This window comes from Lactococcus lactis, from assembly GCF_029023865.1.
GTDB lineage: Bacteria > Bacillota > Bacilli > Lactobacillales > Streptococcaceae > Lactococcus > Lactococcus lactis.
Genome location: NZ_CP118969.1, coordinates 980229 through 1036287, shown reverse-complemented (window position 1 = coordinate 1036287; position 56059 = coordinate 980229). Strand labels below are relative to the sequence as shown.

Annotated in this window: 69 protein-coding genes and 1 other RNA gene (2 of these 70 only partly in view); 12 read left to right on the top strand and 58 right to left on the bottom strand. The window is 35.0% G+C overall.

What is annotated here, in order from left to right:
* The 27 genes from PYW37_RS05305 to PYW37_RS05175 form a co-directional block, all read right to left on the bottom strand.
* On the bottom strand, positions 1-47 hold the 5' end (the start) of the coding sequence (locus PYW37_RS05305) for a hypothetical protein (protein WP_032943695.1). Its footprint begins 118 nt before the window's first position; the window shows 47 of its 165 coding nt (coding positions 1-47); it begins with the start codon at positions 45-47; its stop codon lies off the left edge, out of view.
* An 8-nt stretch (positions 48-55) separates the two neighbouring features.
* A complete protein-coding gene (locus PYW37_RS05300; protein WP_025017208.1) occupies positions 56-1870 on the bottom strand; it encodes a terminase large subunit in 1815 nt (604 codons plus the stop codon).
* Positions 1870-2265 (bottom strand): phage terminase small subunit P27 family, encoded by a 396-nt coding sequence (locus tag PYW37_RS05295; RefSeq protein ID WP_025017209.1) that lies wholly within the window; start codon positions 2263-2265, stop codon positions 1870-1872. The genes PYW37_RS05300 and PYW37_RS05295 overlap by 1 nt, the downstream gene beginning before the upstream one ends.
* Positions 2266-2422: 157 nt before the next feature.
* On the bottom strand, positions 2423-2926 hold the full coding sequence (locus PYW37_RS05290; protein WP_025017210.1) for an HNH endonuclease: 504 nt from the start codon (positions 2924-2926) through the stop codon (positions 2423-2425).
* Positions 2927-2938: 12 nt separating this feature from the next.
* Complete coding sequence (locus PYW37_RS05285; protein WP_025017211.1) at positions 2939-3145, bottom strand: helix-turn-helix domain-containing protein; 207 nt, start codon at positions 3143-3145, stop codon at positions 2939-2941.
* A gap of 231 nt (positions 3146-3376) precedes the next feature.
* Complete coding sequence (locus PYW37_RS05280; RefSeq protein WP_010905372.1) at positions 3377-3799, bottom strand: RinA family protein; 423 nt, start codon at positions 3797-3799, stop codon at positions 3377-3379.
* A 246-nt stretch (positions 3800-4045) separates the two neighbouring features.
* Entirely contained in the window at positions 4046-4510 is a 465-nt protein-coding gene (locus tag PYW37_RS05275; protein WP_023189037.1) for a hypothetical protein, read from the bottom strand.
* A gap of 236 nt (positions 4511-4746) precedes the next feature.
* The gene (locus tag PYW37_RS05270; RefSeq protein WP_044009685.1) at positions 4747-4962 is read right to left on the bottom strand and encodes a DUF1660 domain-containing protein; all 216 of its coding nucleotides are present in this window, start codon (positions 4960-4962) and stop codon (positions 4747-4749) included.
* Complete coding sequence (locus PYW37_RS05265) at positions 4959-5201, bottom strand: hypothetical protein (protein WP_044009686.1); 243 nt, start codon at positions 5199-5201, stop codon at positions 4959-4961. The genes PYW37_RS05270 and PYW37_RS05265 overlap by 4 nt, the downstream gene beginning before the upstream one ends.
* A 171-nt stretch (positions 5202-5372) precedes the next feature.
* Positions 5373-6065, bottom strand: coding sequence for a hypothetical protein (locus PYW37_RS05260; protein WP_133278217.1), 693 nt, complete (start codon positions 6063-6065; stop codon positions 5373-5375).
* Positions 6052-6441: a hypothetical protein gene (locus PYW37_RS05255; RefSeq protein WP_197939425.1), complete on the bottom strand. Its 390-nt coding sequence runs from the start codon at positions 6439-6441 to the stop codon at positions 6052-6054. Before PYW37_RS05255 ends, PYW37_RS05260 begins: the two co-directional genes overlap by 14 nt.
* Positions 6434-6724: a hypothetical protein gene (locus PYW37_RS05250; RefSeq protein WP_133278212.1), complete on the bottom strand. Its 291-nt coding sequence runs from the start codon at positions 6722-6724 to the stop codon at positions 6434-6436. Before PYW37_RS05250 ends, PYW37_RS05255 begins: the two co-directional genes overlap by 8 nt.
* Complete coding sequence (locus PYW37_RS05245) at positions 6717-6899, bottom strand: hypothetical protein (protein ID WP_025017264.1); 183 nt, start codon at positions 6897-6899, stop codon at positions 6717-6719. The genes PYW37_RS05250 and PYW37_RS05245 overlap by 8 nt, the downstream gene beginning before the upstream one ends.
* Positions 6892-7131 carry a hypothetical protein gene (locus PYW37_RS05240; protein ID WP_133278211.1) on the bottom strand — a complete coding sequence of 80 codons (240 nt, stop codon included), beginning with the start codon at positions 7129-7131 and terminating at the stop codon, positions 6892-6894. Before PYW37_RS05240 ends, PYW37_RS05245 begins: the two co-directional genes overlap by 8 nt.
* Positions 7128-7706 (bottom strand): DUF1642 domain-containing protein, encoded by a 579-nt coding sequence (locus PYW37_RS05235; protein ID WP_044009687.1) that lies wholly within the window; start codon positions 7704-7706, stop codon positions 7128-7130. The genes PYW37_RS05240 and PYW37_RS05235 overlap by 4 nt, the downstream gene beginning before the upstream one ends.
* On the bottom strand, positions 7699-7851 hold the full coding sequence (locus PYW37_RS05230) for a hypothetical protein (RefSeq protein WP_169743965.1): 153 nt from the start codon (positions 7849-7851) through the stop codon (positions 7699-7701). The genes PYW37_RS05235 and PYW37_RS05230 overlap by 8 nt, the downstream gene beginning before the upstream one ends.
* Positions 7844-8131 (bottom strand): hypothetical protein, encoded by a 288-nt coding sequence (locus tag PYW37_RS05225; RefSeq protein ID WP_044009688.1) that lies wholly within the window; start codon positions 8129-8131, stop codon positions 7844-7846. Before PYW37_RS05225 ends, PYW37_RS05230 begins: the two co-directional genes overlap by 8 nt.
* On the bottom strand, positions 8128-8328 hold the full coding sequence (locus PYW37_RS05220; protein ID WP_014570743.1) for a DUF1125 domain-containing protein: 201 nt from the start codon (positions 8326-8328) through the stop codon (positions 8128-8130). Before PYW37_RS05220 ends, PYW37_RS05225 begins: the two co-directional genes overlap by 4 nt.
* Complete coding sequence (locus PYW37_RS05215; protein ID WP_052484078.1) at positions 8325-8714, bottom strand: YopX family protein; 390 nt, start codon at positions 8712-8714, stop codon at positions 8325-8327. Before PYW37_RS05215 ends, PYW37_RS05220 begins: the two co-directional genes overlap by 4 nt.
* A gap of 8 nt (positions 8715-8722) precedes the next feature.
* A complete protein-coding gene (locus PYW37_RS05210; protein WP_014570535.1) occupies positions 8723-8929 on the bottom strand; it encodes a hypothetical protein in 207 nt (68 codons plus the stop codon).
* A 107-nt stretch (positions 8930-9036) separates the two neighbouring features.
* The gene (locus PYW37_RS05205; RefSeq protein ID WP_025017293.1) at positions 9037-9447 is read right to left on the bottom strand and encodes a RusA family crossover junction endodeoxyribonuclease; all 411 of its coding nucleotides are present in this window, start codon (positions 9445-9447) and stop codon (positions 9037-9039) included.
* Entirely contained in the window at positions 9437-9601 is a 165-nt protein-coding gene (locus tag PYW37_RS05200) for a hypothetical protein (RefSeq protein WP_021165555.1), read from the bottom strand. Before PYW37_RS05200 ends, PYW37_RS05205 begins: the two co-directional genes overlap by 11 nt.
* An 8-nt stretch (positions 9602-9609) precedes the next feature.
* On the bottom strand, positions 9610-10500 hold the full coding sequence (locus PYW37_RS05195) for an ATP-binding protein (protein ID WP_021165556.1): 891 nt from the start codon (positions 10498-10500) through the stop codon (positions 9610-9612).
* A gap of 9 nt (positions 10501-10509) precedes the next feature.
* Positions 10510-11316, bottom strand: a complete 807-nt coding sequence (locus PYW37_RS05190; protein WP_014570749.1) for a phage replisome organizer N-terminal domain-containing protein — start codon at positions 11314-11316, stop codon at positions 10510-10512.
* A gap of 227 nt (positions 11317-11543) precedes the next feature.
* Positions 11544-12434 carry an AAA family ATPase gene (locus PYW37_RS05185; RefSeq protein WP_232238895.1) on the bottom strand — a complete coding sequence of 297 codons (891 nt, stop codon included), beginning with the start codon at positions 12432-12434 and terminating at the stop codon, positions 11544-11546.
* On the bottom strand, positions 12434-13240 hold the full coding sequence (locus PYW37_RS05180) for a PD-(D/E)XK nuclease-like domain-containing protein (protein ID WP_025017121.1): 807 nt from the start codon (positions 13238-13240) through the stop codon (positions 12434-12436). The genes PYW37_RS05185 and PYW37_RS05180 overlap by 1 nt, the downstream gene beginning before the upstream one ends.
* Positions 13241-13355: 115 nt before the next feature.
* Positions 13356-13571, bottom strand: coding sequence for a DUF1408 domain-containing protein (locus PYW37_RS05175; RefSeq protein WP_010905687.1), 216 nt, complete (start codon positions 13569-13571; stop codon positions 13356-13358).
* A 102-nt stretch (positions 13572-13673) separates the two neighbouring features.
* On the opposite strand from PYW37_RS05175, the gene PYW37_RS05170 reads away from it, so the two are divergent.
* Entirely contained in the window at positions 13674-13949 is a 276-nt protein-coding gene (locus PYW37_RS05170) for a hypothetical protein (RefSeq protein ID WP_010905686.1), read from the top strand.
* Here the strand turns inward: PYW37_RS05170 and PYW37_RS05165 are convergent.
* The 4 genes from PYW37_RS05165 to PYW37_RS05150 form a co-directional block, all read right to left on the bottom strand.
* Positions 13946-14140, bottom strand: a complete 195-nt coding sequence (locus PYW37_RS05165) for a hypothetical protein (RefSeq protein ID WP_010905685.1) — start codon at positions 14138-14140, stop codon at positions 13946-13948. The genes PYW37_RS05170 and PYW37_RS05165 overlap by 4 nt on opposite strands.
* A gap of 142 nt (positions 14141-14282) precedes the next feature.
* The gene (locus PYW37_RS05160) at positions 14283-14573 is read right to left on the bottom strand and encodes a hypothetical protein (protein WP_010905965.1); all 291 of its coding nucleotides are present in this window, start codon (positions 14571-14573) and stop codon (positions 14283-14285) included.
* A 12-nt stretch (positions 14574-14585) separates the two neighbouring features.
* On the bottom strand, positions 14586-15299 hold the full coding sequence (locus PYW37_RS05155; protein WP_011834774.1) for a phage antirepressor Ant: 714 nt from the start codon (positions 15297-15299) through the stop codon (positions 14586-14588).
* A gap of 27 nt (positions 15300-15326) precedes the next feature.
* Complete coding sequence (locus tag PYW37_RS05150; RefSeq protein WP_232238896.1) at positions 15327-15644, bottom strand: helix-turn-helix transcriptional regulator; 318 nt, start codon at positions 15642-15644, stop codon at positions 15327-15329.
* Between the two features lie 67 nt (positions 15645-15711).
* Between PYW37_RS05150 and PYW37_RS05145 the strand changes: the two genes are divergently transcribed.
* On the top strand, positions 15712-16254 hold the full coding sequence (locus tag PYW37_RS05145) for a hypothetical protein (RefSeq protein WP_014570762.1): 543 nt from the start codon (positions 15712-15714) through the stop codon (positions 16252-16254).
* Positions 16255-16385: 131 nt separating this feature from the next.
* Here PYW37_RS05145 and PYW37_RS05140 read toward each other — a convergent pair whose 3' ends face one another.
* On the bottom strand, positions 16386-16586 hold the full coding sequence (locus PYW37_RS05140) for a putative transcriptional regulator (protein ID WP_032943596.1): 201 nt from the start codon (positions 16584-16586) through the stop codon (positions 16386-16388).
* Between the two features lie 234 nt (positions 16587-16820).
* Between PYW37_RS05140 and PYW37_RS05135 the strand changes: the two genes are divergently transcribed.
* The 5 genes from PYW37_RS05135 (at position 16821) to PYW37_RS05115 (ending at position 20375) form a co-directional block, all read left to right on the top strand.
* Complete coding sequence (locus PYW37_RS05135; protein ID WP_232238897.1) at positions 16821-17345, top strand: helix-turn-helix domain-containing protein; 525 nt, start codon at positions 16821-16823, stop codon at positions 17343-17345.
* 9 nt (positions 17346-17354) lie between these two features.
* Positions 17355-17942: a hypothetical protein gene (locus tag PYW37_RS05130; protein WP_025017125.1), complete on the top strand. Its 588-nt coding sequence runs from the start codon at positions 17355-17357 to the stop codon at positions 17940-17942.
* Between the two features lie 46 nt (positions 17943-17988).
* A complete protein-coding gene (locus tag PYW37_RS05125; protein ID WP_003131491.1) occupies positions 17989-18285 on the top strand; it encodes a hypothetical protein in 297 nt (98 codons plus the stop codon).
* Between the two features lie 56 nt (positions 18286-18341).
* The gene (locus PYW37_RS05120; protein WP_025017127.1) at positions 18342-19172 is read left to right on the top strand and encodes a hypothetical protein; all 831 of its coding nucleotides are present in this window, start codon (positions 18342-18344) and stop codon (positions 19170-19172) included.
* A gap of 123 nt (positions 19173-19295) precedes the next feature.
* Complete coding sequence (locus PYW37_RS05115; protein ID WP_025017128.1) at positions 19296-20375, top strand: tyrosine-type recombinase/integrase; 1080 nt, start codon at positions 19296-19298, stop codon at positions 20373-20375.
* Between the two features lie 147 nt (positions 20376-20522).
* Here PYW37_RS05115 and ssrA read toward each other — a convergent pair.
* Positions 20523-20881: a transfer-messenger RNA gene (ssrA, locus tag PYW37_RS05110) on the bottom strand.
* 197 nt (positions 20882-21078) lie between these two features.
* On the bottom strand, positions 21079-21414 hold the full coding sequence (locus tag PYW37_RS05105) for a putative DNA-binding protein (protein ID WP_023188813.1): 336 nt from the start codon (positions 21412-21414) through the stop codon (positions 21079-21081).
* A gap of 184 nt (positions 21415-21598) precedes the next feature.
* Here PYW37_RS05105 and PYW37_RS05100 point away from each other — a divergent pair, with 184 nt between their 5' ends.
* The 3 genes from PYW37_RS05100 (at position 21599) to PYW37_RS05090 (ending at position 24392) form a co-directional block, all read left to right on the top strand.
* Positions 21599-22309 carry a response regulator transcription factor gene (locus PYW37_RS05100; protein WP_021465848.1) on the top strand — a complete coding sequence of 237 codons (711 nt, stop codon included), beginning with the start codon at positions 21599-21601 and terminating at the stop codon, positions 22307-22309.
* Positions 22299-23852, top strand: a complete 1554-nt coding sequence (locus PYW37_RS05095; protein ID WP_017864667.1) for a sensor histidine kinase — start codon at positions 22299-22301, stop codon at positions 23850-23852. The genes PYW37_RS05100 and PYW37_RS05095 overlap by 11 nt, the downstream gene beginning before the upstream one ends.
* A 99-nt stretch (positions 23853-23951) precedes the next feature.
* Entirely contained in the window at positions 23952-24392 is a 441-nt protein-coding gene (locus PYW37_RS05090; protein ID WP_025017129.1) for a DUF4395 domain-containing protein, read from the top strand.
* A gap of 7 nt (positions 24393-24399) precedes the next feature.
* Here the strand turns inward: PYW37_RS05090 and PYW37_RS05085 are convergent, their stop codons facing one another.
* The 7 genes from PYW37_RS05085 to PYW37_RS05055 all read right to left on the bottom strand — a co-directional run bounded on the left by PYW37_RS05085 (position 24400) and on the right by PYW37_RS05055 (position 29779).
* Positions 24400-25107 carry a GntR family transcriptional regulator gene (locus PYW37_RS05085; RefSeq protein ID WP_003130471.1) on the bottom strand — a complete coding sequence of 236 codons (708 nt, stop codon included), beginning with the start codon at positions 25105-25107 and terminating at the stop codon, positions 24400-24402.
* 191 nt (positions 25108-25298) lie between these two features.
* Positions 25299-26351, bottom strand: coding sequence for a BMP family lipoprotein (locus PYW37_RS05080; RefSeq protein WP_012898057.1), 1053 nt, complete (start codon positions 26349-26351; stop codon positions 25299-25301).
* A gap of 258 nt (positions 26352-26609) precedes the next feature.
* Positions 26610-27002, bottom strand: a complete 393-nt coding sequence (locus PYW37_RS05075) for a cytidine deaminase (protein ID WP_003130469.1) — start codon at positions 27000-27002, stop codon at positions 26610-26612.
* Positions 26989-27651, bottom strand: a complete 663-nt coding sequence (deoC, locus tag PYW37_RS05070) for a deoxyribose-phosphate aldolase (RefSeq protein WP_003130468.1) — start codon at positions 27649-27651, stop codon at positions 26989-26991. The genes PYW37_RS05075 and deoC overlap by 14 nt, the downstream gene beginning before the upstream one ends.
* Before the next feature lie 12 nt (positions 27652-27663).
* A complete protein-coding gene (locus tag PYW37_RS05065; protein WP_015426613.1) occupies positions 27664-27852 on the bottom strand; it encodes a hypothetical protein in 189 nt (62 codons plus the stop codon).
* A 1-nt stretch (position 27853) separates the two neighbouring features.
* Positions 27854-29146 carry a pyrimidine-nucleoside phosphorylase gene (locus PYW37_RS05060; protein ID WP_023188809.1) on the bottom strand — a complete coding sequence of 431 codons (1293 nt, stop codon included), beginning with the start codon at positions 29144-29146 and terminating at the stop codon, positions 27854-27856.
* A 30-nt stretch (positions 29147-29176) separates the two neighbouring features.
* A complete protein-coding gene (locus PYW37_RS05055) occupies positions 29177-29779 on the bottom strand; it encodes a class I SAM-dependent methyltransferase (protein WP_025017130.1) in 603 nt (200 codons plus the stop codon).
* A gap of 187 nt (positions 29780-29966) precedes the next feature.
* Between PYW37_RS05055 and coaA the strand changes: the two genes are divergently transcribed.
* Positions 29967-30887, top strand: coding sequence for a type I pantothenate kinase (gene coaA, locus PYW37_RS05050; protein WP_017864671.1), 921 nt, complete (start codon positions 29967-29969; stop codon positions 30885-30887).
* 69 nt (positions 30888-30956) lie between these two features.
* Here coaA and psiE read toward each other — a convergent pair whose 3' ends face one another.
* From psiE to PYW37_RS05025, 5 genes are all read right to left on the bottom strand, one after another.
* Positions 30957-31388, bottom strand: coding sequence for a phosphate-starvation-inducible protein PsiE (gene psiE / locus PYW37_RS05045; RefSeq protein WP_010905975.1), 432 nt, complete (start codon positions 31386-31388; stop codon positions 30957-30959).
* 53 nt (positions 31389-31441) lie between these two features.
* Positions 31442-32386, bottom strand: coding sequence for a cation diffusion facilitator family transporter (locus PYW37_RS05040; RefSeq protein WP_012898061.1), 945 nt, complete (start codon positions 32384-32386; stop codon positions 31442-31444).
* Positions 32387-32680: 294 nt separating this feature from the next.
* Entirely contained in the window at positions 32681-32983 is a 303-nt protein-coding gene (locus PYW37_RS05035; protein ID WP_023188807.1) for a helix-turn-helix domain-containing protein, read from the bottom strand.
* An 80-nt stretch (positions 32984-33063) separates the two neighbouring features.
* The gene (locus PYW37_RS05030; RefSeq protein WP_003130454.1) at positions 33064-33606 is read right to left on the bottom strand and encodes an IbrB-like domain-containing protein; all 543 of its coding nucleotides are present in this window, start codon (positions 33604-33606) and stop codon (positions 33064-33066) included.
* On the bottom strand, positions 33588-34907 hold the full coding sequence (locus PYW37_RS05025) for a DUF3440 domain-containing protein (protein ID WP_023188806.1): 1320 nt from the start codon (positions 34905-34907) through the stop codon (positions 33588-33590). Before PYW37_RS05025 ends, PYW37_RS05030 begins: the two co-directional genes overlap by 19 nt.
* A gap of 274 nt (positions 34908-35181) precedes the next feature.
* Here PYW37_RS05025 and PYW37_RS05020 point away from each other — a divergent pair, with 274 nt between their 5' ends.
* Entirely contained in the window at positions 35182-35748 is a 567-nt protein-coding gene (locus PYW37_RS05020) for a transcription regulator (protein ID WP_023188805.1), read from the top strand.
* Between the two features lie 47 nt (positions 35749-35795).
* Here the strand turns inward: PYW37_RS05020 and PYW37_RS05015 are convergent, their stop codons facing one another.
* The 12 genes from PYW37_RS05015 to PYW37_RS04960 all read right to left on the bottom strand — a co-directional run.
* On the bottom strand, positions 35796-35966 hold the full coding sequence (locus PYW37_RS05015) for a DUF3042 family protein (RefSeq protein ID WP_021722758.1): 171 nt from the start codon (positions 35964-35966) through the stop codon (positions 35796-35798).
* Positions 35967-36157: 191 nt separating this feature from the next.
* A complete protein-coding gene (locus PYW37_RS05010; protein ID WP_012898065.1) occupies positions 36158-37879 on the bottom strand; it encodes an ABC transporter permease/substrate binding protein in 1722 nt (573 codons plus the stop codon).
* Positions 37876-39102, bottom strand: a complete 1227-nt coding sequence (locus PYW37_RS05005; RefSeq protein ID WP_017864676.1) for a quaternary amine ABC transporter ATP-binding protein — start codon at positions 39100-39102, stop codon at positions 37876-37878. Before PYW37_RS05005 ends, PYW37_RS05010 begins: the two co-directional genes overlap by 4 nt.
* 210 nt (positions 39103-39312) lie before the next feature.
* On the bottom strand, positions 39313-39933 hold the full coding sequence (locus PYW37_RS05000; RefSeq protein WP_012898067.1) for a GntR family transcriptional regulator: 621 nt from the start codon (positions 39931-39933) through the stop codon (positions 39313-39315).
* A 215-nt stretch (positions 39934-40148) separates the two neighbouring features.
* Positions 40149-41774: a glycosyltransferase family 4 protein gene (locus PYW37_RS04995; RefSeq protein ID WP_023188803.1), complete on the bottom strand. Its 1626-nt coding sequence runs from the start codon at positions 41772-41774 to the stop codon at positions 40149-40151.
* Between the two features lie 23 nt (positions 41775-41797).
* Complete coding sequence (locus tag PYW37_RS04990) at positions 41798-43318, bottom strand: accessory Sec system glycosyltransferase Asp1 (protein ID WP_025017131.1); 1521 nt, start codon at positions 43316-43318, stop codon at positions 41798-41800.
* A gap of 39 nt (positions 43319-43357) precedes the next feature.
* Positions 43358-45445: a synaptonemal complex protein 1 gene (locus PYW37_RS04985; RefSeq protein ID WP_232238898.1), complete on the bottom strand. Its 2088-nt coding sequence runs from the start codon at positions 45443-45445 to the stop codon at positions 43358-43360.
* Between the two features lie 36 nt (positions 45446-45481).
* Complete coding sequence (locus tag PYW37_RS04980; protein WP_232238899.1) at positions 45482-46630, bottom strand: hypothetical protein; 1149 nt, start codon at positions 46628-46630, stop codon at positions 45482-45484.
* A 146-nt stretch (positions 46631-46776) separates the two neighbouring features.
* Positions 46777-47724, bottom strand: coding sequence for a glycosyltransferase family A protein (locus PYW37_RS04975; protein WP_023188800.1), 948 nt, complete (start codon positions 47722-47724; stop codon positions 46777-46779).
* Positions 47725-48025: 301 nt separating this feature from the next.
* The gene (locus PYW37_RS04970) at positions 48026-53134 is read right to left on the bottom strand and encodes a bacterial Ig-like domain-containing protein (protein WP_197939427.1); all 5109 of its coding nucleotides are present in this window, start codon (positions 53132-53134) and stop codon (positions 48026-48028) included.
* 608 nt (positions 53135-53742) lie between these two features.
* Complete coding sequence (locus PYW37_RS04965; RefSeq protein ID WP_025016714.1) at positions 53743-55179, bottom strand: glycoside hydrolase family 1 protein; 1437 nt, start codon at positions 55177-55179, stop codon at positions 53743-53745.
* 47 nt (positions 55180-55226) lie between these two features.
* A protein-coding gene (locus PYW37_RS04960) for a beta-glucoside-specific PTS transporter subunit IIABC (protein WP_044009692.1) crosses the window boundary here: on the bottom strand, positions 55227-56059 show its 3' end. The gene runs 1078 nt beyond the window's last position; the window shows 833 of its 1911 coding nt (coding positions 1079-1911); the start codon falls outside the window, past its right edge; its stop codon occupies positions 55227-55229.

Sequence of the window (56059 nt, the reverse complement as noted above, 5' to 3'; positions counted from 1 at the left end):
CCAACGAAAACAAGTAGCGCTGGTAAGTATGTAATTAAATTTTTCATTTTCCTCCTTAAAAACTAAATCCATTAATAAAGTAGTCGCTGATTTCTTCGTCATTCATATTTCCGAAAGGCGAATTTGTTTTCTTTTCTTCTACATTTGTAAAATCATTAAAATAAAACTGTCCTTCATAAAGTGCATTGACAATAGCATCAGCAGCATCTATTTTTTGAGAATTGACATTTTTATCAAGCTTAATCCCATTATTATCAGAAACAGTAACTGCATTGACTAGGCCTTGAATTAACGCTTGGTCATCAAGCATTGTAATATTATGCTTAATAAACGAAGACTGTAAGAATTTAGTAGGCTCATTAAGTGACTTAATCCCTTGTCTTACTGGAATCAGAAGATATTCTTCTTTGACTTCATCCAGTCGTCTAATGAAATTTCCCGTTCCCCACTGGTCATACAAAATAGCTTTTACTTTTAACTCGTTTTTTTCTATGAAATTAAGCATCCAATTAAAAACTTCATCTTCATCAATCAGTCCAAAACGGTCTCTAGTTATAGTTGCGAATCCTTTTTCTTGAACCGCACGATAATCAATGTTATCTCTTTGTTCCTTGGCTTCAATAGAACCAGCTTTCGCAATAGGTATCCAGCTGTGTTGGTACAAATGAAATTTACTTCCACTATGAGGAAATACAAAAGCTAATGAGGTATCATCGTTTGTTTGCGAGTAGTCAAAACCAATAAAGACATCACGGCCGAAGTAATCAAACTCATCTACAATGGCATCTTGAACCAAATCTAATGGCAAATAAGCGTTCTTTTTTGCGTTCTGCCATAAGTTCATATTCTTAACGTAAAAGTCACGTATGCGCCCTTGAGAGTTTAATGAATCACGTTCGGTAATCATCCCCTCTGTAAGGTTCTTGCGCATAGACTCTATTTCCATTAATGGATTTGACTTAGGCCATGTTTCAATTAGATAAGCTTCATCTTCGCTATCTTGTTCCCATATAAGAACTAAATCTTTTTCAGAACTACTCCAATCACCAGATTCAAGCATTTTAGAATACCGCTTATAATCTTCAAACATCGGAACAGTCGGGTCAACTCCAGCTGTTGAAATAAAAAACATCTGAGCTAATGGATTATTAACCATACCAGATGTCATTGAGCTAATAAAATCACGTTGTTTTTGACCAAATAAATGATATTCATCAACGATACCAGTAGTATAATGGTCAGAATCCGCTGGACTTCCTTGAGCAGAAAGTTTTTTCATTACCGCAGACTGCTTTTTTATCTCCATAACTTGAGAATTATCGTTGATATCTAAAGCTTTAGCAAGCTTTTTAAACACACCATCTTTCAATTGAATCCAATTGAACCTCATATAATTAAATAAGTTATGAGTGTGAGCAATATCTATTGAACTTACTGCAAGCTGTCTATTGATTTTAGGAGAACCAAATAAGAAATTATAGAGCGCATAAGTTGCAAGTACTTGAGTCTTACCATTTGTCCGAGCCATTGAAATAAAGATTGTTTTAAATCTCATTCCTTTTGTCTCTGGATTACGCCACCCTTGAACAGAAGCTAGAATAAACTTTTGATAAGGTGATGCTTCAAATGGTTCGCCACTCGTTACATCTTTCAGGAGTGTTGAAAATTCTACAATTTTCTTAGCTTGTTCTGAATCATAGATATAAATGAATGCATCATCTTTATCAATTCTCCTTAAATCATTAATGTGGCGTTTACAGGCTTGCTTTATTTTTTCCCCTGATATTATAGTGCCGTTAAGTACAGCAATTGCATAAGATAAAGCTGGATCATCTGGATAACGTTCTGTTAAATCTTTATAGTTATCCATTAACCACCACCAAACTTAGAAGTCCAATCAATTTCTTCTTCATCTTCACCATCTGCTAAATTCAATAAATCGCTTCGGCTTTTAGGAGTCATCCCCAAAGAATCACAAGCTGCTTTGATGTTTTTGCTCGCTCTATCAATATCTGCAACTGCTGTGTTAGATTTAATTAGTCCGTTTTCTGTGAAGTATTGTGTCCCGTTTTCTTTGATAGAATCATAGGAGTCTCTGAAAATCTGATAATTTACACATAACGATTCTATTAACGTTCTATCTAAATCATTCACAGAAAGTTGCTTGTTTAGAATTGGCACAACTCTTTGCCACATATATCGTGCTTTCCCGCCAAGGTAAGTTGGAGGGCTTTCTGATATTTTTTTAATTTCTTTAATACTCATATTTCCTCCTTTTTACTACATAACTTTTCGGGGTCAATTATCTTTGTGAACGTTGCGGTTGAGCGATTTCGTTTCAGAAAAAAAGTTTTCAAAAATCACTTTTTTTGAAAGGGAGCCACCATTGGTATACGGTATTCCTAAAAGCGATGACGGGGGGCTATTTTTTATTTTTTAAAACTTTTTTCCACCAATCTCGCCCAACATTTTTTAATTGCTGGTCGGATAACTTATTTTCTATTGCAGTTTTTTTATTGTGCTGCGATTTAGTTAGAAGCCATAAATTGTCAGTATTATATTGTTCCATTCCTGAAAGCAATCGTCTTGGTATGATGTGGTCGGCTATCAGGTCGCCCTTGTCCCATACCTTACCTTCAATCGCATCAACATAACCATCTCTTGCCTTGACGTACTCAGATACTTTAGACCAACGTTTGTCTTGATAGAATCCATTGTGTAATTCCTTTCGCCTTGTCTGGTCATACTCTCTGTTCTGTTCAGCTTGGTTACGTTGTCCTCTTAAAGTTAGAGATGCCTTAGCTTTACTCTCTGCCCGTTGAATGATGTAATTGCCTAGGCGTTCATCGTAATGCTTCTGGCAGTAATTGTGTTTAAGGGGTATCAATTCACGACACCCTACATTTGCACAGCGGTGTAACCTCATATAGTCATCCCTTCAACCAATACCAAGAAGCTGGCTAATAGTTACTCCTAAAGCTTCAGATATAGATTTTAGTTCATTAATCTTAGGAGTCCGTTTGCCATTTTCCCATGCCGATATAGTCGACTTAGCTTTACCTAACCTCTTACCAAGTTCTTCCATAGACATAGACTTTGCTTTCCTAAACTGTTTAATATTTTCGGCAAAGGTTATATCTTCCATCTTATTCCTCCAACAATAAAAGGCTGCCCACTGGACAACCTGTAATAAAATATAATAGCAAGTCAGGGAGTCGAACCCTAACAAGCTTATGAAGCAAATTCAACCTTACTTTTCCGAAATTTGTGCTTTTGCCTTTTACTTCATAATACAAGTATATCAGCAAAAATAAGGAGCAACACTCCAATTTCGTGCCTTTTTCGTGTCGTTTTTATCCCAATTTGACCCATGCCTTCAAATGAAATAGCCAATATGAGGGTTTATATCTTTTCTGAATCGATAGTAAATAAACTTCGCTTTCTTTTCTGAAATCTCAATACCTTCATTATCAAGTTCCATCATTACTCTGTACCATGTAAAGCCACCGTAACCACAGTGTTTTAGCTTGATTATTTCTTTTTCCTCCTTGATTAAAGGTTCGTACCACAAGCTGAATTGGTACATCAGGTCTTTGAGTTTGATGTATTCCTCATCATTTTCAAGTGCTTCTTTATTTAAGACGTGACTTTCAGGTTCCGAACCACCAGAATAGGCTGTGCGAATGCCTAAGTTATCTACTTTTTGTTTATAAAGATATCTGCTTTCAATTGATTTTATTCTGGCTTCAAGTCTGCCATTAACGTAATCTCCAATAATTCTATCTAACTTATCTGCCATTCATCAAATTCTCCTTTTGTGGTATAATTAAGTTAGAAAACTTCTTGCCGAAGCCCATTGCAGTGGGCTTTTTTGTTTAATTAATTAATTTAAAATATAACGAGATTAGAAACGCAATCCCAAATAATATATTAAAGGTTGCAGTCCCGATACTTATTGGACTTCTTGGCTTTCCAATTGCGTAAGGTGTAATGAACAGGCCGATAATCATTAGTAACACGTAGGCTATAATAATTATATTTGCAATCATTTCTTTTCTCCTTTAATCCCTGCGTCAGTAACAATAAATGTATCGTTATCTCCCATATAGACTGAAATCTTATTTCCGGTTTTATTATCGGTTAAATCAACTTTACGACCAGACATTTTATAAGAAAATGAACCTGTATATTCATAAAATACATCTCCCTTATAATCTTTAATAATGATAGTACGCTGTTGATTCATATCATATTCAATTTTGAGATTCTTCTTGGCCATGTTATATGACGATGAATTAGTATAATTATGATAATATGATGAACCGGATAGTCCAACTAAAGTTAACGCTACTAAAGCTACTAAAACAAAAACTCCATAAGCGACATTATTTTTTCTATTTTCGCGTAATACTGAACCTAGAATAAACAATCCTAAACCTAGTAATACTCCGATTACCCAAATAATTGTCCAGATAATCCATGACGTTGGTGTTGGTGTGATATAAAACATTTTATTTTTCCTCCAGTTGAGTTTAGCGAGTTCCTAGCTCAGTATGATATAATTTGTTAGACCATAAAAATATAAACGTTAGAATTCACAATTTCGCTCGAACCTGGTCAGTTCGGGTATTTTTATTTTGGTATAAATTGTTGTTCTGTGTGCTATAATATTTAAGACCGAAAATAAAAATCGCAATATTGTTCAGTATTTCGCTCAAGCTTGGTCAGCTTGGGCTTTTTTTGCGTTCAATCCATATGTTTATCAAGCCATTTTTCAGGGAACACGTTCTCAGACTCGTCAAGGTCTGAGCGGTTGATAAAATAGGGGTTTTTCGTCGCAAATGTTGCATTTACAACCTTACCGCATCTTTCACACCTTTCTTTATACCTTTGGTACTCTCCATTGCTTAAAGTTCCTAGATATACCCACTTATGCCCGAACAGCTTACACATTAGTTTCATTGGTTGTCCTCCTCAAATACTGATTGCAAATATTCATCTGAATACGGACACCAACCTTCGTCATCAGTCATTTGTCTTTTAAGTTGTTTCCAGTTTGAAAACTGACCAATAATAGAATCGTGGTCTCCACACATTTCACAATAAACTTCAACTTCTCTTAATTCTTCTTCCGGAGTATCTTCTGACATCAGATGAAATCCTCCGCCCAAATGGTCTTCAATTACCCAGTATTTTTTCATTCAATCCCTCCCCACCAGTCATTGACCAGAGATATTAGTTTGTCGGTCATTTTTCGCACTCGTCTTCCCAGTAACAGTCATCACAGAGATAGTATCCGTAATTCATGTTCCACATATCATTCTTTAAATCCATAACACCACATCTGGTGCAAATTCTAAATTCTTTGTCGGTCATTCTGAAACCTCGTCAAATAAACTCATCTGTTCTTTCTTTTCTTCTATGAGTGGAATCCAGTCAGGAAATTTACTTTCAATATGTTCAATTGCCTGTTCCGTCCATTCATGAATCCCTAAAAATTCCATTGCATCTTTGCTGTGAGGGATAACATTTATCTCTGAGAAACCAATCGGATTATTAGCACTGTTTTGAATGAAATAAACTTGTTTCGCGGCCATTTCCAATGCATCACCATGAATGATTACACCATTCATTCCTCGAATTGCAAAAGCGTGGATTAAGAACGATACAGCTTCATCTGATAATTCTAATGCCTGGTACCAATAGTTACTCGGCAAATAGTTAAAAAAGTCTGCATTCATTCGGTCATCTTGCCATTTTTGAATAATTAGAGTTCCTGTTCCTGCTCCAGTTAAATCAGCCCCTCCAGAACCACCTACAAGCAATGCTGTGAGTTTACCAATTGCATCTGGTGTATAATGCTGCCCTTTTGACGAAACAGCCGAGTGAGTCATAAAATAATCTCTGAAAAAATCAACACTCATGTCATGGTGGATATTTAAGATTTTAGAGTAAAATTCTTCACGTCCTTTTTTATCAAAAACAAGTTCTTGAATTCGATTTGTGAAATTCATATGTTCATCAACATTGAGCATGTCATAGAATTGTTGCTCAGTAATTGTCATCTATCCCCTCCACCACTTTCACTAAATCAACTCCGAGGGCTTTGCCTGCAAGGTGGGCGATAGCGACATTAACTTGATTTTCATCTGGTAGTAATGCCGATAACTGTTCACCGATTTCGCAGTCTATTTCCTCTGCTCGCCACAGTAAATGCCAAACACTAGAATTATGTCGTTCTCTGATGAATGTAATAAAAATATCATCTAGTTTATCTGCAATGCTTTTCGGAATCGTGAGTTGTGGTTTATTATTAAAATATCTAACAACATCTTCCTCAGCATAAAGTTGTTGATACTCTGTAGTTCCAAGCTCCGATTTGTACGCTAATCCGTATGCAATAGGACTTACGACTTTTTTAAATTCCTCTAATTCACTCATCGCCACTCCCTTCAAGTTCAGTTGTGTTATGCCATATTGTGGGTTGAACATATTTTGTCAATCCATCCACACCTATTGGACCAGCTGGACACCCTGTAGTCCCAGTACTCTCTAGTGCCTTTCGAGCAACATCATTTATCATAGGAGATAATGATGATAAGTTAACAATTTCTACCAATGAACTATGATATAAAGCGTAGTCCTCTCGCATCTTTTTGATATCATCACGCAATCTATTATTTTCGTCTCGCAAGATACGTACTTCATGCTTTAATCTACTCATTTTCATCACCCTCTAGTTCTTTCAAAAGCTTCATAGCTTCTTTATTTGAAATAGGTTTTTCAACTTCCTCATACTTAACATAAGAAACTTTTCCACAGTCGGCACAAGTATACTTTTGTAAATGAATTTTACCATCCATATATTTGTGAGTGTGCATACAAAATATTTTACTCATCAGTCCCTCCAATCTCTCTGAGTGCTTGTCTAGCTACGTCAGGATTTCTATCTCTCCTAAACTGCATACCACGCCTTGAACGGTCTATTTCTGTCAGTGCCTTTTTTGCAGTGTTGAGCTGTTCTTGGAGTTCGTCTCTTTCAGCACGTAATGAATATATATATTTAACTTCTTGGAGTTCAAGTTCTCGTTTACTTAAAAGTTTAGGTTTTCCTACTAATTCTAGGCTCATTCTCCGTCCTCCACAGGCACAGCAAACTGCCAGTAACGCTCATCAATTGACTTGATTTCTTGTTCTGTTAATTTTAATGCATAATCTTTTCCTTTTGTAAATTCTGAGATTATTCCACTTTCCGCTTTTGATACGAAGGTTGAATCGCTGGTTGAATCGCTTAATCCAAAAACTTTTGGTAAATCAATATAGAACAGCTGCGGTTTTTCGACTTGATAGCCATCAAGCCATGCACGAGCGAACTCATCAGGATTATTAAGCCGCCAGACAATTGCTTCATTCCAATACTCTGCTGGGCATTCATTAAATTTACTATTGAATGCAAACCTCAAACTATTATGTGCTTTTTTTATTTTAGTGATAAACTCAGCCACACACTCAGGCACGACTGGCAGGGCTTGCTGTTGGAGTTTCAGCTTATCTTCAAGAAGGAATGCATATTCTTTCCATTCTTTTAATGTTTGAGCACCTTCTGTAAATTTTTTAGCTACTCCAGTGAAATCTACATCTCTTTTAGAAAATGGGTCAATATATGCTTTTTTTGGTCTTTTTACTTCTTCTTCAAACTTAGTCATTTTTCGTGTCCTCACTTTTTTCATCTTCACAAGTGAAGCAAATATAATGCCCTTCATCTAAAACCTTATCAACGACTGAACTATCAGTTGTAAATATGAAATTCTCTTTGCATTTTGCGCATGTTACATTTATTTTTTTAATCATTTTTCGTGTCCTCCTCGAAAACTTTATTGATAATTTCGTTTAATCCAGCTTGCTCAACTCTGTCATCTGATACGTAACTATTTTTGACAATCTCTTTATAAGCTTCTCTAACGCATTCTTTTGCGTACTCTTGCATCTGCTCTGCTGTATGAAGCATTCTTATATCACCTCCAACTTCGGCGGCTCTTTCTTTCGCAAGATATAGCGTAAAAAATAACTCACCGTCGCAATCAGGATAAATAACCTCATAAGCATATGCTTCAATCTCTCTTAGTTTCATTTTGAATCCTCCAAGATAGCAATTAGTTCGCTACCGTTTTTTATTTTGATAATTTTTATTTTTCTGTAAAGGAAACCGCAACTGAAAGCTTCAATATCATTACCACATTCAAATTGGACTATGATTCGATTTTTTTCAGTTTTTAAAATAACTGTCATTCCTTCTTCAATCACTTTTAGTAAACTTTCAACTGTCATTTCTTATCTCCTTCCAATAATTCAGGGTTCTCATAGATATTTCCGATGACTTCGCTATAGCTTAGGATATTTTTTAATCGTATATCAAATCCTTTTGCCTTAAATTCTCCATCTTTGAAAATTATTTTAAAGTCTCTATTTATGGAAAGTGACCCAGAACCAGTCATTGGATTTCTAAAAGAATTCCTATAATTTATTACATCACCTTCATAAATTTCAACGCCATTTTTATCTTTTATTCCTGTTGACTGCATAAATTCAACGTCTTCATCAGCGCCAGTACAGAAATGGTCAAAACGATAATTAATGCTATCGTCGAAATATTCAACCTCTCCATAACTCATACGCTCATCTTGTTTATCCCAAGCTCTTAATTTTGGTATCATCTCATCCCTCACTTCACAACTCTGTCAAAGAGTTCACATGCATGGTATCTTCCATTTATTTTTACAATTCTAAAATCATCACGCTTAACTGATTTTTTAGTGAACTGGTCTTTTTCAACCGTTATGTATTTGTCAGTAACTTCGATAACTTTTAAGAATTTTGTGTCGCGGAAGCATATTTTATCTCCACGCCTTATTTCATTTTTGCTGAACATATTACTACCTCATATTTTAGCTTCTAAGCGCTTTTAGATTATTCGTGATAAATTATCAGTGAAACAGTTTAAGCGCTCAATGTAACCGTAATTTTCATGATTAAATGCTATTCTGTCAGTTCTTTCACTACTAACTCAACTTTCCACATCTTTGTATCTCCAGAAAGTCCACCATGCTCAAAACTTGTTCTGCGAATAACATTGTAATTATCATCATTCCAAATTCCAGCATCTGTCAGTCCATCAATTAATGCTTTTGATGTTGGTTCATAATTTGGTGGATCATATTTAAAGCGTTTGGGTGGATAAATTACGACGAACACATCGCAACGGTGCTTCTCATGAAATTGCTCAAATACTTCATCTGACTGGTCTAGCCATTCATGAGCTGTTCGACATGCAATCCGTCTCAAGCGCTGTTTAGTATTATTGGCTGCAATTCTTGAACCATAAGTTGTGCCTTTGTTATCATTCTCATTTATCATTTCTTTTCTGAGAAAGTTAAATTCAAACTTCACTTGCTTCTCCAAATCTAACAATTGCAGGCATCTGAGCCATGCGATTAAGAATAAAAATAATCTCATGCTCAGATTTCTCTGCAAGCTTCTGCTTTTTAATTCTTCCGAGTGGGTAATGTTCGTTTTCCCACTGCTCAATGATTATTGTTTTCATTGCTTCTCCTAGAATGGCAACTGACTAACACGCTTATCTTTAATATTTTCAAAATTGAATGCTTTTTTTCCAATACCTCTGAACAAACGGCTATATGTCCTGTTATGATATTTTTTTCTTATTTCATCACTTTTTAGATTAGTGGTAATAATAGTCTTAGTCCTTGCATCCAAAACTTCTGTCAGTAAAGACATCGACCATTCTGTTATTTTCTCGCTTCCAATATCATCAATAACTAATAAGTCAGTATTTCTAAAAACTTCCATGAAGTATTCAGTTGAATAAAAGCTGTCTTTATTATCAAAACTATCTTTGATTAAGTGAAGAACCTCTGACCAACTTGCAAAAATAACGGTTAAATCAGTATGCTGTAAACAATCTTTTAAGATGCTCATGGCTAGGTGACTTTTCCCTGTTCCTGCTGGCCCGCTTACTACAGTATTTCCCTCACCGCCAGTATAATAATATTCAGATACTTCTTTTGCGAACGCCAAAGCTCTCTTTTCTTCGTCAGTTACTGCATTAAAATTTTCAAAACTTGCTTTTTTTATTGTCATATCTCTCACAATGCTATTGCGATTAAGCCTTTTGACAAACTCAGCTTTTTTCCTACGTTTAATCACTTCTTCAGTCTCACGATAGACAACATCGGCATAACCACAGTTCATAATCAAAAAAGGTTCATGTCCACTCAATGCTGTTTTTTCGTTATTATCAAATTTATTTTTCTCTTTAAGATATTCGTAGAATTTAGAATAACTTTTTGAAACTTCATCGCTAGTCATCTTATTATCCGAAATGAATTTTTCTATTTCTGGACAAGCGATAACTTTATCAGTCATTGCATTAAATTTATTCATATCAACAAATTTTCCAATAACATCTCCGATACTTTCCATTTCTTCCTCCTAAAATGGCAATCCAAGATCATCGTAAGGCTGTGCTTGTTCTTGGCGCATTGGTGTCTGGTTAAGGTAATTATCAAACTTCGTTCCGAATAAAGTTGACGGTTGTAAATATTTTTCTGCTGGTTGACCGTTTATTGTTTTACCTGTCCAGTCAGCAACTTTATTATCAACGACCTTCTTAAAGTCATCTAGTTTATAATCCTCATTCCACCTCGCTTTGATAAAACGTTTGTGAGCTTCAGTAGTTCTAAAACTTCGCCCTGTTTTTTCATTCAAGTAAGAAATAATTTCAGAATATGGAATAACATCGTCAGATTTATCTGACATAGTATTATTATTCTTTTTCTTATTCTTACTCTTATTCTTATCTTCTTCTGTTGCGTCACGTGACGTCACGCTAACGTCACTATTCTCTAAAAGCTTCTTCCGTTCTCGATACTTCTTATTACGTTCAGCATTTAATTTTCTGATTTTCTCCATTCCATCAATGTTTTGGTGCTTTTCCCAATTACTGATACCAATCATGTTGTTATCATATATCTCAATCAACCCAAAGTCTCTGAATGTTTTAAGAGCCAATCTTACAGTAGAAACAGGTCTATTACACAAAGCAGAAATCATTTCATCAGTATATGGAATATGATTACTTAAATAGACAAGCCCAGAATCATTTGTTTTTCCCGCCAAACTAAGCAAGTAAACCCATATTCTAAAGATCGCATCATTTTCTGGCATCTCATCAATCAACTTCATTTTTTCATCATCGAAAATATTAACGCTCAATTTAATCCAACTAATTTCAACCATTCGCTCTCCTTTCTTCTATATTTATTTCAGGTTTTATTATTCAAATTAAAAGCTGGCGATGAGTGGTTATGTGTAAACACTAAATACTCATTGACTTTACGGCTCGTTCCGCCACCCTCCAGCTTTGACTAAATACGAAACTACCGCCCAAGGTAGTCTTGCTTAAAGTTGAATTATTTCTAATTCTACTGCTCAGGATTAGTGAGGACTGCAGTTTGCTCATAGGTTTAGTTTTGACCTACTGGAAATAATTCATCCACAATTAGTTCTTCTTCATCAACGACTGACTGAGCGGATTCTTTAATTCGAATCCAATCGGCAATAGACATAATCGCTTCTGACGGTTCCATATTTTTCCAATACTCAATATCTTTATCACTTGCATTATGAGATGCTGCAGCCGCAAAAGCTTTATCATATTGCTCTTTTAACTTGTTAGCTTTTTCTTCTTGCTCTGAATCATGAGGGAGCTCTAAAGGTTTATTAATTATCTTTTGCAGCGAACTCTTCATCTCTTCATAACGAAGATTAGAAATGTCAAATTGGCGATTGTTGTTCTTATCAAAGTAAGATCTAATTTCAACATCTTGGTCTTTTAAAACAAGGTTTTTCAATGCTTTGCGTAATGCAGGTTTATATCCTGTTATTTCCCCCGTTTTTTGGTCAACTTCTTCAATATCCCTGCTAAGTAAAACAATTGTTTTATCTCTGAATTTACTCATCATTAAACTTTGCATATCTTTGTACAAAGCGTTTATTTTACCCCAAGCACGCATCGCTTGCCGAGAACCAATATCACTTCTGAGTAATGTTTGTGCTCGTTCGTCAAAATCTTCAATCAAATCAATCACTAAAACATCCCAATTTTTACTATCTTGTTCGGCTAAGTTTAGTGCCTGAATGAAATTAGAAATAATTTGTTCAGCATTATTAGGAAATTCAAAATCTATAGCACGATATCCTTGTCGACTTGCATTTCCATCTGTACTTATGAATAACGCACGGTCTGGACTCGTTGCAAACTTAGCAGCCAAAGTTGTTTTACCGGAACCACCGCCGCCCGAAATTAAAATTCTATTTAACTTAGGGCTTCTTGCTCCACCGGGTTTAATTTGCATTACCATACTTCTACCTCTAATTCTTCGTATTTTTTGTTTTGGATACAGCAGTCGCAATTATGACAAAAGTATCCATCCATTCCCTCATGCTCAATATTATGAGCAATGTTATCCAACTCAGATAACACAGTTTGAACAAGGATTTTATCCGAAATATCAGCAAGTTTTCCAAAATCCATCGTAATTGTCTTAATATTTACTGGCAGTTTCTTGGTAAAACCTACAATTTTCCCAACTACTGTATAATCTAGTTTTGTATAATCAGAGAATTCTTGAGCAACTAACCACGCATATAAAGCTAATTGCTCCCTATAATGGCTGTACCATTCCAAATAAGCTCTGATATTTTTATCAAATATATCTTCAAAGCTTGCGGCGGTTTTCCAGTCGATGATTTCAATCGTTTTGTTTTCATGGTCAAACCTTAAGACATCAATTCTTCCACTAATCACAAAATCATCATAATCAGCTCTGATATAAAGTTCTTTGTGAGTATGCAAAGTATCAAAAGACTGATAAGTTTCAGTTTTTTTCACTTCATTGACTGCCATCACAATATCTTTAAAAACTTTTTTAATGCCTTGGTTTTTCTTACCAATATTGCCCATCATATCCACAGAATGCTCTTGGATAAAATCATCGGTGCTTTTATCTCCCTCAAGCATTGCATGAGCATAAGAGCCAACTAGCATAGCTTCTGTAGGAGATTCAGCGTACCTTTTTGCTTTTCTTTCCCTTAATCTAAAAGGGCATTCCTGAAAAGTTCTAATATCAGAAAAACTAAATCTTGGCTTTTCTTCCGTCATTTAATGTTCTCCATTTCAAATTTTTAGGCATTCGTGGTATAATTTAAGTAGAAGTTTTGGCGAATTTCCTACTTGCTCTGCGTGCCATGCAGGGCTTTTTTGTTGTTTGCTCATACTAATATCCCCAGTCAGACAAGCACGAATTGAGCATAGCAGCTTTTTCTCGTTCTGTTCGTGATCTGCGGATAATGTACATTGTTCCGTCTTTTCTTCGATAAGTAGATTCGATAACTTCTCCAACTACTTCTCTTTTTTCTAAGTCATAATGTTTATATCCAATGACTGTTGGAACTGTTAGGACTTCTCGTCCATTCATAATTTGTGTATGCATTATTTTCCTTTCTATGTATGTGTTTTAATCCTCCGAGTGCTATAATTACTGTGAGCAGATATTTGCGGTATTTGCTTAGTTTTATAGAAAGGAGGAAAGTTGATGTCTGTTAAAGTACATTTTTCTAATGGTGAGTCAATCGTTATTTCTGAAGAAACCAGAATAAGCGCTTGGAATTCATTAGATAAAGATCCTGATGGATATTATGCCGAAGGAGTTTTTTCAGGTTCTAACATAGACTCTCCAGATTTAGGAACATCATATCAACATATTGGGCTGATGGGACTTTTTGGTAGTACTGACTGGTTTGCTATCGGACTAGATTTTAAAAATACTTATAAAACTTCAGCAATTGTTTCGTTAGAAGAAACACCCTAGTAATCTAAAATATTATCTATTGATAATTTGATAAGCTCGTTTGTGGCCCTATCAGCTGTATAAAACAGTTGCTCTTTTAGCCATTTGCGAGCTTTTCTTATATCACCATCATTTTGCTTCAAAGCAAGATCTGATGTTTTGTTAATTATTTCTTTATAGTTGTTAGCTAACTTTTCTATTTCTTTATTCAAAATCTATCTTTTCTACCGGAGCACCGCATTTAATTTCTTAGCAATGAGCTTGATTGCTCGTATGTTCTGTGTGATTAAGTCGTGAACCAGGTCAAACAGGATTTCGCCAGTTTCTGGGTTGACTATGTATGTGTAGGTCATCTTATTTACCTCGTCTTTGCAATTGCAAATTTCGTGGTTCTTTGAACCATTCAATAACTAAATCCCTTGACCACTTTGTCCCTGATTTCCCGTAATTCATTTCAGCAAATTTCAAATGTTCTTTAAATGAAATAGCGAATGTACTTTCATCCTTACAGCCAATCAGCTCCATAACTTGTTTTTGAGTTAAAGCAAGAGGATATTTTCCATCATTGGAGATATAGTCGTGCATGGAATCTAAAACAATTCCTCTAACTGAATCTCTCAGCTTTTGAATCATTTCTTCAAACATAAGCTTTCCTTTCTAAGCTTCAAAGTCAAAGCTGGTTTGAGAGTTCAATCCACGAATTTCAAGCGTTGTATTGAATGATGGTTGCCACATGTCAAGATATTCTGTTGCTTCATCATAACGACTTAATGGAATATCGCTATATTTCACAACATCGAAGCGATTGTTCAAATCTTTATAAAACTCTCTGAATACCTTAGCTCCTAATTTCTTATGAGCATTTGAATATTTACCGCCAGTAAACATATAAACTTTGCTTGCTACTTTCTTTTGCAAAACTTTAGCTTTATTTGAAGGAAGTCCGAATCGGTCAGTCAAATCAAGAACTGAATTTTCGATTTGTTCAACTTTTTTATTCAAGTTCACGTTGCCTTGAGCAAGTAATGCAATTTGTTGTTCAGGAGTTTGCGGTAAAAGCTGTTGTTTGAGTTCTTTTTCAACTTCAATGAAATATTGACGGGCTTGTTTCCCTTTTTCGTTACGCTGAATCATGGAAATTTCTTTGGCCATGTCAATTTTTAACGCATGATCAACACTTGGACGACCACCTAGTTTTGAACTTTTTTGTTCAAAACCTATAAAATCAACGTTTTCAGTAAATCCATATTCTGCCATTCTTTCAAACCAAATATGATAAGGAGTTTTTACTTCTAAAAATTCATGCAGTTCACGACCGCTTACTACTTGGTCGTTGTTTTCGTTTTGTGTGATTGTAATTAATTGATTCATTTTTGAATCCTTTCTTATTTCAGTTTTCTAACTAGCTTTTTCAAAGCCACTTTTCGTGGACTTTTTGTCTAAAAAAATATCATCAATTCGTTTATTGAACTTGGAAGCAATCAAGAACATTTCTGCCCCCCACCAATCACTTTCTCCGAGTTCTTTTTTTCGATAAGTTTCTGGTGTTGTCCCAATAAGTTCTGCCATTTCTTTTCGAGATATTTTTTTGTCTGCTCGCAGAGCAATTAATTCTTTTTCTACTGCCATACTGGCTCCTTTCTTTGCTTTAAATTTCTGCATACGCAGTAAGGGAAGTTCAGGAATCGAACCTGTTCGCCAGTCTTCCCTGCTCATTGTGAGCGATATCATAACTCCGTGCTATAATGTAAGTGACTAAACTAAAATTATATTGGAGGTTCTTATGAACAAAAAATTACAGATCAACTTGAAAGACTTAGCAGACAAATTGAATAATAAAATAGGTAAAGTTTTAGGGTGGATTGCAATAGCAATAGTGGGATTTAGTTTTAATAATATTTTAACTATTATTTCAAATCCTAAGCATTTTATTTATCAAGACATTTATAAAGATTTTTATAATTACTCATTTATATCTCCAAATTTAATGACGATATTTTTAATTTTCTCTTTTGTTATGGGGATAGCTTGTCTTTTTGCTATGGTATCTTTGATAATAAAAAAGAAATTTGTTTCATTTCTAGGATTACTAGTAATATTATTACTAAGTATATTTAATTTTTCTAATACTTTTTATTCCCTGAAAGGGATATCAGAAAATAGAAAAATAAGTGTAAACCTAGAAATAGTACATCCATTTATATCAGATAAAGAATATCTATTATTAAAATCTCAATATATGCAGACTAATTCAAAAGAAGAATTTGAAAAAATCAATAATAGGATAAGATACATAGCTAATAAAAACGATGCAAATATCAATTAAGATATATAGTATAATCCACAAAGCTATGAAGTTCGCTTTGTCTTGCAAAGTTTTTTGAGGTTTCGCTTTGTAATCAAGGAGATTAAGCAATAACCATCCACATACTATATTAAGTAAAAATACTCTAGTCATTAACTATCTTTCTGCCCCTCTGGGGCTTTTTGTTTTGTCAGTTCAACTGCTGCTTTATAAGCGTTTGACCATTTAAATAACTGAGGTAATAAAGATTCTTTGATAAATTGAACAGAAAAATCTTTTAACAGTTGTTTTTTGTACCACTCAACACTATGCTGCTGAATAGTTTCTCTGTAATGCGTAACTACTTGTTCCATTAGAACCTCCATTTGCCTGCCAGGGCTTTTTATTTGCCAAACTTGCTACTTACGTCGCGGTGGATACGTCGTGTACCGTCATTTGAGCCTGTTCCGTCTGCCGTACTGAATGCTCCATGATTGTTCGCTCGTTTGACTTTATGAGTTAATTATAGTCCACTTTTCGTGGTTTGTCAAGAAAAAAACGTCATTTGACAAAAAAAGTTTGCAAAATGTGGTTTTTTCTTATATAATGTGTTTATGGAAATTGAACAAATCAATAAATATGTAGGTTCTAAAATTAAAGACTACCGAAAATCTTTTGGCTTGAGTCAAGAAGAACTGGCAAAAAAAATAGGAGTCGGAAAAACTACTATATCTAATTATGAAGTAGGTATTCGTTCTCCTAAGAAACCTCAACTGATAAAACTTTCAGAAGTATTTGATGTTGCAATTGACGACTTCTTCCCTCAAACCGATTCAACAAGGATAAATGTTTCTTCTACTCTATCCGAAATAAATAAAATCAGTTCACAGCTTGAAGAGCCTCGTCAAAAAGTTGTCCTTGATACCGCTTCTTCTCAATTGAAAGAGCAAGAAGAACAGAAATCTAAAATTGTTTCTATTAAAAACGAACAAGAAAAATTTGACCTTGCCGATTTAGTAGATGATAGCAAAGTTGATTGGGATAAGTGGGTTTCATTTGACGGCAGACCATTAACTGATGAAGTAAAAGAAGCTATGAAAAAAGCTCTAGGAAAAGAGCTAGAAGACAAATAGGAGGTTTCTATGAGCAGACAGGAGCTTTTAGAATATCTCCTTGAAGAAATTGAAAAATGTGGATTCAAAATATGTGATATTAAATCTATGCCACTACCGGCAGTTGTTAATGTTGATGCTAGGGTAATGATTTATAATTCTGATGAAGCAACTCCTTTCGAAGTTGCTCATGAATTGATTCATATCATTAATAAAGATAACCATCGTGGAAATTATTTTGATGCAATCAATCCACAAGAAGTTAGAGCAAACCACGAAGCGATTCTTCTGCTTTGGGAAATATTTGAAGCCAATGGGGGAAGCTATGAATATTTCAATGTGTTTGTGAATACAACAGATGCACCTTTTGAATTGGCTGAGTCAATCATCAAAAATGAATATTTAGAGCTGCATGAAGCTATAACTGAAATATTTGAAGATGAATTAAAAGTCAGTATTAATAAGCAAGAAATGCATGAATACATTGTAGATTATATTAGCTATTTTGATGTGATTGAAGCTATTAATGTTTACCAATTTTTGGATCATTATCATCTAAGTCATAATTTCTTTAATATGGCAGAAAAAGAATTCCAGCTATTATTGGGAGTTGGATAATTTTTTAAATAATGTGCACCATCACTAAACTGGTAAGGAGAAAATAATGGAAATGTTTACGAAAACACAAAAAGCACAAAGTGATAACATCTATGAAAAAGAAGTAAAATCACACATAGCTCCAAAGGATGGATTTACACATGTTCTTATGATAAATAGCCTTAGTAAATGGATTAATCAACTTTTTGGAGTAGAAGACAAATATACTACCCAAATAGATAATATTTTAACGAAAATGCAAAAAGAGGGTTATGAAATAATTTCTGTGGAACATACAGCTATTAAAAATCAGGGATTATTTAAGGATATGGAAGGATTCCATACGTTAATTTCTTATAAATAAAAACCAAGAGCAATGTCTTGATCCTCATAAAAAGCTAGATTAGGAACATAAACATTATGAAAAAAATAGCACTTATTGGAGTAACTATGCTTACTGCTATTTCATTAGCTGCATGTTCTCCGAGTAGTAATTCGGGTTCAAAGAATAGTAGCGAAAAAAGCACTACTGAATCAAGTAATAAACCTACGCTTGAAATCCCTGTGTCAGTTGTTGCAGACGGCTCAAAAACTGCTGCAATTACTGGTAAAACAACTCCAAATACAAAAGTCCAAATTGGATATGGTATTATTGGTGACAAAGTGACTTCTGATAAAGAGGGCAATTTCACTCTAAAATATGAGATTGATGAAGCCAACGACCAAGATACAATTGAAGTAACTGCAAAAAATGATGGTGGTAAAACCACTAAAGAAATTACTATCAAACAGAACCCTGAAGTAATTAAGAAAAAAGAAGCCGATGCTAAAGCAAAGGCTGATGCTGAAGCTAAAGCTAAAGCTGATGAAGAAGCTAAGGCTAAAGCTGCAGCTGATGCTAAGGCTAAAGAGGAAGCTGATAAAACAAACCCTGCTACTTATCCAACTTCTACATATGATGAAATGGCTAGAAACGGGAATAGTCATGCAGGAGAAAAATTACAAATTACAGGTAAAGTAATCCAAGCTCAAGACAGGGATAGCGGAGGGGCAATGCTTCGTGTCGCTACTGGAGCAGACGGATACGATGATATATACATGGTACAAATAGACTCAGATAATTGGAATAAACATCGTCTACTTGAAGATGATCAAATAACAATTTATGGAAATGTTTATGGTCTATATAGTTATTCCTCTACTTTAGGAGGGAAAATTACAGTACCCGCATTAATAGCTGTATTTTATTAATAAATAAAAAATCCGCCTAAACTTTGGACGGCTAGGGCGGATTTAAACTATAAAGTAGTGCAAAAGCTTTTAATAAGCTTTTTACTATACCATTTTATCAGAAATGAGGTATAAAAAGCAACTTTGGAAATAAAAGCATATAAAAGGAAAAATGGCACTACTGCTTATAAATTCAAAGCATATCTAGGTAAAAAAAATGGTAAAAGCCAGTATGCGGAAAAAAGTGGCTTTAAAACCAAAGCTGATGCCCGAGCTGCTTTGCATAATATCCAAGAAGAAATTGGCAATCCTACGCCAAAAAGTGCTATGACGTTTAAAGAACTTTATGATGAATGGCTATTGGTTTATGAAAAGGAAGTACAGAACAGCACTTACTACAAAACTACTCGAGCATTTGAAAAACATGTCTTACCCGTCATAGGAAGCACAAAACTATCAGATTTTACACCCATGGAGTTACAAAACTTTAGAAATGATTTATCTGAGAAGCTTAAATTCGCTCGTAAACTCTTCGGAATGGTTCGCAAGGTATTTAATCACGCTGCTCTGCTAAGTTACATACAAGCTAATCCAGCGGCTCCTGTAACCTCTCAAGGTATTAAGAAAAAAGTTGAAGAAAAGAAAGATTTTTATGATACCGATGAATTAAGAGATTTTATGGCTTTAGTAGAAAAAACGAATGATATTAAGAAAATAGCTTTATTTCGTATCCTTGCTTTTACTGGAATTCGTAAAGGTGAACTTCTCGCTCTTGAATGGAAAGATTATAGAAAATCAACTCTTGATATCAACAAAGCTATTTCTCATTCTCCTGTAGGATATGAAATACTTCCTCCTAAAGCTAATTCAAATAGATTGTTAAGCCTTGATGAAAAAACTTGTAAAATCCTTGATGAATTGCACCAAACCTATCCTGAATCCACACGAATTTTTGAATCTGAAAATGGAGGGATGCTATCACCTTCAAAACCTAGAAAATGGCTTTTAGAGATAACCAAAGAAAAAGAAATTGAACCAATTAGAATTCATGCATTTAGACATACTCACGCAAGCTTGCTTTTTGAATCAGGCATGAGTTTAAAACAAGTTCAATATCGCCTAGGGCATGCAGATTTAAAAACAACAATGAACATTTATACTCATATCACTAAATTTGCTAAAGATAAAATAGGGCAACAATTTTCCGATTATATTGATTTTTAACCAGTATTAATAAACTGGTTTTTTTATTTTTCTCCCTCTTTTTCTCCCTCCCTTTTATCAGATTGTATCGTATCATATCGGATTAAGAAAAACAAAAACCGCTCTATTGAGCGATTTCTAATACTTTTGGATTCTATCAAATCCATTCAATGGAGGCGAGGGGAGTCGAACCCCTGTCCAAACACCTTGCTACATCAACGTCTACAACCATAGGACTTTCTCAAATTTAACAAAATGCCAAAGCCAGTCTCAAACAGCGACATTTTGCGGGGCTTTAAATCTCTTTTGCTGCGTCAAGCCTCCACAACAACGTATCTGACTAAAAGTTTAGGCCGTCAAATTGCCATCAGTGAGCAAAAATCAGGCACGCATGGTGCTGTTTAGGCTGCCATTGCGTAAGTTTGTGTATTATTTTTAGCAGTTATATTTATCTGCGGATGATTATCCTGATCCCTCAGCAGTTGCAGTTCATGCGCGACAATGCCTGTCGAATCCGTAACGCCCCCAAATTTAAGGAGAGACCTACTGATTATTCTGTCAGTAATTCTTTGAACCTTGAAGTCTAATTATAGCATATTTTAACTTTTCTGTCAGTAAAATTTCATTAAAGTATGTATTTTATATGAGAAAGGTGAGCTGACAGATTCCTTTATCATTTGATTCAAAGCTGTCAGTAATAAAAAAATATCTGTCAGTAAATTCTTTAAAACTCTTCTTCATCAATTTGTTGAATTTCTTGTAGTTTAGTGATTAAATATTGGTCAGTAGAATGTTTTTTCATTAGCTCTTCTAATAATTGATTACGTACCACATAATTACTAAAAAGATGTAATTTTTCTTCGTAGCTTTCAAGTACTTTTTCTGTTCTCTTGATATTGTCATAAACAGCTTGACGACTGATATTAAATTCTTCAGCAATCTCTGCCAAACTATAATCATCGGCATAATAAAGTTCAATGTAATTCATTTGTTTATCAGTCAAGAGTGTCGCATAAAACTCAAAAAGAGTATTCATTCGATTCGTTTTTTCGATTTCCATAAGCTCTATTATAACAAAATTTATATCATTTTTTATGTTTATTCATTATTTTCTAATTGATGATTTAAAATAATAAAATGTAATTTTTTTATCTTTATCAAAGGTCCAAGTATCCATTATTTTTTTAGCTAAAAATAATAATTTATTCTATACAAAACTCCCTGTTTTCGTTATAATTAAAAGTATGAAAAAAATTTTAATTGCTGATGATGATCGGGCAATTTTGACCCTTTTATCTTATAATTTTCGGCAAAATGATTACGAAGTAACTATTGTATCAGACGGGAAAAAAGCTTATGACAAAGCTCGTAAAAATCCCTTTGATTTACTTCTACTTGATTTAATGATGCCCGAATATTCCGGAATTGAAGTCACCCAAAAACTTCGTAAAGAAGGTAATTTTACACCAATTTTAATTTTAACTGCTCGAGATGATGATGAAATGAAACTGACAGGGCTGTCAGCAGGTTCTGATGAGTATTTAGATAAAACGACTCCAATGAAAGAAATCATTGTCAGAGCCGATGCGCTCATTCGCAGAAATCAAATGTATAACCAAGCACCCTCCGAAACTGTCAGTGAATCTTTAGATGAAAGTCCTTCATCATTAGTTACTGACAGATTGGTCATTGATTTTATAAAAAAAGAAGTCACTTTTGACGAAAAAGTTTTAGATTTAACCAAACGAGAATTTGAAATCCTTGAACTCTTAGCTAAAAGAGAGGGAAAAATTGTCAGTCGTGAAGAACTCCTGCAACATTTTTGGGGAATTTCAGACACTGCTGAAACCCGCACCATTGATGTGCTCATTTCTAAAATTCGTAAAAAATTAAATAATCATTATATCAAAACAAAACGAGGATTCGGATACTATTTTGAAGAAAATGAAACTTAAACACATCATGCTTATGACGGTCCTATATATTATTGCGACCTTAAGTTTGGTGATTCTATCGAACCAAAATATCTTAGAAAATGATACAAATCGAGTATTAAAAACAATAGATAAAATACAACTCTTTTTAGAAAAACATCCTGATAATCCTCTGCCAGATAATTTTGAACATCTTCCAAAGAATACAGTAAATTCGGATACTAAAAAAATTAAAAAGGGTGCGACTTACGCACGTAGTTTAGATTCTCAAGAAATAACCGTGACTAGTCCCATATTTAGCGAGGGTCAAATTAACGGTTATCTAAAGGTTACAGAAAATCGTACCTCTACTTTCTTTACAGATTTTGCCATTATCATTTTTGCAATTTTATTTTACTTGGCTGTCGCCATCCAAGTTTTACGTTCTGCTCAGAGAGCTTATGTTTTTCGAGAAAATACCGTTGCTAAAATTAAAAATATCGAGCGCAGCCCATTGACTCAAAGCTATTTGATGAATGAGAACGACGATAAAATTACAACTGAGCTCAATAAATTGGGCGAAAAAATTCAGAAACAAGCGCTCTCTCATACTGAAAAGAAAGAAAATCTCTACGAATTTATTGAATTTTTCCAATTTCCGATTTTCATTTATAATAATAAAGGAAAAATTCGTCGGACCAATGCTTCTTTCAAAAATGAATTTTCAGATACTGAAAATCTAGATATTTTCAGCCCCTATGCTGATTTCTTAAATTTTCTTGTTGATAAAATTTTACATCCTGATATTCAAGAAAAACTTTTCTATTTTGAAAAACTTGGGGCTTATTATCAAGTCCGTATCACTCCTTTACCTGATTTGGATAGTCGATTTATGGTGACTATGATGGATGTTAGCTCTTATCGTCGAACAGTGGATGCCCACAATGCTTTTATTGCTAACGTTTCTCATGAATTAAAAACTCCCCTTACTTCTATCAAAGGCTTCGCTGAACTTCTGGAAACAGATTCAATTTCAAGTTCTGACACAAAAAATTTCGCATCTATTATCAATAAGGAAAGTTCACGCCTGATGAATTTAGTTCAGGATACACTGCTTTTGACCAAACAAAATCATCGAATTGATAAAAAGAAAATTAATCTTACAGCTTTGATACAAAATATTCTCCAAAGCTCAGGACCACAAATTAATGAAAAATCACTTCATTTAGAATCTCAAATTGAAGAAATCACTTTTAAAACCAACGAACCAATGGTTCACAGCATTTTTGAGAATTTGATTGAAAATGCAATTAAATACACTCCAGCAAATGGACAAATTTTTGTCAGCTTACATCTTGAACAAAATAAAGTTATCTTCAGTGTAACTGACAATGGTCCTGGTCTTAGTGAAATTCAAAAAGAGCGAATTTTCGACCGCTTCTACCGGGTTGATGAAAGTCGTGCAGAAGTTAGTGGAACAGGTTTAGGACTTGCTATCGTTGAGAAAAATGTTCAAGAGCTTCACGGAACAATTGACGTTGTATCCATTCTTGGAAAAGGAACAACTTTCACCGTCAATCTTTAATCGAAGCCTTCAACAAATTTACTTATCAAATTAAAAAAATCTTATAACCAAAACTCTCCAATTAAGATAAAATCAATTTATCAAGATTGGAGAGTTTTTATGGCTAAATATACATTTCAGGGCATTCCTCGCCCACTCGTTCGTACTAATCAAACTTTTATTGTTCTCAGTGTTATTTTGGCAGTTGTCACTCACTTCTATTGGATTCTCCTACTTCCTATTCTCGCTGGACTATCTGGCATTCTTTTCGAGAGAAATTTTATTATTTTAATCGCCAAAAGATTTCTAAAAAAGAAAACTTCAGAATACGTGCTCGAAGATAAATCAGACCTTCGCTTCAATCAGATTATCGCTACTGTTCTATTAAGTGCTAGTTTGATTTCCTCAATCACTAATCATCCTATCTTAGCAATAATCTTTGCAGCTTTTGTTTTTCTAGCCGCTTCTATTGCTTTAAGTGGTTTTTGTATAGGATGTTGGATTCATTTTCAACTTCGTCAGTACAAATATCGTCGGCAAGCAAAAAAAGGACTTCACTAAGTCCTTTTTATCTTTCCAAATAAAATTCAAAACGGTCACCAACATATTGAGATAAGACATATTCAAAAGCTGTACCATCTGTTAAATAAGAAACCTGAGTTAAACCAAGAATAGCAGCTCCAACTCTTGTTTTTAAATACTCTGAAACCTCTGTACTGACTCTTTTAGCTGAAACAATCTGTTCACTACGACCAATCACATGTCCGTGACTTTCTAAAGTTTTAAAGAAGTTACTCGTAATTTCTTTTTTATCAAAAGATTTGACCAATTTGAAAGGAATGCTTGCCACTTCATAACAAATTGGAACATTATCCGCATAACGAATCCGCTCCATTCGGATGATGGAATCCTTTTTGGTGATATTTAGTTTTTCACATTCAACCTCATTTGGCGCCGTTCTAATATAACTCAAAACTTCTGTTGAAGGAACTTTACCTTGTGAGCTGATAATTTCTGTAAAGGAAGTTGTTCCACGCATTTTTTCGCGAACACGTCGGCTAGCAACATAAGTTCCAGAACCCACACGACGGTCAAGAATTCCTTCATCAACCAAAGCTGTTACCGCTTGTCTTGCTGTCATTCGACTGACAGTAAAACGCTCGGCCAAATCACGTTCGCTTGGAAGACGTTGTCCAATTTTCCAGATGCCTTTTTCAACTTCATCTTTTAAGGCATCATGTATTTTTACATAATTCGGTACTGATTTTCTTGCCATAGTTCCCCCTAACTAAATAATAACAATATATACCACTTTAATATCTGTCTACCATTATATCACAGTTCATATGACTTACAAATAAAGAACATTTAAAATAATCGCAAATCCTATCTTCTATTAGCTTTTAATTTATAAAAAAAGAATTAGTTAATATAACTAACTCTTTTTTATCTTTTATCAGTATTCAATTATTTTGAAGGAACAGTGATTTTTCCATCAATAATATCTGCTTTTGCTTTAGCAACTGCATCTTTGATTTCTGAATTTGCACTGTCAAGTCCTAAGTTAACCCCACCATTTTTAAGGTCATAAGTAACGATTGTTCCACCAGGGAATTTACCATCTTTAGTCTTGTCAGCGATATCTTTTACAACATTACCAACTTCTTTGATTGTTGATACAAGTACAAAGTTAGAATCTTTACCGTCTTTAGATTTGTATTTTCCAAGATATTCTTGGTCTTGGTCAACACCGATAACCCAAACTTTGTCAGCCTCATTTTTAGTTGAGTTCAATGCTTTAGCTTCACTGAAGACACCAGTTCCTACACCACCAGCACATTGATAAACTACGTCATCACCAGCACCGTACATAGCTGCAGCAATTGTTTTACCCTTGGCCGCGTCAGAGAAAGATCCCGCATATTGAACATCAACTTTAATATCTGGGTTTACAGATTTAGCTCCAGCTTCATAACCTTTTTCAAAACGTGTAATAACATCTGATTGCATTCCACCGATGAAACCAATTTTGTTAGTCTTAGTTGCTTTTGCGGCAGCTACACCAGCAAGGTAGGCACTTTCGTTATCAGCAAAAGTTGCTGATGCCACATTTTTTTGGTCTTTGATGACTGAGTCAACGATTACAAAGTTAGATTTAGGATTATTTTTTGCTGCAGCTGATGTTGCATCTTGTAAAGAGAATCCGATACCAAACAAAAGTTTGTAGCCTTGTTGTTCCGCAGAGTTATAGTTAGTTGTATAATCTGAAGCAGAGTTAGATTGGAAATAAGTGTATCCTGTACCTTTTTTCAGGTTATTTTCTTTCCCCCAGCTTTGAAGACCTTCCCAAGCGGATTGGTTAAATGAACGGTCGTTTACACCACCAGTATCGGTGACGATTGCTGCTTTAAGGTCAGTTTTTGCTTTACCTGATCCGGCTGCGTCATGTGAACGGCATCCTGCAAGGACTGCGACTGATGCAAGTGCGAGAGCACTAACTGCGATTACACGTTTTTTCATGGAAAGGGTATCCTCCGAGTTTTGTTTGGCTAAATATAGCTTAAGACTATTTTAAGATATATTTAGCCTTTTTGCAAGTCCAAATAAGCTGAATATCCCTTTTTCTCGCTAAATGTTCGGAAATAACCTATCAATTACTAAGAATTATTCATATTTATCAGTAATTACCATTTTTACATTTTTTAAAAGAAAAAAGATAAAGCGCTTACTTTAGTTGCAAATTAATATGCTACCTGTTGATAGCATATCAATTTTATTTTAATCAAGATTTTTGAAAGAATATGGTAAAAGTTCCTCAACTGAAGTTTCTTTTACATTATCATTTTTAGAAATCAAAAAAACTGGCATATCTGCTGGACAAAATTCTGCAATAACTTGTCTACAAGCACCACAAGGGCTAATTGGTTCTTCTGTTTCTCCGAATACATAAAGAGCATCAAAATCTTTCAGGCCTTCTGATATTGCTTTAAAAATAGCTGTTCGTTCAGCACAATTAGAAAGTCCAAAACTAGCATTTTCAATATTACAACCTGTGATAATTCGACCATCAGTTGTATGAAAAGCTGCTCCTACAGGAAAATGAGAGTAAGGAACATATGCCAAACTCGCCGCTTCGCGTGCGGCAGCAATCATTTTTTTAGTAGTTGTCATTTGAAGTCAGACCTTCCATAATTGCAACACCAGCCGAAACACCAAGACGTGTTGCACCAGCATCAATCATTGCTTTTGCTTCTTCAAGATTATGAACTCCACCAGAAGCCTTAACTCCCATATCTGGGCCAACCGTTTGACGCATTAATTTTACATCATGAACAGTCGCTCCACCTGTTGAGAAGCCTGTTGAAGTTTTGACAAAATCAGCACCAACTGCTTTAGCAATTTGGCAAGCTTTAATCTTTTCATCGTCAGTTAAAAGGCTTGTTTCAATGATAACTTTAAGAAGTTTATCACCTTTTACTGCGTTGACAGCTGCGATATCTGACTCAACAAGATTCCAATCCTTAGATTTGGCTGCGCCAATATTAATGACCATGTCAATTTCATCAGCACCATTTTCAATAGCGTTTTTAGCTTCAAAAGCTTTGAGTTCAGAAGTATTAGCACCTAAAGGAAAACCAATTACTGTACATACTTTAACGTCTGAGTCTTTAAGTTCTTGACTGGCATAACTTACCCATGTTGGGTTAATACAAACGCTCATGAAATCATATTTTTTTGCTTCATCAATTATTTGTTGAACTTTAGATTTTGGAGCATCGGCTTTAAGAATAGTGTGGTCAATATATTTATTAATTTGCATTTTATGTTCTTTCTATTTTTTTAATCTTAAGTAAATCATTCCAACGATGAGATAGACTACAACGAAGATAATGATAAAAGCAATAAGTTGAATAAGCCAACCAAAATTTTGTAAGTACAATTTGGTCGCTGCTCCAGCCAAAGCTGACAAGATAACTTGCAGGGCCATAACAGGTGTTGGGATTTTTAAATCATTTTTCATCTTATCTGATAATTTCTAGAATTTCTTTTTGATGAACTTGTTGATCACTAATGACCAAACTGTCATTAAATTCAGCAACTAATTCGTCAGTAATTTCGCGGTTGGAATAAAGCTGAGCAATGACTTCACCGGCACTCACCTTATCTCCTACCTTTTTCGTCAGAGTAACACCTGCTTCAAAATCAATATCATCAGTCTTAGTTGCACGTCCTGCTCCTAATTTCATAGCAAGAAGACCAATTCCTAAGGCTTTTTCTTCACTAATAAATCCTGATTTATCTGCTTTAATTTCCACTTGATATTTTACTTGAAGAGGAGCTGTCAAATAGTCAAAGGCAGTTGGGTCACCACCTTGGGCCTTGACCATTTCAACAAATTTTCCGTAAGCTAAACCATTAGTAAAATGCTCTAAAATTTCAGGAATTGATTTTTCAAGTCCCGCAAGTTGCAGCATAATTTGGGCAAGTTCCGCAATAAATTCTTGGAATTCCTTTGGCGCTTTTCCTTGTAGAGTATGAACTGCTTCAGTCATTTCATTTCGATTTCCGATAGCAAAACCAAGAGGCTGACTCATATTTGTGATGACAGCGACGGTTTCTCGTCCTACAGATTTACCAAGGTCAACCATTGTTTGAGCGAGAAGGCGAGCATCTTCAACCGACTTCATAAAAGCCCCATCCCCTACGGTTACATCTAGTAGAATGGCGTCAGAGCCTGCGGCAATTTTTTTGGACATGACAGAACTAGCAATTAGAGGAATAATATCAACAGTTGCTGTGACATCTCGAAGAGCATAGAGTAATTTATCGGCTTTAACAAGTTCATCGGATTGCCCAATTATGGCAATTCCTGTTTCTTTGACCTGATCAATAAATTCTTTTTCCGTTTTTTCAAATTTGAAGCCAGGAATTGACTCCAATTTGTCCAAAGTTCCTCCCGTATGTCCAAGCCCACGACCAGACATTTTCGCAACAGGAACCCCAAATGACGCTACAAGCGGAGCTAAAATAAGTGTTACTTTATCACCCACTCCACCAGTAGAATGTTTATCAACCTTGATTCCGGCAATATCAGTCAAATCGAATTCTTTTCCTGAATGAACCATTGCCATCGTGAGATGAGCAGTTTCTTCTGTTGTCATCCCTTTAAAATAAATTGCCATCGCAAGTGCTGACATTTGATAGTCTGGCACGATTCCTTTGACATAATTTTCAATCATCCAATCGATTTCAGCTTGGCTAAATTCACCACCATCTCTTTTCTTTTGAATGAGATCAACCATCCGATAGGTCATAGGCTCCTCCTCGTTTTATCTTATCAATAATTATATATTTTTATAACTTCTTAAAATAAAGTATCCTTTGTCTCTGGCTACAAGCTGACAATTACCAAATACTTCTTCCATTTTCTTTCGAGCAGACGGGGCACCCTGTTTCTTTTGGATAACAATCGTCAAATGCCCTCCATCATTTAAGTGACCAAAAGCACCAGCTAAAATTTCATGGACCACTTCTTTACCGGCCCTAATTGGCGGATTCGAGATAATCGCATCATATTTTTCACTGACAGACTCATAAATATTTGAAAGTTCAATTTTACTATTACTGACAGCATTGTCAATCGCGTTTTGACGGCATAAATCAAGTGCCCGACTATTGACATCAACCATTGTCACATCTAAATCAAACTTTTTAGCTAAGGTTAACCCTAATGTTCCATAACCACACCCAACATCTAAAAGACTTTTTGCACTTTCAGGTTGATAGTTTTCTAATAAAACACGAGAACCATAATCAATTCCATTTTTTGAAAAGACACCACGATCTGTTTTAAAACGCATTGACTGACCTAATAATTCAACTGTTAAGGTCTGGAAGTCATGCGATAAATCTTGATTGTCTTCATAATACATATTTGTTTTAACCATTAATTTTATTTTAACATAAAAGCCCTTTTTTATCTTAAAAAAATTTTTAGAACTTCTACTTATTTTGTAATCTCTTACACTTTTACTGACAGAAGTGTAAAAATCTTGTCAGTAACTTATTTAATACGCTTACAGATTTATTAGTTTTTTTACCTTGATAAGCCAAAAATATGATAAAATATTTGTCATGAATGAATTCATTAATTTTGACGAAATTAGCCGAAAAACATGGCAAAATCTTTATAATACTTCGATTGCTCCCTTAACTCATGATGAGTTAGAGTCAATCCGCTCACTCAATGATGAAATCAGCTTACAAGATGTGGAGGACGTCTATTTACCACTGATTCATCTTCTTCGCTTATATAAAAAAAATTTAGAAGACATGAGTTACTCTAAAGGACTTTTCCTACAAAAAATTGTCAAAACTCCCCCACTCATCATTGGGATTTCCGGCTCAGTCGCCGTTGGAAAATCAACGACTGCAAGACTTCTCCAGCTTCTCCTTTCACGTGCCTTTCCAAAATTAACCGTTGATTTAGTGACAACCGACGGATTTTTGTACACGACTAATGATTTAAAAAATATGGGGATTCTCGACCGCAAAGGTTTTCCCGAAAGCTATGATATGGAAAAATTAACAAGTTTTCTTTATCATGTCAAAAATGGTGAAAAATTTGAAGTTCCGATTTACTCACATGAAACTTACGATATTTTACCTAACCAAAGTCAAATCATTGACAGCCCTGATATTCTTATTGTAGAAGGAATTAATGTGCTTCAAAATCCACAAAATCAACTGCTTTATATCAGTGATTTTTACGATTTTTCAATTTATGTCGATGCTGACGAAAAACTCATTGAAAAATGGTACCTCGAACGTTTTGACAGCCTTTTAAAACTAGCTAAATATGACCAGACAAACTTCTATCATCAATTTACAAAAATGCCAGAAGATAAAGTAATCAATCTAGCCCGTGAAACATGGGCACGTGTCAATCGTGTCAATCTCAGAGAATATATTGAGCCCACAAGAAATCGGGCAGAAATTATTCTTCACAAAACAGAAAATCACTATATTGACAAAATTTACCTGAAAAAATTCTAAAAAAAATACTGACAAATCTGTCAGTATTTTTATTGTCTTCAAATTTACTGACAGAACTGTCAGACAAGATTAGAAATAGTCTGCTGTATCATCATTTGGAAAAACAAATTTCTTTAAGACAAAGACACCAATAATTAATATCAAAATAGCACTAGCAATCAATAATACTCCAACTAATCGTTCATGATAGGTTAACAACAGTCGAATCAGTGAAGTAATCCCGAGTGATAAGAGGAAAATTAATGACACATGTCCTTTATTTCTCAATGAAGTGATAATCAAAGTTAAAAATTCAAAGAAGATAAAGAAGGAGAGAATACTTTCCAAAATATCATAATAATGAACCTCACTCTCAGAAAGAAAAGCAAGTAAAACAAGATTATAAACTTCTCTAAATAGAAAATAAACCATCAAAAGCCCTACTACCATAAGCAACATAAAACTAATTTTCGATAATAGATTAGCAAATTTTAGTTCAATATGATTAAAAAAATTTTTCATAGGCGCTCTCCTTCTTGTCTCATCTTTAAAATATTTCTGTCAGTAAATTAGGCTTATAAATCTGAAGATTGGACATAGCCCTGAACGAATTCGTCAATTTCAATATAAATATAGCACTTCTTATCACTAATTTTTTTTCTGATTTCCGCTTCAATTTGATTAATAATCTCATAATCTTCTAAAACAAGCTTACTCACCAAATCAATTTTTGCAGCAATCAAAATCTCTGTTGGGCCAAGGTGAACTGTTTTAACATTAATTACTCGTTCTACTTCAGGACGATCAAAAGCTGTCAAAATCTTTTCTAAATCACTATCTGTCACACGTTCACCAACAATTAAACTATAAAATTCTCTTGTTAAGAAAATCGCTGCTGCCATAAGCAAGAACCCAATCAACAACCCACTAATTGCATCAAAAACAGGATTGCCTGTCACCATCGTCAAGACAGTTCCTAAAAGCGCTAAAAGCAAACCAATAATTGCGCATAAATCCTCAGCAAAAATAACTAAAATTTCACTGTGACGACTTTCATGCAAAAACTTAAAGATTGGTAATTTTTCTGTATTCAATTCGCTAATTTCTTTAAAAGCCACTCTTAATGATGAACCTTCAATTGCCATGCCAATCAACAAGATTCCAATAACAATGCCCGCATTTTCAACACTGTGTGCTGGGTGAACCAACTTATCATAGGCCTCCATTACACCAATGACACCCCCACCAAAAAAGAGGAATGTTGCCACTATCATACTAAAGAAATATTTTGCCCTAGCTTCGCCAAATTGATGGAGATTAGTGCTCGCTTGTCTTGAACGACGGTCGCCAAACAAAAGTAAAATCTGATTCCCACAATCTACCACTGAGTGAATACTTTCATTAAGCATCGCTGCTGAGCCAGACAAACCAAATCCAATAAACTTACTGATTGCAACCAGAACATTAGCCCCAAGTGCCGCAAAAACCGCAAACATCCCTGAAGATTTTTTCTCTTCCATAACTCTCTCATTTCCTATTCAATCTATCTTAATTATAACATAAGCCCTTATTTAAGATTTAATTTGTAACTTTTAAGTCAAAAATAAAGAAAACTAAAAGGCTCTTCCTACAAAGAAAGAACCTTCAAGAGAATAAATCATCAAAACCTATCCTCAATACTATGTAAGAAAAGAAGTCAAATGAATTCCACTAATGAAACTTCACTCAACTAAAATAATAATACAACATTTACAAAAAAGTGTCAATCCCTTAACGTAAATATTTTAGTGAAAAATTAATCTAAACGTTTCTTATTATTTTTGACCTTCTAAAATCAAGATTTCAAGTTCTTTTTTCTCACGATTCAATTTTTCTAAACGATAAGCTAAACTATTTTTATTGTCTTTTTCTTCGATTCCTAACAAAAATTCAATTGACACATTAAAATAGTTTGCCATTTCAAAAACACGACCAACACTCGGTTTTTTCTTATACTTATAATTTTTCAAAGTATTCCGAGGAGAACCAAGTTCCCACTCAACTTGATTAAAAGATTTATGAGCATCTTTAATCAACAACTTTAATCTTGAGTAAACAAACAAATATTCATGTTCCATAATAATAATCCTTCTTTTTTAATTTTTTATAGATAAGTTTTCAATAAGTGAATAAAATAAATTCAAAGAAACATTCAAATTCACTCTTCACTGATTTCTTCATCCTCTTCCCAATTCCAAGCCCGAGAAAATTCCTGATTTTGGAAAAGTGAAGCCAAACCACTCAACTGTTTTAAACGAAGCAACTCTTCTTTATCCATTCCAATATGTTTCATAATCCACTGGTCACTCAACCCCGATTCTACCAATTGTTGAACAATTTCCGTCATCAATTCGATTGAATGTGTGCCTCTAGCACGATTATGTCGAATGGTACTAGCAATTCTATCTTCAAGTGGACGATCAATAATCGAAACAGGTAAACAATTGCCTTCTCGTTTAGCAATTTCTTCAGAGTTTTTCATAACAAGATAACGATGAAAACCATCCACAATTTCATAAAAATCCTGTTCTTTATCGTAATAACAAACGATAGGCATTGTATAACCATCTTCCAAAATCGACCGTTCAAGTAGTTGAAATTCAGGAGGTGCTGTTCGGTTTGGATTATAAGCATTTGCTCTAATCTTCTCAATTGGTACTCGCCTGATATCATAAGCTGGACTTATAAAAATGTCTCCCATTTTTCCATTGCCTCTTGTTTTTTCTGTAATTCATCCTTTGTTTGACCAAACCCCATATACTGACAAGAAGTATCATTCTTTAAAATCGTGATACACATGCGTTTGTATGAAGGAACCAACCTAAAATTTTTAATTGGCACATCATCTGGATAATCTTTAAAGCGAATCACTTCGTATCTTTGCTTATATTTGCGCTTATTTGTTGGTGGACCCAAACGTTCAAAGTCCGAGCCAAGCTCCTCTAACTCATCAATCACATTTTCTGGTAAAGCTCCCCCAGTTTTCATCCAATAATCCATTGAAGATTTAAATTTTTTAAGATAAACCTTTCGAGTTTCCTCTGGCAATGTCTTAAGTAAAAATTCAACATAAGATTTCCAAGTATGTCCTTTAGGTAGCACAGCTCCACGGTAACCCATTGCTGCAGTTCCACCATAAAGCGCTGCAAAATTTGCTCCATTAACACGACCAACTAATTTTCCCCAAGTTGCTGGTTCTAAAGCCTGATAGAGTTTTAATGAATGCACCCCACACTGATGGAAAGGATTAGCAACCCTCATTGATTTATAAGGAACTCCCGCCTGATAGTACAAATCATAAAGATGATTATAATCAAGCTCAAATTTAGCATTAGCTCGCCAGATATCTTCAAATAACCAATCATACATTGGATAAAAATTAAAGACATCTTGACTAATACGATGGCTATAATTAGTCGTTCCAAAACGAGAAAAAGTCTCCTCGCGCGTCACCGCATTATAACGATTTAAACTTTCCTGAGCACGAATTCCTACCAAAACAGCCGTTCGTACGACCTCTTTTTCTCGATGAAGCCATTGGCAAAACTTACTTTGAAACTCATAATCAGACATTCCAACTTTAAAAAATGGAAATTCTTGATTTTCTAAACAAATAGCTTCTGTAGGAATTGAATTCAACCAAAGTTCATGATGTTCTGGGTCCCAAGGCAACCAAGTTAATTGTGACATCGAAATTCCACAAGAAGCCGATACAGGAAGACAGACGTGATAGTAATCAAATTCTGGATATTTTCCCATTGAACGTTCAATATAATCTTTAGTTTCTTGATAATTTCCCTCATAATCCAAATAAAAAACAGAAACTTTTATCCCTTTTTTCATCCAATCATGACTTTCATAATAAAGCCGAACCAATTCCAACATCAAACCCGAATCCTTACCGCCAGAAAAGGAAATAATCAGATGGTCAAAATAACCACAAATATATTCTAGTCGATGATTAAATGCTTCATAAACATTTTCATTTTGATAAACTTTCACCTCGTCTTTCCTTTCCATTATTGATTTCATTTTTCCAAAGCGCTTCGTTAAAACTATCAACAATTATATATTACAAGAAAGCAAAAACTTTGTAAAAGTTTTTATGAAACTAAAAAATAATCAAAACAATTGATTTCTTAATAAAATAATGATATACTATTTCAAATACTAAAAAAATTATCTATAATAGATTATTTTTAATTATTGCCTATTAAGCAAATAATTTTAAAAAAGAAAGGATTTTATACTCCTCCAAGTATAAAATAGAAGCATCATGACAAAAGATACGAAAGAAATTATTATTCGCACTCTCTTAAATATCGCCTCCGAATCTCAAAAAGTAACTATTGAAGAAATCTCTAAACGGTCACACATTACCCGTACAACGATTAAAAATAATTTTAAAACGGGCGTTCCCGGAATTGTCGAATACATCTATCTGAATATTGTAGATGAAGTTAATGAGCGTTTACTTCAATATAACTGTGAAGATGTTACTATTGAACTCCTTTCTGACCTTCTACTTCCGGTCCTTTGGCAACATAAAGAAGAAGCTCATATTATTTTTGGCTCTCAACTTCCTTTCCGGTTAATCGGTCCAATCAGTGATAGAACTTGGAAGTGGGCTGAAAAACACTTTAACTCTCTTATAAAAAAACATGGTTTAGCAAATTATTTTACAGCTCAAGAACTCCTAAAATACTTTAACGCTCAACTTATTACCGTTCTCACTCTTTGGTTAGAAGCCGATATTCCCATTGCATATGAAAAATTCCGTCCAAAATTTATCTTTTTTATGAGCACTTCAATCAATGAGCTTATTTTTAAAGGAACAAAATAAAAAACGTAAATCTTTCGATTTACGTTTTTCTTATTATGTTTGTTAACTTAAGGGGCAATCCGTTTTCTGGCTGCTCGTTTTCTACCCATTTCAATTTGTTCTTCTTTTTTCTTGATAGGATTGATAACTTTTGTTTTAATGCCAATAGCAGTGGCAGCAAGTCCAGCTATCAAAAGTGCATTCCCTGCCAAAAAGCCTTTAATAAATGTACGATTCATTTGTCTCTCCTCCTAGTTTTATAGATAAACAGCCAAATAATAAAACTTTAGTAAAATTTCCTCATTCGACTCTACAAAATCATTTTAACATAAATGTTATAAATCTAAAAATAATAAACTTAGAATGAAATAATAAAAAACCTTCTAACTATAATGCTAGAAAGTTTTCATTAAATCTAAATCTTCGTTGATTATTTAAACCATTTATCAACTTCTTTTTGATGATCTTTAATCCAATTTTTGGCAGCTTCTTCTGGTGTTTTACCATTTTGAATATCAAGCATGACAGCTTCCATATCCTTAGTTGTCCAATTAAATTTATCTAAAACTTTATAAGCTTCTGGATTTTCTTTCTTCAAACCTTTACGAACAATGGTATTAATATTTTCCGAAGTTCCCATTGTTCCTTTTGGATCAGCCAAATATTTCAAATCATATTTGTTAAACATCCAATGAGGTGACCAACCAGTAATGACAATATCTTTATGTTGTTTGATTGCTTCACCAAGAGCTACAGTCATTGCACCTGATGATGAAGGAACAAGTTTCCAATCTTTAAGATTATCATAGCTATTAAGCGTTTTTTCACTCGCAGCCATTACACCTGCACCTGGTTCAATACCTGTGATTGTCTTATTCGCTTGATTTGTTAAATCTTCAATTGAATTAACATTCATATAACTTGGAACAACAAACCCAACTTTAGCCCCTTTAAGGTTAGGACCTAACAAATCAACAGATTTACCATATTTTTGCCATTGTGTTTTATGAGTATTTGGTAACCAAGCAGAAACCATTCCATCTGCTTGACCATTCGCTACCGTTTGCCAAGCCACTGCATTATCTAAAGCTGTCGTTTTTACATCAAAGCCATGTTCTTTCATCGCTTGAGTCAAAACATTGATTGATGCAACTTCTGAATCCCAGTTCATATAAACTAAATCAACTTTTTTATCAGAGGCTGTTTTTCCAAAAGACATTCCTGAAAAGGCACCAACAATTAAAGCTAACAATGAAACTAAGGCAATTCCACGTTTCCATTTTTTAACTGTAGGATTTCCCTGTTTTTCAAGAGGAGAAACATTAAGTTTTTGTGTAAAGCGGTCAATAATAATAGCCAAAATAACTAATGAAATCCCACTTACAAACCCTTTACCAATATCAGCTGATTGAACGGCTGCAAGTACACCACGACCTAAGCCAGGTGCCCCAATCATAGAAGCGATAACAACCATAGAAAGAGCTAACATAATCGTTTGGTTAACACCGGCCATAATCGTTCCTTTAGCCAAAGGAAATTCCAATTTAAAGAGCTTTTGACGGGCAGTTGAACCAAATGAATCTGCCGCTTCAACTAATTCTGTTGAAACTTGACGAATTCCCAAGTTAGTCATTCTGACTGTTGGTGGAAGTGCAAAGATAACAGAGGCAAATACCCCAGGAACAACTCCAATTCCAAAGAATGCAACCGCTGGAATCAAATAAACGAAACCAGGCATTGTTTGCATAAAGTCCAAAATCGGTTGAACGATCTTAGCCACTAAATCAGATTTGGCCATCCAAATCCCTAAAGGAACTCCAATGATGATTGACAATAAACTTGAAAGTAAGACAAGTGTGATTGTACTCATCAAATCTGACCATAAGCCCTGGTTAGCAATTAAAGAAAGACCGATGAAAGTGAATAAAGGAAAGGCAATTTTTTTACCTGAAACCAAAATGGCAAGGATAGTAACAACAGCAATCATCAACCAGAATGGAACAGCAGTTAAAGCTCCCGTAATTCCATTCATCAATACTGTTCCGGATTTTTGAATCACATCAAATCCTGAACTAAAAGTACTAGTAATCCAATCTGTTGCCGATGACACCCAGTTTGCTATGGGTACTTGTCCAATAGCTAAATCAATCATTTATTCTCCTCCTCTTTTTCAATCTCCTCTACTTCGTCCTCATCAGGAATATCAGCTAAGGCCTCTAAAACACTTCCTCGAATCAATACACCTTTAAGGAATCCATTATCATCAACAACTGCTAAAGGCGTTGGGGCATCATAGATAATTGGCAAGATATCTCTTACAAGCATTTCTTTAGAAACTGTTCCGACATCTGTAGTCATCACATCTTTTAATGGTTGATTATTTTTTCTAGCAGCAATAGCTTGTTCACTCGTAACAACACCACGGAATTGACGCTTTTTGTCAACAGCCATTAGAGAGCTGACCTCTTCAGTCTTCATCTTCTTCAAGGCAACGCTAGGTCCATCAACATCAATGTTAGTAGTTAAAGCTGGAATCATAATATTCTCTGCTGTAATAACTTTTGCACGATCTACATCTTCTACGAAAGTTTTAACATAATCATTTGCTGGATTGGTCAAGATTTCCTCACCAGTACCAATTTGCATGATTTTACCATCTTTCATGATTGCGATGCGGTCACCAATACGAAGGGCTTCGTTCAAATCATGAGAAACAAAGATAATTGTTTTTTGAAATTTTGCTTGAAGTTCAAGTAGCTCATCTTGCATTTCGCGACGAATCAAAGGGTCAAGAGCAGAGAAAGCTTCATCCATGAGCAAAATCTCTGGGTCATTAGCTAAGGCACGCGCAAGCCCAACCCGTTGTTGCATCCCACCAGATAATTGTTTAGGATACTGATCTTTAAAGTCTAACAAGTTTGCATTATCTAAGGCCTTCTCCGCGCGTTTGCGACGTTCTTCCTTTGGTACATTTTGAACTTCCAAACCATACTCAGTATTTTCTAAAATTGTTCGATGTGGAAATAGACCAAAATTTTGGAAAACCATACTCATTGTTTTACGACGAACTTGAAGCAAATCTTCTTTATTTAATGTAGCAACATCTTGGTTGTCAATAAATATTTTTCCGCTCGTTGGTTCAATCAATCGGTTAAGCAAACGCAACAAAGTTGATTTACCTGAACCAGATAGACCCATGATGACAAAAATTTCACCCTCATTGATTTCAAAATTTGTATCATAAACCCCTACAGTTGCACCGGTTTTTTTCAAAATTTCATTTTTGGGCTCACCTTTTTCAACCATTGATAATGCGGTTTTAATCCGTTTGCCAAAAATTTTAGTTAAATGTTCAATTTTTATTTTTACTGGCAAAATAGCTCTCCTTTACTCTAACACAAGGAAGCTTAAAACTTTTTTAGAAATATAAATTCTAAATAAATAAGTTAATTAATAATTAGAAGTTTTAAGTTTCACAAGTGATTTTCTTATTTAAAGTGACCACTCAATAATAACAATATGTAGTCACTATGTCAACTAACTAAACTTGAACTTAAAAAAAGGCATCGTTTTGTAAACGATGTCTTAGTTGCCATAAAAGAAATTTTGGACAATTTGTCCTGTATCAGAGGCACCCACAAAATATAAGGTATCTCCTTGATTTAATGTTGCGTATGGTCCTGGCGAAACAATTAATTCTGCATTTTGCAAAATGGCAACAACTGTCGCCCCTGTATTTTGCCAAAGATTCATTTCTCCTAGGCTCAGTCCGAACTTTTCAGAGTCTTTTTCCAGTTCAAATTCAATAGGAGTTAAAGGATTTGTTTTTTGAAAATGCTCAGTTTGGTCAACCAATTTATCCAAGATGGATGAAAAATTAGCTAATTCTCTTCTCTGACTCTCCACACTCTGCATGATTTGTGTCCGTAAATCTTGCATTGTTTCCACTTCTTGATATTGTGCCAGATATTCCTGTGCCTTTTGCTTTGAAGCAATATTCACTCCGCTCCCATGAACAGGGTCAACTATTCCCAAGTCACTTAGAACATTGATTGCTTTACGTGCCGTTTCGGGTGAGACAGCAAAAGTTGTTGCAAGAGTTGAACGAGCGTATATTTTTTGTCCAACTTTAAGTTCATTACGTACAATTCTTTCAGCAATTTGTAATGCAATCTGCTGATATCTTGGTTGTCTCGCTATGCGCATCTAATTCTCCTCATCACAAGTCATTAAAAATCTATTATTACCTGAACAAAATGAAATTCTTTCATATTATAGCGCTTTATCATTTATTTTTCAATCTATACCATTTAGTAAGTTTTCTCAAACTCCTAAGCCAAATATATTTTTAATAATCCTTTTTTTGCTGAAATTTTTAACAAAAAGAAGCTATAACAACAATTGTTATAACTTTTCTTTTTCTACTTAGATTTTTTTGCAGAATATATCCTTTGATCTCCTATTCCCTCTGTAATTGGAGAACGATAGTCAATATTCTTTTTGTTTGCATCGTCAATAAGGGCCTGCCAAGCTTTCCAGACATTTTCTTCAGAATAGCGTCTAGCTAATTCATAAGACTGAGTAGACATTTTTTGTAGTTTATCTTCCTGAGTAAACAGTTCAACTAAACGGTCAGCCATTTCTTGAATTCCCTCATAAGGTACAACAAAACCATTTTCTCCATCCACTATCAACTCATTTGGGCCATAGTTTACATCATAAGTGACACCAACCATCCCATGGCTTATTGCCTCCATGAGAGATAAATTAAACCCTTCCATGATTGAAGCTAAGGCATAGACTTGGAAATCTTTTTGCAGCTCCCCAACATTATTAGCATACTCGAATTGATGCACTGCTTCTTCCATATGATATTCTTTTATTGCAGCATTAATGGCCTTTTGTGCAGAATCATCATCTCGATGATCAACATAACCATAAAAATCTAGTGTAATATCTGGAACAGTTTGTCTTGCAATCCCTATCGCCCTAATAATATGATCAATTCTTTTTTCAGGTGCAACACGTGCAGTAACTAAAACGCTATGCACTCTACGCTCCTTCATATCAATTCGCTTTTCTGAAAAAACTTCATTTGGAACAACTCCAACAGGAATAGTAAATAATTTGCTTTGAGGATTAAATCGTTTTGAAACATCAAGTGTTTGTTTTTCTGTTGCTGAAACAATAGCATCGTAACCATTTGAATTCATCAATCCAAACTCATAAAAGTTATTCATGACCGAATGCATGGGCTCTTGGGCATTTCCAGCATGTGAATTATGCAAATGAAGTACCGTATAGGCAGGTCTTTCTAAATTCAATAGTGCCCAATCTGCCAAATGAGTTCTGTCCATAATGAAAATATTTGCTTTATCACCTTGCCAGTATTCCTCATTTAATAAATCAAGAAAATGAAGCGTTAACTCATCAATGTTAGCAAAATTATAGATTGCGCCTTCAGAACTAAGCAACCGCCAACCAGTTTTGTCATATTTCTTATTTCCATCATATTTATTAAATGTTTCTAGTACTGGTTTACCATTAATATCCAGCCAAACCTCCGTACCAATCTTATTATCAGGTGTGTACCACTGACATAAACTTAAAAAACCACGAAAATCATAAAAATCAACTCGATAAAGATTTCCAAATCCATCAAAATATTCGACAGCACTTACTCGTTCAAGTGGGTCTTCTCCAAAATATCGGACACGCGCAATAAGCTGTTGTCCCTGAAAAACAAGATATCTAGATTGTTCTGGTTCCTTATTGTAAGTCAAAGACTCGACTCCAAAATCCAAATCTTCGACATGAAGTATCTTCTCCTCAACATGTTCTGTTTTTTGAAAATAATCAAACATACAGAGAGTTTCTGATTCAGAAACACCTGCTTCAGCTAAAAAACGATGAATACTAGGATTCCATTCACGAAATACTAGCTTAAAAGCTTCTTTATGCTCCCGAAATAAAGATGCACGTTTCAGTTGCGCATGCTCTATCCCTGAATTTTTTTGATTAAATGTTGAGTTAATAAAAAATAACATGATTCACCATTCCTTTTATTTGATTACTTTATGAATAAACTATCGACAATGATTTTTTCATTGAGCCATTGCGACCAAACAGCTTCCTCACTGTATTCTTTAGCTTTCGCATAAGCAGAACGAGAAAATTTGTCCCAATTTGCTTTCGAACGTATAATTTCTATAACAGAATCAGCAGCGGTTTGAATCGCACCGTAAGGAACAAGATAACCATTTCCCCCATCTTCTATTTGTTCATTCAACCCATATTTAACTTTATAAGCCACAACTGGTACACCATGATTTAATGCTTCTAAAACGTTCATCCCAAAAGCTTCTCCCTCTGATGTATTAAGTAAAAGTCCCGCTTTATCTAAAGCTGCTTCAATCACTTCTCCAGAATGATAGCCTTTAAAATTAACGACTTTTTTTAAATTATTAGCTTCTACAAGTTTTTCTAAATCTTTTTGAACCTCTAAAGGTGATGAATATCCATAGAAATCAAGGCTAGTTTCCGGAAATTTTTCATGAACTTTGGCAAAAATTCCTAGAACATCAGCTGGTTTCTTTTCCAATGATAAACGTCCAATATAAATAATTTTGTTTTTATCTCGTGAAATGGATTTTTTAACTTTTTTAGAATATGTATCGGTTAATGTGACGATATGTTTAAAATCATAATATTTACTAATTTCATCTTTTTGCTGTTTGGTAGCAACAATCAACCCATCAAAATTGTCCTTATAAAGAGAGAAAAAATCTTGAAGATAATCCGCAACTGATCGAGAGGCTCCCGCTTGTTGATTGTTTTTAGAATGAGAATTATGTAAAAGTTGCCATTTTCCTACTGCTCCACTTACAGTTGCAACAGCGGGAATGAGCGATGGACGATCATTTATAAAAACGCTTGGTTCTTGACTCGCCAATTCGCTCATAAAAAATGTAAAAAGTTCTTCTTCGCGATTAAAACGTCTATTCTTCCCTTTATAATTCAATAATTTGTACATCGTTGGATTTAGAACTCCTTGGATATTCATATGTGTAATCTCCAATTTAGGAGTTCCATTAATATCAAAAAACATTTGCGCTCCTTGTGTCCCATCTGGATGAAAATATTGTGTGGAAGAAAGAAATCCTCTGCGATCCCAGATATCTTTGGCTACCACATGATTCATTGAATCATTATATTCTATTGCACCTACTAATCCAACAGTAGCTGGTGCAATGAGGACTTTCGCAATCGTTTGTCCCGCATGTTTAATCAGTGATTCATTCGCGTCAATTCCTTCAATATGATATTTTCTTTTATCAATCTTTTCTGTATAGCGTAAATCAACATCTTTTTCAGGAACATTCATAACTTCTTGAAAATAATCATACATATTTATGACATCATCATGAATTAGTCCCACTCTTTTCAAATCTCCGGATAATTGAGAGTTATAGTTTCTCGTTAGAATTTTTGCCTCAACTTGATGGTTCTTAAACATTTTCAAACGTTTAATCGCCGAAAATTCTGTCCCCGAATTTAGAGTAAAAATATTCTCATTTACAAAATAATTCATTATCAGTGTCCTTCTCTTAGGTAATTGTTAAAACAAATATTAAGCAAGAGCTTTTAACGGTTCTGTATCTATCTTTTGATGTTGTTTTTCAATTTTTTCTACTTCTACGATATCTTCAACATAGCTAGGCTTATCAGCAAGATTTTCTGGTTTTTCTGGTTTTACATAAGCTGATTCTAACTTCTCAACCTTGACTGGTGCATCAATATTTTTTATAGTGGCTATAACAAGTGAAAACTCAAGTTCTTTTTTATCAAAAGCAATTGGAACTTCAGGAAGAATAATTGCATTTCCTCCTTCATTTACCGATAAAAGATTTTGAACACGTTTAAATTGATTAACCTTTTTCACGCTATTAATAAAAGATGAACTACTAATGATTGTAGAAAACAGTTGTTTTACATTTTCATTTAAAGCTCCTGTAAAATAGCTCTTCAAATCAAGGTCATTAGGTAGAGAACTTTCAATCATAACTTTTCTTGTTGGAATCCCCGTTATTTTTTCCATTTCATCCAACTGTTTTCTCAGGTTAATAATGCTTTGGTCATAACTAGAACGAATTTCTGAGAAATGATTGATTGTATTTTCTAAGTTTTCATCAATCAGAGCTAAAACGTGTTCAAAATAAACTTTATTAATAATCTCTTTTAATTCGTCAATATTTCGCAAATGCGTTAAATCAGAAACCTCAGCACCAAGAGCACTAGCTAACAATTCAACATTTCGATAGGAAGTACTATATATGTCCATATAATTAGGGAGTGAATTAATTGCATTAATAATCTCTTGCAAACCATTTTTAGATTCCGACATTCTTGCAATGTTTTCATTTAGCTTAACTGATTCCTCTAAATATTGACGATAATTTTTAACTAATAGAGAAAAAACCTGTTCTCTTTTGACATACTCTGATTGCCATTCTTTGAAATTAATTGCTAGTCTTTCTAAGTAACTTTCAATATTTGTTCCGCGATAGGCGATATCACTATTTCCTAAATCAATCACCCGTTTACCACCAACCTTAATAAAGATTGAAAGTTGATTTTGATATTCTGTTAATGCTTGTTTGAGCTCTTTAGAAATTGAATCAACTAATGCATACAGATTTTGATAGGTTTCTGTCCATTGTGAGAGTTCAAATTTATTTGTTAATTTGGCAGATGATTCACTGACTTCAATTTCTGGAATATTAAATTCATCTATAAAATTAGAACCTGTCGCCTCACCAATTGGAAAAGTTAAAGTATTATTCTTGAAGATAAATTGATTCAAATTGTTCAATGCAGTCTCAAATTCATTATCTTTTTTGAGTACAACATTCCTTAAATCTAGACAATGATTAAATTCTTGGCTTACCTGATTATATAATTCTTGGTCAGCATTGTATCTTTGCATCTCTTGTTGATATTGCGTTTGAACAATTTCACTAGATTTATTCAAATTTTGATAATCATTGAAAACAACTTCATATTGTTGACTAAGCTTTTCTAGCTGACTATTCATCTTTGTATATTCAGGTAGTATTGTCTTGTAGGAATGACTATATTGAGGATAGTCATCATGCCAAGTTTTTGCCTGTTCTGTTAAATACAAACAAAGTTGCTCTCCCTTTTGGTAAGTTTCATCTAAAGCAGTAAAATTATTTTGCACTTCAAATTCAAAGCCTTCTTTTGTATCTGTCAATCTATTAAATTCTTTTTCAGAATTTTTATACTCCTCTAAAATAGATTCTTTATTGACCGTAGCAACCCTGAGAAGACCTGCTATATCAGAATAGGCTTTTTTTACAATCTCTAGATTTTCCTCACTTTGAGCAAGTTTTTCTTTGGCAATATCGTAAGATTCCTTAGTTGAATTATACCGAGTTTCAAAAGCTGTGTAATCCTCTTTTATCTTACTAAAAGAAGATTGCTCTTTTTGAAATTCTTTTTCTAGCTCTTCATATTGTTGAGAAATAACCTTAAATGCTTCTTCTGATTGCCCACGCTGATGATTAAAAAGACCATATTTTGATTTTAAAACCTCTAAAACCATTGTAATTTTTTTCTGAGCGTTCAATGTTTCAGTTAATGTTTCATTAGAAACTTTGGATTTACCCTTTTTTTCATCTACAAGATTTTTTACCAAAACATAGCTCGTGCTGATTTGCTCAAAAATATTTTTTTATAGATTAAACTTTTCCTCCAGCGGATAAAAGTCTTTCGCCAAATTATCAACTCTATTTTTGGCAGCCTCCATATCCCGAGTGATATATCCAATGACAGTCTGACTTGGATTCTTCAGACTATTTATTTCCTGAAGATTTTCTTTAAGTTCACTAAACTTTGCATATTCTGCATCATAACCCTTTTTGGAAATATTATAGGCTATAGCTGCTGCTTCATATACTTTTTTGTGTTCTTTGTATTTTTCTGTCATAGCTACTAAAGAAGGTTCAACAAAATTATAAATTTCATTTGAGATATTGGCTTCTTCCTCTGTAGCTTTTACCTTGTCATCTATAGCCTGAAGATTTTGCTCGAATTTTTCTTTGTTTGATTTTGTTTTTTCAAAATCTTTAATCAACATCTCCCAATCATTTTTTATGGTGTTCGCATGATGATATTTTTTTCGAGATTCTTCAAATGTTGCTTTCTTTTCTTGATAATCTTTCTTAAGAAGTTCATAGACAGAGACAATTCCATTTAATTGACTTTCAGCAGCTTTAAATTCCTCTTGTTCTACCGCTAATTTTTCTTTTATTTCTATAAAAGCATCATTCTTTACTGATTTTTTATCAATCAGGTTTTGAACTTCATCATTAATATTTTTCAGAGCTAAAGAGTTTTCTTCAAACTTCTTTTGGGCAGCTTTTCTATCGTTAATAACATTTTCATACTCTTTAGTAATTTCTTGATATTCTTTCAGACTTTGCTCGTACTTTTTCTTAACTTCCTCGTACTTAATCATTTCCGAGTTATAATTTTGTTTTTTATCGGCAATTTTTTGAGAAAGTAGATTAAAATCTTTCAAATTACTGTTTAATTTAAGATAAGCTTTTTTATATTCTCCTAAATCAACAGAATATTTTTCGGAATGTTGAAGATATTTTTCAAGTAACTGCTTATATGTTCTTAATCCTGAAGAATATGAATTTCTTCCTAACATAACCTCCACTTCCCTTTGTCTTACTGGTAATGTTTCTTTCTTGTCTTTCAAATCAACTTGACTTTTCTGAATTTCCGCTGATAGTACTTTCTCTTCTTGCTCTTTCGTATTTTTCAAGAACAAACCATTCAAAATATTAAGTTGTCTACCTTGTTTCTTCATCAACGAACCTAACCTCTCTAATAAATAAAGTTATAAAATAATAATAAAAAATAATAGCATTAGACAGATAGATTGATTACCTATCTGCCTAAAATTTAGAAAAGGAATCGTTTCAAAAGATTATTGAATCTTTTAGACATCCTTTATTGTTACCAAGGGAGACTTTGAGTAGCCCATTCTTTAAAACCATCAGTTTCAATTCCATGCCATTCGTTTTGAGGATTGGCACTTTTATCTTCTACTTGTTTTTGTAATTCTTGTGTCCAGCCCGAAAAAATATCAGAAACGCTAGTAATTAGTTTATGTTGCTCTTCCCACCATGCTTTTTCATCGATCGGTGGATATTTTTGAGATTTTAAATACATATTTGTCAAATAATTTTCAAAATCCGTTACTAAACACTCTGGCTTCCATTTGCGAATCATTTCAAACCAATATCTATTTTCGCGAGCATAAATATGTGCTTGATAATTAAACTTATTTTCAACAGTCCTAGTAATAGAATTAGGATTTGCTAACCACATATAAACTTTTTCTTCAAGGAAACAAGTATCTGTTGCTAATTCACAAGCCAAACCAACAAAATAAGTGTCTTCATAGATTGGTAAATCAGGCATAAATCGTAAGCCTAACATTTCTATATAACTTCGTTTGTACCACTTCCCATATGCTGCCTTGCGGTCGCCATTTCCATGAACTGTGTAGGTGTAAGGATTTCCCGCAATTTGTTCCCAATAACTCGCTCTAATCATTTGATGCCCTTGATTTGAAGCGTTATAAAAGGGCCATAATGCTCCTACATAATAAAGAACATCATCAGCATCTATGAACATAATATATTCACTTATACTGTTATCAATACCGTATTGTCTAGCTACACCAGGACCACCATTGGGAATTTCGTGGTAATGAATTTCTAACCTATCTGCCAAAACATCAAACTTACTAAGGTCAATAGTCTTCCCACCATCATTAACAAGATGAATATCTAGTTGAGAAAGATCAACTCCAATTTGATTATAAATGGACGAAAGTGGCAACATTAACTCAGCTTCTGTCTGTCCTTTAAAAGGGATAATAATACTTACTTTCTTCATATCTTTTGTTTCTTCCCGTAAATCATTGATTAGTATGATATTCAGATTCTTATTTCTTCATTTTCATAAAACTAGTCTTTTTAAGTTTATTGGCAATTGTTAAAACAGTGGCTAAATCATCTAAACTTCAAAAAACATAAATAGTTTCTCTTGCAATATAAAACTTTTGCAAGAGAAGCTATTTTCAAAATTTATCTAAATGAATTTAATACTAATTAATTTTCTTTGCGGCGTTTCACTTCAGTAAGAGTCATAACTCCAAGTAATGCACTGATTCCAAGTGCAATTGCTTCAGCACTATTCATACTGTCATCACCTGTTTAGGTAATGTTGTATTATTTGAATTAAGTGTACTAAAGCCACTATTACTTGAAAGTGGTTTGGCTGTTGATCCAGATGTACTTCCAGAATTATTTGGCGTCGGTGTATTTGAATTCTTGCCTGAAACCGTACCATCTGGATTAATTACTTCGCCATTTGGAAGATGAATTGTACCATCTGGGTCTACTACTGTTCCTCCTGGAACATTATAAGTCCCACCAGGGTTTGTAACTGTACCTCCACCTGGAAGTGTAATACTTCCGTCTGGGTTTGAAACAGATGGACCATTTGGTTTGATATTAACATCATCCCCTGTACCTGGCTTACCATCTTGACCTGGAAGTTTAATGTTACCTCCTGGATCTACTACGCCACCACCTGGGAGATGAATTGTACCATCTGGATCTACGACTGTTCCTCCTGGAACTTTTATTGTGCCTCCTGGGGTTGTAACGCTACCTCCACCTGGAAGTGTAATACTTCCGTCTGGGTTTGAAACAGATGGACCACTTGGATTCACATGAACATCATCGCCTGTACCAGTTTTACCGTCTTGGCCTGGTAATGTAATCGTGCCATCTGGGTTAACGACGCCACCGCCTGGGAGATGAACTGTACCGTCAGGATCTACGACACTTCCGCCTGGAACATTAATCGTTCCTCCTGGTGTTGTAACTGTACCTCCACCTGGGAGAGTAATACTTCCATCTGGATTTGAAATAGATGGACCATTTGGTTTAACCTTACCGTCATCGCCTGTACCTGTCTTACCATCTTGTCCTGGTAATGCAATCGTACCATCTGGATTAACGATATCGCCACCTGGGAGATGAACTGTGCCATCTGGGTCTACAACACTTCCACCTGGAACATTAATTGTTCCTCCTGGTGTTGTAACTGTACCTCCGCCTGGGAGGGTGACACTTCCATTATCTCCTGGAATAATTGGGCCGTTTGGTTTGATTTTACCGTCGTCACCTGTGCCAGTTTTACCGTCTTGACCTGGTAATGTAACGGTACCATCTGGATTAACGATATCGCCGCCTGGGAGATGGATGGTTCCGTCTGGGTCTACTACCGTTCCTCCAGGAAGGGTTATATTACCATTTGGTGTTGAAGCTGTTCCTCCTCCAGGTAATGTAACACTTCCGTTGTCTCCTGGGACAACTGGACTATTAGGGTTGAGAGTTGTATCATCATCTGTTCCTGTTTTACCATCTGGTCCTGGAACAGTAACAGAACCTCCAGGGTTGATAACAGTACCTCCTGGGAGATGAATGGTTCCATCTGGGTCTACTACTGTTCCTCCAGGGACATTGTATGAGCCATCAGGACGGTCAACTTTTCCACCATCACTTGGAAGTGTAACACTTCCGTCTGAACCTGGTGACAATGGTTGATCTCCAGTTACAGTAACATCATCTGCTGTTCCTAACTTACCATCTTGTCCTGGAAGCACAATGGTGTTGCTATCGCTTGGGTTGGTTGTATTTCCACCGCCTGTGCCGTCGGTTGGGTTAGTTGTATTTCCACCACCTGTGCCATCGGTTGGGTTGGTTGTATTTCCGCCACCTGTGCCGTCGGTCGGGTTAGTTGTATTTCCACCGCCTGTCCCGTCGGTTGGGTTAGTTGTATTTCCACCGCCTGTCCCGTCGGTTGGGTTGGTTGTATTTCCGCCACCTGTGCCATCGGTTGGGTTAGTTGTATTTCCACCGCCTGTGCCGTCGGTTGGGTTAGTTGTATTTCCGCCACCTGTCCCGTCGGTTGGGTTGGTTGTATTTCCGCCACCTGTGCCGTCGGTCGGGTTAGTTGTATTTCCACCGCCTGTCCCGTCGGTTGGGTTAGTTGTATTTCCGCCACCTGTCCCGTCGGTTGGGTTAGTTGTATTTCCACCGCCTGTGCCGTCGGTTGGGTTAGTTGTATTTCCGCCACCTGTGCCGTCGGTCGGGTTAGTTGTATTTCCACCGCCTGTCCCGTCGGTTGGGTTAGTTGTATTTCCGCCACCTGTCCCGTCGGTTGGGTTAGTTGTATTTCCACCGCCTGTCCCGTCGGTTGGGTTAGTTGTATTTCCGCCACCTGTCCCATCGGTTGGGTTAGTTGTATTTCCGCCACCTGTCCCATCGGTTGGGTTAGTTGTATTTCCACCACCTGTGCCATCGGTTGGGTTGGTTGTATTACTTGAATCATTAACAGTAATATTAGCCACGCTAGAAACACTTGCACCCGTTGTTGGGTCAGTGTAAGTGTATGTTACGCTAGGTACACCTGGTGTTGAAGTATCAACAGTACCAGTAACAGTCACATCATTAATTGTCAATACAGTTCCAGTAGAACTTGTTCCACCTGTGAAGTTATCTGCTGCAGTCCACGTTGAACCTTCGTCAATCGTAGAATCTTTTGTTGTCAATGTTGGTTGAATAGCATCATAAACGAAGTTAATCACACCGTTTGCATCGGCAACAGATACTGCTTTGTTATTTACATCGTTAAGAACATAACCTGCTGGTGCTGTTGGAGCGTTAACTGTTTCATCGCTGTATTTTTCATAGGCAGTTGCTTTTGCATTAGCAATTGCTTTTCCTGTTGAATCAACTGGAACAATGCTTCCTTTGACTGTATTTGTGTTGTATTGGTAAACAACTGAAGTATAGTCTGTTGTCGTATTTGTTTGACCTGCAAGCGCAGTTGGTGTCACTTTAAATGTTTCAGGAACGAAAACGTTATCAAGTTGACGTTGAGTTGTTGCAGCAGATTGTCCTTGGTAATAATGGTTAGCCGTTGCAAGATTTGTTGCGATTTGTGAAGATGGGTCTGCTGCTGTGAATCCTACAGTAACCGTTGCAACCCCCGTTGCCGAAGCGTTTGCAATACTATTTACTACTTGTGAAACAATATTAGATGTTGATTGAGTGACCCAGTTAGATGTATTATTGACAAGGTCAGAAGCGCCAGCTGTAACAGAGTTTAAGCCTTGCATAGCTGATGAAGCAAAAGAACCTACGCCGTTAACTACTCCATTAATTACAGTATTGAAGACACCATCTAAGAATGAACCCGTGTTAAGTCCAGGGTTAAAGTTTGACAATCCAGCAATCGCATCAATCAGGGTTTGAGGAATCGTTACAATAGTTTTCAACCCTGCTGAAGTGGCTTGAATATAGCCATTGACAACAAGTGCCACTTTATTGGTCAAAGCAGTCAAAGGGCTGTGAGAACCCGTGTCCGAAACAGTATAAGTACCATCTGCATTTTGGGTTACATTTGCGAGGAAAGATTCATTAAATGTACCATTAGCATTTATTACTTCAGGTACTTCTTTAGCAAGAGCAGTCATTTGGTCTTGTGAAGCTTGAACATTTGCTGCATAGCCATTGAGAGCAGTTGCGAGTGTGTTAATCAAGCTAGAAACTTGTCCCATACCAGTTTGAATACCTTGTGTAATTCCTGAAACGTTCACTCCTACCAATTGACCAATTGATTGGTTAATAATAGGAAGTTGAGCACCAAAGATTGAATTCAAAGCATTTGTAATCACTGACGTTCCGCCAGATAACAAACCATTTAATGAAATATTTGTACTACCAAAAGCTGAGTTTACAGTATTTGTGATAAAGTTTTGGATGACATCAGTAGGGATTAAACCATTTGTTACCGCCGTAACAGTTTGCAAAACACCGTTTGCAATAGTTGTAATCAATGATGACACGATGTTTCCGTTCAAGGCATTTCCAAGGTTATTGGCAATCCCTTGAATGACATTAGAAATCCCCTGAGCAATTCCTGGAATTGGACCAGCAACAACTGTTCCCCAAGCTGCAGTGAAGGCTGTATTAAGTTGTGATGCAACATTAGAGTCTGTCGTATAAGTGATATTAACCACTGCTTGTGATGCAACGCTTGAGCGCAGATAACCAGGCGTTGAACCGATATCTAAAGCATCAATTGCATTATTGTTGCTCGCAATTGATGCTTGAATTGCTACTAAATTATTGGCGTAAGAAGCTGCGGTACCATCAAAACCATTGGCAGCGTAATAAGAATTATAAAGTGATTGAGCATCGGCATACTGGCTAGCCAATGCTATATTAGCATCAGAGTATGAAGCAGCTACTGAAGAAGCTGAGGCCATAATCGAGGCAGCTGATTCTGTTGGCGTGAACATAGATGCAGCACTAGAACCTGTAGGATAGCCAGGTACATTTTCAGTCCCAATGACATAATCACCACCAGCTGTTTGATAGTAAGCTTCATTACCATTGACATTGAGCGCACCATCACCTTTTGAAGCATCATAAGCAACGTTTACATTAGCAACAGAAAGCCCTGCATTCGTTAAATCTGATGGTGCTGAAACCGTCCAAGTATATGAACCTGTTGCACCATTTACAATATTTAATGTACCAGGAACTTGTTGAGTATCTTTAATGTCAAAGCTTACTGATGATGAGGCACCAGAACCTGCTGTTACAGCTCCATTTGAGTTCAAGTTGGTATCTGATGTTTTCAAGATGGCATCAGATGAACCAGGTGTTGCCAAACTTGCTTGAGCACTAGAGCCTGTTGCAGTACCAGCAACACCAGAAGAATTCAAATCTTGAACGGCATAAGACCCGTTTGTGTTTGTTGCAACAGAATTTTCAGCTACACCACTATCTGTTTTGAGTTGAGAAGAGTTGGAATTTACTACTGAACCATCAGTGTAAGAACTTGGATTCGCAGATAAAGGATTAGAACTAGAAGCTACAGCTGAAGACTGAGCTGAACTAGAGACCACAACTGAAGATTGTGCTGCAGACTGAGCTGAGCTATAATTTACGTTGTTAGCAGAGTTAGCAAGGCTTACATTATTGCTTCCTGCACCAGAAGATCCTGCATTTGAGCCAAGAGCCCCTGTTGCAGTGTTATCAGCTCCAGTTTGTTGGCCTGGTAAAACTTGGTCAGCTTTTACGCTTGGTGCAGCAATCGCTCCTCCAGCTACAATCAAGGCTAAAACTGACGAGGCGTAAAGCCATTGTTTTCCTGATTTCCATGTTCTGAAATTTTCATGAACATGGACATTTTCAGGGATTTTTAGGTTTTTTTTATTCATTTTTATTTTTCGCTCCTAACAATAAAATAATAATAATTTATGACAGCTTATTCATTATAACTATCGAATATTTCGACAATTTTATTTATAAAAAAATTCTGGATAAATTATCAGAACTTTCGTTTATGAATTAAGTATTCTATTTTTCTTCTACCAAAGGCTGGAAATCCTCTAATAGTAATAGCTCTCATTCTCACACTTTATCCTTTCCTTTCTTTTTTAACTAAATCCAACTATTTGCTTCAATAACTCGGTCTTTTTCTCTTCTATGGTTATAAATGATAATAAAGACCTTTTAGGGAATACAAAAAATTCCTTAGATTGAATTACACAACTTTATTTCTTTTATTTCAATACATTTCTCTTGTTTGTTTTTGCTTTAATATAAATTACTATGGTATTTCTTTGAATACACCTGCTTTTTATCGCCTTATCCACAAGGCCTAATGGTAGCGGGTATTCTTTATACCCCACTCAATCCGCTTTATTACTTTTACGTTACATCATCATTTTGTTACTTAAGTCAAACAAAAAAGAACTATTCAAATAGCTCTTTTATATTTAAATGCAAAATAGAAAAAATCCTCATCAAAAAGATGAGGATTTTTTTACAAATTGGTAGCATTTGAAGCTATTACTTCTTTATACCAATCAAATGATTTTTTCTTAGAACGTTTTTTTGTTCCTTTTCCTTCGTCATCTAAGTCAACGTAGATGAATCCATAGCGCTTACTCATTTCGCCTGTAGATGCTGAAACTAAATCAATACATCCCCAAGGCGTGTAACCCATTAGGTCAACGCCGTCTTCAACTGCTTCATTCATTGATTGAATGTGTTTTTTGAGATAATCAATACGATAATCATCTTGTATCGTTCCGTCTTCTTCTACTTTATCAATTGCGCCTATGCCATTTTCGACAATGAAGAGCGAAACTTGATAGCGACCGTATAAATCATTAAGGGCATAACGAAGTCCGTCAGGGTCAACTGCCCAACCCCATTCGCTTTCTTTTAAGAAGGGGTTTTTAACTCCTCCAAGAACCATATTTCCTGAAGCTTGAACGCCTTCCCCTGTTTTTGATTCTACAGTCGACATATAATAACTAAATCCTATATAATCAACTGTTCCTTCTTTTATTATCTTTAGATCTTCTTCGGAAATTTCAAGTGCATCTGCATTTACTCCGTGTTTACGGTGAAGTCGATTCGTAAATGCGGGATAGGCTCCTCGAACTTGTACATCATTACAGAAATAATTAAACTCTTGAATGCTTTCTTGTGTTGCTAATTGATTTACTGGGTTTGCATCGAACGAATAAGTTGTTGAATAAATACTCATACAACCAATTTGTAAACTCTTATTCAAGTCATGCCCAAATTTTACAGCTTGAGCACTTGCAACAAATTGATTATGCCAAGCTTTGAAAACATTAGTTTTGTCATCTCCACCATTAGATGGAACAAGTCCTTGACTTAAACCTGAAAAGAATGTTGCTGAATTGATTTCGTTAAAAGTCATCCAATATTTCACTTTGTCTTGATAACGTTCTAACAAAACTTTTGCAAAACGGACATAAAATTCGATTAGTTCACGATTTTTCCATCCTCCATATGTTTTAGCTAAATTAAGTGGCATTTCATAGTGAGAAATTGTAACTACTGGTTCAATTCCATATTTCAAACACTCATCAATTAGTTGATCATAAAAAAGCAAACCTTTTTCATTTGGAGTTGTTTCATCTCCCATTGGAAAAATTCTTGACCAAGCTACCGAAAAACGGTAAGCTTTAAATCCCATTTCTGCAAATAATGCAATGTCTTCTTTAAAATGATGATAATGATCAATTCCATCATGATTTGGATAAGTAAAATGTTCAGTATCAATCGTCCAATCAAATTCCGGACTTGCAAGAATTGCCAATCTTTTTTTACCTCCTGGCATTGCATCTGCTACTGATAGCCCTTTACCATCTATATCATAAGCACCTTCTAATTGATTTGCTGCCGTTGCTCCACCCCATAAAAAGTCTGTTTTAAATGTCATTTTATAATTTTCCTATCTAATTTTTAAAGTTTTTCATCAATGCTATTTTAAACTGGATTTGCCACTAATTCAGTTGTTTGTGCATTAACTGCAGTTAGTAACACTTCATTTTGATGAATCGTCGATTGATTTGTAACTAGAATGTCCATATAATCCTGAGTATTTGTTACAATGATTGGAACTTGAGTACTGTATCCCGCATTTTGAATACGCTCAATATCAAACTTGAGGAGTAAGTCACCTTTTTTTACACTCTGTCCTTGTTTTACAAAGGTTTCAAAGTATTTTCCTTCAAGTTGGACAGTATCTATTCCGATATGAATGAGAAGTTCAGTTCCCTCATTTGAAATTAAACCTATGGCATGTTTAGTTGGGAACAAAATCATAACCATTCCATCAAATGGAGCACGAACCTCACCTAGTGTTGGTTCAATCGCCGCTCCTTTGCCCATTACACCTGCAGAAAAGGCTGCATCTTTAACTTGTGATAGTGGAATAACTTTTCCTTCAAGAGGGCTTCCAATTATTTCTTTATTCGTTTTTTGTTTATTAAATTTTTTGTCAGGGATTGGATTTTCAATAACATCATCTTCAAATCCCACAAGATAGGTTACTACAAAGCCTGCTATAACTGCTACAGCTGATACAATCATCATTTTAATCGCGCCTGAAACTTCACCTGTAAGGGTAATATTAGATGTAAAACTGAAGATTCCCAAAGCTCCCATTGTATAGGCTTTAATTCCCAAGACCATGGCAACAGCTGATAAAATTCCACTTACGATACATGAAACCCAAAATGGACGTTTCTTAGGGAGGGTAATTCCGTAAATTGCTGGTTCTGTAACACCAAACCAACCAGAAATAAAGGCTGGTATTG

Excerpts from the sequence above, each read along its gene's own strand:
- PYW37_RS05300 (WP_025017208.1), bottom strand. The coding sequence starts at position 1,870 with ATGGATAACTATAAAGATTTAACAGAACGTTATCCAGATGATCCAGCT.
- PYW37_RS05295 (WP_025017209.1), bottom strand. The coding sequence starts at position 2,265 with ATGAGTATTAAAGAAATTAAAAAAATATCAGAAAGCCCTCCAACTTAC.
- PYW37_RS05290 (WP_025017210.1), bottom strand. The coding sequence starts at position 2,926 with ATGAGGTTACACCGCTGTGCAAATGTAGGGTGTCGTGAATTGATACCC.
- PYW37_RS05285 (WP_025017211.1), bottom strand. The coding sequence starts at position 3,145 with ATGGAAGATATAACCTTTGCCGAAAATATTAAACAGTTTAGGAAAGCA.
- PYW37_RS05280 (WP_010905372.1), bottom strand. The coding sequence starts at position 3,799 with ATGGCAGATAAGTTAGATAGAATTATTGGAGATTACGTTAATGGCAGA.
- PYW37_RS05275 (WP_023189037.1), bottom strand. The coding sequence starts at position 4,510 with ATGTTTTATATCACACCAACACCAACGTCATGGATTATCTGGACAATT.
- PYW37_RS05270 (WP_044009685.1), bottom strand. The coding sequence starts at position 4,962 with ATGAAACTAATGTGTAAGCTGTTCGGGCATAAGTGGGTATATCTAGGA.
- PYW37_RS05265 (WP_044009686.1), bottom strand. The coding sequence starts at position 5,201 with ATGAAAAAATACTGGGTAATTGAAGACCATTTGGGCGGAGGATTTCAT.
- PYW37_RS05260 (WP_133278217.1), bottom strand. The coding sequence starts at position 6,065 with ATGACAATTACTGAGCAACAATTCTATGACATGCTCAATGTTGATGAA.
- PYW37_RS05255 (WP_197939425.1), bottom strand. The coding sequence starts at position 6,441 with ATGAGTGAATTAGAGGAATTTAAAAAAGTCGTAAGTCCTATTGCATAC.
- PYW37_RS05250 (WP_133278212.1), bottom strand. The coding sequence starts at position 6,724 with ATGAGTAGATTAAAGCATGAAGTACGTATCTTGCGAGACGAAAATAAT.
- PYW37_RS05245 (WP_025017264.1), bottom strand. The coding sequence starts at position 6,899 with ATGAGTAAAATATTTTGTATGCACACTCACAAATATATGGATGGTAAA.
- PYW37_RS05240 (WP_133278211.1), bottom strand. The coding sequence starts at position 7,131 with ATGAGCCTAGAATTAGTAGGAAAACCTAAACTTTTAAGTAAACGAGAA.
- PYW37_RS05235 (WP_044009687.1), bottom strand. The coding sequence starts at position 7,706 with ATGACTAAGTTTGAAGAAGAAGTAAAAAGACCAAAAAAAGCATATATT.
- PYW37_RS05230 (WP_169743965.1), bottom strand. The coding sequence starts at position 7,851 with ATGATTAAAAAAATAAATGTAACATGCGCAAAATGCAAAGAGAATTTC.
- PYW37_RS05225 (WP_044009688.1), bottom strand. The coding sequence starts at position 8,131 with ATGAAACTAAGAGAGATTGAAGCATATGCTTATGAGGTTATTTATCCT.
- PYW37_RS05220 (WP_014570743.1), bottom strand. The coding sequence starts at position 8,328 with ATGACAGTTGAAAGTTTACTAAAAGTGATTGAAGAAGGAATGACAGTT.
- PYW37_RS05215 (WP_052484078.1), bottom strand. The coding sequence starts at position 8,714 with ATGATACCAAAATTAAGAGCTTGGGATAAACAAGATGAGCGTATGAGT.
- PYW37_RS05210 (WP_014570535.1), bottom strand. The coding sequence starts at position 8,929 with ATGTTCAGCAAAAATGAAATAAGGCGTGGAGATAAAATATGCTTCCGC.
- PYW37_RS05200 (WP_021165555.1), bottom strand. The coding sequence starts at position 9,601 with ATGAAAACAATAATCATTGAGCAGTGGGAAAACGAACATTACCCACTC.
- PYW37_RS05195 (WP_021165556.1), bottom strand. The coding sequence starts at position 10,500 with ATGGAAAGTATCGGAGATGTTATTGGAAAATTTGTTGATATGAATAAA.
- PYW37_RS05190 (WP_014570749.1), bottom strand. The coding sequence starts at position 11,316 with ATGGTTGAAATTAGTTGGATTAAATTGAGCGTTAATATTTTCGATGAT.
- PYW37_RS05185 (WP_232238895.1), bottom strand. The coding sequence starts at position 12,434 with ATGCAAATTAAACCCGGTGGAGCAAGAAGCCCTAAGTTAAATAGAATT.
- PYW37_RS05180 (WP_025017121.1), bottom strand. The coding sequence starts at position 13,240 with ATGACGGAAGAAAAGCCAAGATTTAGTTTTTCTGATATTAGAACTTTT.
- PYW37_RS05175 (WP_010905687.1), bottom strand. The coding sequence starts at position 13,571 with ATGCATACACAAATTATGAATGGACGAGAAGTCCTAACAGTTCCAACA.
- PYW37_RS05170 (WP_010905686.1), top strand. The coding sequence starts at position 13,674 with ATGTCTGTTAAAGTACATTTTTCTAATGGTGAGTCAATCGTTATTTCT.
- PYW37_RS05160 (WP_010905965.1), bottom strand. The coding sequence starts at position 14,573 with ATGTTTGAAGAAATGATTCAAAAGCTGAGAGATTCAGTTAGAGGAATT.
- PYW37_RS05155 (WP_011834774.1), bottom strand. The coding sequence starts at position 15,299 with ATGAATCAATTAATTACAATCACACAAAACGAAAACAACGACCAAGTA.
- PYW37_RS05150 (WP_232238896.1), bottom strand. The coding sequence starts at position 15,644 with ATGAGCAGGGAAGACTGGCGAACAGGTTCGATTCCTGAACTTCCCTTA.
- PYW37_RS05145 (WP_014570762.1), top strand. The coding sequence starts at position 15,712 with ATGAACAAAAAATTACAGATCAACTTGAAAGACTTAGCAGACAAATTG.
- PYW37_RS05140 (WP_032943596.1), bottom strand. The coding sequence starts at position 16,586 with ATGGAACAAGTAGTTACGCATTACAGAGAAACTATTCAGCAGCATAGT.
- PYW37_RS05130 (WP_025017125.1), top strand. The coding sequence starts at position 17,355 with ATGAGCAGACAGGAGCTTTTAGAATATCTCCTTGAAGAAATTGAAAAA.
- PYW37_RS05125 (WP_003131491.1), top strand. The coding sequence starts at position 17,989 with ATGGAAATGTTTACGAAAACACAAAAAGCACAAAGTGATAACATCTAT.
- PYW37_RS05120 (WP_025017127.1), top strand. The coding sequence starts at position 18,342 with ATGAAAAAAATAGCACTTATTGGAGTAACTATGCTTACTGCTATTTCA.
- PYW37_RS05105 (WP_023188813.1), bottom strand. The coding sequence starts at position 21,414 with ATGGAAATCGAAAAAACGAATCGAATGAATACTCTTTTTGAGTTTTAT.
- PYW37_RS05100 (WP_021465848.1), top strand. The coding sequence starts at position 21,599 with ATGAAAAAAATTTTAATTGCTGATGATGATCGGGCAATTTTGACCCTT.
- PYW37_RS05095 (WP_017864667.1), top strand. The coding sequence starts at position 22,299 with ATGAAACTTAAACACATCATGCTTATGACGGTCCTATATATTATTGCG.
- PYW37_RS05090 (WP_025017129.1), top strand. The coding sequence starts at position 23,952 with ATGGCTAAATATACATTTCAGGGCATTCCTCGCCCACTCGTTCGTACT.
- PYW37_RS05085 (WP_003130471.1), bottom strand. The coding sequence starts at position 25,107 with ATGGCAAGAAAATCAGTACCGAATTATGTAAAAATACATGATGCCTTA.
- PYW37_RS05080 (WP_012898057.1), bottom strand. The coding sequence starts at position 26,351 with ATGAAAAAACGTGTAATCGCAGTTAGTGCTCTCGCACTTGCATCAGTC.
- PYW37_RS05075 (WP_003130469.1), bottom strand. The coding sequence starts at position 27,002 with ATGACAACTACTAAAAAAATGATTGCTGCCGCACGCGAAGCGGCGAGT.
- deoC (WP_003130468.1), bottom strand. The coding sequence starts at position 27,651 with ATGCAAATTAATAAATATATTGACCACACTATTCTTAAAGCCGATGCT.
- PYW37_RS05065 (WP_015426613.1), bottom strand. The coding sequence starts at position 27,852 with ATGAAAAATGATTTAAAAATCCCAACACCTGTTATGGCCCTGCAAGTT.
- PYW37_RS05060 (WP_023188809.1), bottom strand. The coding sequence starts at position 29,146 with ATGACCTATCGGATGGTTGATCTCATTCAAAAGAAAAGAGATGGTGGT.
- PYW37_RS05055 (WP_025017130.1), bottom strand. The coding sequence starts at position 29,779 with ATGGTTAAAACAAATATGTATTATGAAGACAATCAAGATTTATCGCAT.
- coaA (WP_017864671.1), top strand. The coding sequence starts at position 29,967 with ATGAATGAATTCATTAATTTTGACGAAATTAGCCGAAAAACATGGCAA.
- psiE (WP_010905975.1), bottom strand. The coding sequence starts at position 31,388 with ATGAAAAATTTTTTTAATCATATTGAACTAAAATTTGCTAATCTATTA.
- PYW37_RS05040 (WP_012898061.1), bottom strand. The coding sequence starts at position 32,386 with ATGGAAGAGAAAAAATCTTCAGGGATGTTTGCGGTTTTTGCGGCACTT.
- PYW37_RS05035 (WP_023188807.1), bottom strand. The coding sequence starts at position 32,983 with ATGGAACATGAATATTTGTTTGTTTACTCAAGATTAAAGTTGTTGATT.
- PYW37_RS05030 (WP_003130454.1), bottom strand. The coding sequence starts at position 33,606 with ATGGGAGACATTTTTATAAGTCCAGCTTATGATATCAGGCGAGTACCA.
- PYW37_RS05020 (WP_023188805.1), top strand. The coding sequence starts at position 35,182 with ATGACAAAAGATACGAAAGAAATTATTATTCGCACTCTCTTAAATATC.
- PYW37_RS05015 (WP_021722758.1), bottom strand. The coding sequence starts at position 35,966 with ATGAATCGTACATTTATTAAAGGCTTTTTGGCAGGGAATGCACTTTTG.
- PYW37_RS05010 (WP_012898065.1), bottom strand. The coding sequence starts at position 37,879 with ATGATTGATTTAGCTATTGGACAAGTACCCATAGCAAACTGGGTGTCA.
- PYW37_RS05000 (WP_012898067.1), bottom strand. The coding sequence starts at position 39,933 with ATGCGCATAGCGAGACAACCAAGATATCAGCAGATTGCATTACAAATT.
- PYW37_RS04995 (WP_023188803.1), bottom strand. The coding sequence starts at position 41,774 with ATGTTATTTTTTATTAACTCAACATTTAATCAAAAAAATTCAGGGATA.
- PYW37_RS04990 (WP_025017131.1), bottom strand. The coding sequence starts at position 43,318 with ATGAATTATTTTGTAAATGAGAATATTTTTACTCTAAATTCGGGGACA.
- PYW37_RS04975 (WP_023188800.1), bottom strand. The coding sequence starts at position 47,724 with ATGAAGAAAGTAAGTATTATTATCCCTTTTAAAGGACAGACAGAAGCT.
- PYW37_RS04970 (WP_197939427.1), bottom strand. The coding sequence starts at position 53,134 with ATGAATAAAAAAAACCTAAAAATCCCTGAAAATGTCCATGTTCATGAA.
- PYW37_RS04965 (WP_025016714.1), bottom strand. The coding sequence starts at position 55,179 with ATGACATTTAAAACAGACTTTTTATGGGGTGGAGCAACGGCAGCAAAT.